Here is a 44,085-nt window from a genome sequence, read left to right on the forward strand (position 1 = left end):
AACCGAAGCCGCAGCGGTCATTCGGGTCCGGGATCGGGGCATCGGCATCCCGGCCGCCGAGCAGAAGCGCGTTTTTGAGAAGTTTCATCGCGTTCCCGATCCGAGAAACGACGGCATCGTGGGCGCGGGCTTGGGGCTGGCCCTGGCGGCCCACATCGTCGAGGCCCACGGCGGCCGGATCGAGCTGCGGAGCCGTCCCGGCGAAGGCAGCGATTTTTCCATCGTCCTGCCAATGGCGGACCGCGGATGAAACGGATCCTGATCGTCGAAGACGAGGCCGCCCTCCTCAATGGCCTCCGAGACAATCTCGAATATGAGGGCTATGAAGTCATCTCGGCTTCGAACGGGGAGACCGGGCTCCTCGCTATGCGCGAGAAACGGCCCGATCTGGCGCTTCTCGACATCATTCTGCCGAAAATGAACGGCTTCGAAGTCTGCCGCCGGGCTCGCCGCGAAGGCATCCGGGTGCCCATCCTGATGCTCACCGCGAGGGGGGAAGAAGGGGACAGGGTCCGAGGATTTGACTGCGGGGCCGATGACTACCTGACGAAGCCGTTTTCGGTACTCGAGCTCCTTGGTCGAATCAAAGCTATTTTGCGACGGACGGAGAACGGGCCGGCGCAGAATCCGCCGGAGCGGATTACCATCGGCGGGGTGGACATCGATTTCAAGCGATTTGAAGCCAGGAAAAACGGCGTCCGGTTGGAAATGTCGCGCAAGGAATTCGGGATATTGCGCCATCTGGCCGGCCGGCCAAACGAAGTCGTCGGGAGGGATGAATTGCTGAATCGAGTCTGGGGGTACGACCGTTATCCCACGACCCGAACCGTGGACAATCATATTGCCCTCTTGCGGGCCAAGATCGAGCCCGATCCCGCCCATCCCCGTTACTTGCTGACTTTTCGCGGCGTCGGGTACAAGCTGGCGCTTGAGGATTGACGCTTGTTTTCGGGCGAAGGTTTTGCGTTCCCTGGACACTGTCGTGACAATGTCGACGGGGGCCGGAGCTATATTGCGGGCGTGATTCGATATCGAAGGAGAAAGCCATGAAACCCCGAACGATGATCGGTCTCGCGCTCGTTTGTGCCCTCGGCTTCGCCGGATCGACGCTTCACGAGACGAAGCGCTGGGGGCCAAGGCTCAGCTTCAAATCGGGATCTGCTACGAAAAGCTGGGACTGCGGGAAGCCGAGAAGGCGTTCCGGCTCGTCGTCGAGAAGTACCCCCGTCAAAACCAAACCGTCGAACAAGCCAAGGACCGCTTGAACCGCTTGGCCGCGCTGGCGGCCGGGCCGGCGTCGGCTACGTCAGGCGGGCTTAGCCTACGCAAGCTCGATATGCCCGTCGGCGCGCCCTCTCCGGACGGGAAATATCTCGCCGTGCACGACGATGGAGACGATCTTTATCTCTACGAGATAGAGACCAAGCGGAAGACGCTTATCAAGTCTTCGTCGGTTGAGACGGGATTCTTAATGTATACCGTATCGTGGGCTCCGGACGGCCGGCAATTGGCTTACATTTGGAGAGCCCCCAAGCACTTCAACGAGCTTTGGATATGGATCATGGGTGCGGCCGAGCCCCGACTCGTCTGCCAAGACCTTCAGGCCGATCTCGGCAATATCGCGGGGTGGTCGCCCGATCAAAGCTGGATTTATGTCCAGTACTATGAAAAGCAGCGGAGCGCGGGCTTTCCCAAAGCCTTAGGACGGATATCCGCCGCCTCGGGCCGGCTTGAAAAGATCTGCGCCCTCGACAAGAGCCAGTTCAATATGCGGCTGTCTCCCGACGGCAAGTATCTGGCTTTCAACGTTGATCCGACGCCGCAGGATCATGAGATCCGGATCGTGACCGCGGACGGGCAAAAGCAGAGCGTGCTTTGGAAGCATCAAGGCAACGATATCTTTCTCACTTGGACCCCCGACGGGAAGTCCATTATCTATGCCAGCGTCAACATCGGTCAAAAAGAGCTTTGGCGGCTCGGCTTGGAAAACGGCCTGCCGGCGGGGCCTCCCAAGTCCATCCATTTGTTCGGTGCGAACGTTGAGTCCGTATGGCCGACCCGGACGGGGGCGCTCTTTATCAAAACGGCGCTCTCGGGCCAGGATGCCTGCACGGCCCAGATCGATCTGAATTCCGGGGAGTTGATCCGTCCCGTTCAAGTCATCGAGCCTGAAACATTGGGTTGGACCTCTTCGCCGTTTTGGTCGGCGGACGGAGGGGCGCTCGCCTATTTCTACCAGAAGGATGACGATTTGACGACTCGATTCCGGTTCGATCATCTCAAAATCAAATCCATCGCTACCGGAAGGGTCGACGAATACCGGCTCGATTTTTTGGCCGATCCCGCCAGCGGGCCGTTGCCTCGCTGGTCGGCCGACGGGAAAACGATTTTCGTTCTGGGAAAAAAGAACGACGCTCTCGGGCTTGTAGCCTACGATCTAGGAAAAAAAATGAGCCGGATTCTTCTTGAGGATCGAGACATCGCCGCGTTCGCGGCCGATGGGAAGGTCGTTTACTTGGATCGAACGACCGGGAAGAAGCCCACGGAGGCTTTCGATACTCTACTCCGTAAAGACCTCTTGACGGGGACGGAATCCGTCATTTACTCCTGTTCGGTCGGCGAGGGTATCGGACGAGTCCGGCTTTCCGGCGACGCGTCGATGATCGGTTTCTACTCAGTGGCCTTCATGGATATGGAATCCGCAGGTGTCTTCGTCATCCCGGCCGCTCCCGAAAGGACGCTGACAAAGAAGGACGCTCGTTTCTTCCGGGGCACGGTCTTCTTTGATTGGGGCCCCGCCGGAAAGGGAATACTCGTTCGCCGGCAAGTGACGGTCGAAAATCGATTGACTCTCCAGCTCGCTTATTTTCCGGAGGTTGACCCGGCCCTGAATCCCATTCCTATCGATCTAGCGGCGTTCTGGTCCACGTTGGCTTTTCACCCGGACGGAAAAACCATCGCTTTCACCCAAGCCACGAAGCGGGGCGAGTTCTGGAGCTTAACGAATTACCTGCCCCGCAAGTAATTCGGTTTAGGGGGTTATCATGAAGCTTAAACGAGACAGGGCTGGAAGTGTTTCCGGTCGAGTTTTTGCCTTGGCGGCGTTGCTTGTGATCGTCGCGTCGATTATGGCTCCAGCTGATCAAGCGGTGAACCCTAATCGGGTGAAGCCGCGGCACGCAGACGCTTACCGAACCAGAGCCCTGACTCCGGTCCTGACGATCTCCGACGACGGAGGCGGCTACTATTTTAAACGGCCATTCCTGATCGCTATAGGTCCAGACGAGTCTCTCTATGTCGCGGACGAGAATCAGCTTCTCGGCTTCGACGCCCAAGGACGATTCGTCCGGAACTATTTCCGCCGGGGACAAGGACCGGGCGAATTGAGCCGGGTCTCCGGATTCGCCGCAATCGGCGGGATGCTTGTCGTTCACAACATGTATCCCAGCAAAATCGTCCGGTTCGGACTCGACGGCAAGATCTTAGCCGATTTTCCCGTGCCCGCGAGCGGCCGATCCTATCGCTTTCGGGGAGCGTCCGGACGAACGGGGTGTCTTATCGGCTGGGGCATGCCGGATCTGCAGACCGTTCAGGGATCCGAAGCCATTCTGGATCAGCCGAATCCCATTGCGGCCGTCGATTTGGAAGGGGGTGGGCTGAAAACTTGGTCCTCTTTCCCGACCCGCGTCTTCGTGCAAAAGGCGGAAAAGGGGGGCGGCGCCATGATCCCCATGGGGAAAATCTATACCGCCATGGATGGGAAATATTTGGCCGTCTCTCATACGGACGAATACGCCATTAAAATCTTGGACCTGGAAACCGGCTCCTTGATCCGGACGATCACGCGGGACTATGCCCGAGTCAAGATCTCCCCCGAGGATCGGCGGGCGATGGAAGGCGGGCCGATGATCGGCAACAAGGTCGTTCAGCCCCCGATCCCGAAATTTGCGGCGGATATCACCGGCCTTTTTTTCCACGGCCACGAAATCTGGGCCGCCACGTCAACGAGGGTGGCGGGGAAAGGCGCACTTATCGACGTCTTCAGCCTTGATGGCACATACCTGGATTGCTTCTACCTGCAGCTTCCCGCGCCGCCCGACCGGAACGTCGAACAACCTGACCCGCAAGTCATTCAAGGGGACATTCTGGCGTCAATCGAGAGGAGCGCGGACGACGCTTATGTCGTACGAAAATACCGAATCGGGAAATAGGCGAAGGGCTACGGGCAAGGAAAAGCGGCCTTCCATCTCGCGCGCCTGATCGGGAAATCGGACGCGATGTTATTGACGGCGCGGCCGGGCCTCCGGTAGTATCCCTGCTTGACCGGGAATTTCGAAAGGACATACTTCTTATGACTTCAAGCCGCCGTCTGATCACGCTCTGCATTTTTGCCGCTCTGGCCCTCTCGATCGCGCCGAGGCCGGCCTCGGCGTCCCAGCCGCTGACCGTCTCCTCTCCCGACGGCCGCCTGACCGTCTCGCTGGCCCTAAAGGCCCTGCCCCAGCCTTATCTGCAGGGCGAGCGCGTCTACTACGCGGTCAGCTTTCAGGGCCGCCCGGTACTCGCCGATTCGCCGCTCGGGCTCGATTTCTACGGGGCCCGCCCCATGGAGACGGAATTCGAGGTGATCGCGACGGATCGGCAAGCGGCGGATTCAACTTGGGAGAACGAATTCGGCGCGCGGCGTAACGTTCGAGATCATTACAATCAGCTGACCGTATCGCTGCGCGAAACCAAGGCGCCCGGGCGCCGCGTCGACCTGATCTTTCGCGTCTTCGACGAAGGCGTCGCCTTTCGGTATTTCCTTCCCAAGCAACCGGCCCTCGATCGATTCGCCTTGTCGGCCGAGAACACCGGATTTCAATTCCTTCCCGGCGCAACCGCCTGGGCCTTGAATATGGGGCGCTTCAACACCCATAACGAAAGCGAGTACCTGCCCATCCGGCTGGATGAGATCAAGCCTTCCGAAGTCATCAACCTGCCTCTGCTCGTGCAAGCCCCCGGCGGGCCGTGGATCGCGCTCCTGGAAGCGGACTTGAACGATTACGCCAACATGTACGTGGGCGGCATCCCGGGGGCCGCCGGCGCCCTGATCAGCAAGCTTTGCCTTCCGCCGCGCAAGGAAAGCGTGGCCCGCAACATCGCCTGGACGCAGTATCACGCCATTGAACAGCCCGTCGTCGCCACGACGCCGAAATCGACCCCCTGGCGCGTGCTGATGATCGCTCCGACGCCCGGCCGGCTGATCGAGACCAGCGACATCGTCCTGAACCTTAACCCGCCTTGCGCCATCCCCGACACCTCCTGGATCAAGCCGGGACTGTCCGCCTGGGACTGGTGGACCGAAAGCTTCGCCAAGAACGTGCCCTTCAAACCCGGCATGAACACGGCGACGATGAAGCACTACATCGAGTTCGCCGGCGCCCACGGCTTTCCCTACATGCTGATCGACGGCGGTTGGCACTCGGAGAGCGTCTGCAAGCCCGTCCCCGAGATCGACATGCCCGCGCTCCTGGCACATGCCAAGCTCCATAACGTCCGGCTGGTGCTGTGGGTCGAGTGGGCCGCGCTCAACCGCGAACTCGACGCGGCCCTGGCCCTCTACGAGAAATGGGGGGTGGCCGGCATCAAGATTGACGGCCAGAACCGCGACGACCAGGAGATGGTCCGTTTCACGGCCAATTGGGTCCGGCGGGCAGCCGAGCATCATCTGCTGGTCGACCTGCACGGCGCGTACAAGGAAACCGGCCTCCGGCGGACGTATCCCAACCTGGTGGGGATCGAGGCCGTCATGGGCATGGAATACAATCTGTGGAGCGAGCGGGTCACTCCCGAGTATGACGTGACCATCCCCTTTACTCGGATGCTGGCCGGGCCGATGGATTTCACCCCCGGCGCGTTCCGCAACGCCGCCCGGGGCAAGTTCGTCGCTCGCGGGGCCGAGCCCATGTCCCAGGGGACGCGGGCCCATCAACTGGCCGCGTATGTCGTCTATGAAGCGCCGCTGGGAATGCTGGCGGACTACCCGGAAGCCTACGAAGGCCAGCCGGGGCTGGAGTTCATCGAAAAGGTGCCGACCGTCTGGGACGAGACGAAGGTTTTAAGCGGGTTCCCCGGGCAATCCATCGTCATGGCCCGGCGCAAGGGCGATCTTTGGTATCTGGGAGCTATGACCAATTGGGATGCGCGCGAGATCGCTGTCCCGCTGGCCTTTCTGGGTGCGGGCGCGTATGAAGCCCGCATCTTCGCCGACGGGCCGGACGCGGCCAGCGAAGGCACGAGCTTGAAAATTGAGATTAAAAGCGTCAAAGCGGGAGACAACTTCGGCGCGCATCTAGCGCCGGGCGGCGGACTGGCCGTCATCCTGACGCCGGCCAAGCGATAGATTCGCCGGCTCGGCTTAAGCGCGCTTCAGCCGGAGCTCGGTCGTGACACCCGCCGGCAGGCGATAGCGAACGCACCCTTCCGGGGTCGTTCCGCGGAGCGCCTCGAGGTGGACGGTTTCCTCGTGGGGCAGGACGATCTCTCCCCGGGCGTCCGGCGGCGTCGATATCGAGATCTCGCGGGCGCCGAGCTTGCCCAAAGCCTTGAACTCGACGGGGCCGCGGACGGTCCAGGCCGTGAGATCGAGATCCGCGAGATCGGCCAATTGCGGCCGGAGCTCGAAGCGGGCGAATCCGGGCTCGAGGGGCCGCAGGCCCAGAATGCTCATGTAGAGAACATAGAGCGGAGCCACGGCGCAGTGGCTCCACTGCTGGCCGGAATCGGGCACGGCCTTCCAATCCTCCTGCAGGGTGTTGTTCAGCCGGACCGAGTCCATGACCGCCCAGCGGCGGCGGAAATCATCCACGATTACGTCGGCCCGCCCGCCGGCGCCCAGGGCCCACAGCCGCCAGCCCGCGTTGGCCGGATAGGAGAATCCCATTTCCGGGGGGCATTCGGCCAGGGCCTTGAGGGCGGCCCGGGTCTGTCCGCCGGGGCATTGATCGAAGAGGACGGACGTAGCCAGGGAACGGTCGCAGAGCCGGATGCCCCTCTCTTCGGCCAGCCAAGGCTGGTTGACGACGAAGAGGCCGAGATCCGCCCGCCAGAAGGCCTTGACCGCCGCTTCCCGCAGTCCGCGGCCGAGCTTGACCGCCTCGTCCGCCCGGTTACTCTCGCCGCAGGCCCGGGCTAGGGGCGCCAGCGCGTGCTCCATGGCGGCGGCCGTGAATAGATTGAAGGCGCACTTTTTGTGTTTCTGTTTTTGATAGGCGACGTGGTCCATCCAGACCGAAGGGATGCCTAGGGACTCCACGGGCAACAGGCCGTCGGGGCCGCGCAGGCTTTCTAGATAGCGGGCGAACCGCAGGAGCCGCGGGTAGGCTTCGCGCACCGCCTCCAAGTCGCCGCTGTATAGATAGTGGTGCCAAGCGTCGAAAGCAAACTCGACGCCGTGATCGAGGATCGGCCCCCACCCGGTCAGATCGAGCTGGCGCTCCATCAGGCGGGCCAGGCGGTCGTAGGCCGGCCAACAATCCAGGAAAAATCCGTCTTTGGTTAAGCCTTGGCTGAAGGTGGCCAGGAAGCGGGCCGGAAGCCGCGTTTCGCCGAAGGCCAGAAAGACGCCCTTCAGTTGATGGGCCCCGTCGCCGCTGTACTGCTGGCGCTCGCGGGCCATGCCGTCTACACAGGTCTCCTGGGCGCTGTTGCGGAGGGTGTTGATGTTGGCGTCCATCAGCCGCTGCAGGGCTGGCTCGCCGATCAGAATCCGGGGCTCATGGGGCCAGGGGAACTCCCGCCGCCGGACGCCGATGTCCTTGACGCGAACTGTCCCTTTGGCGCCATGGATGTGAAGCTGCAGCCAGCGCAGGCTCTCGAAATCGAACGTTTCGAAGGCGTTGACCCCTTCCGCGCAGATGAATCGGGTCCAGGAATCGAAGTGGGAATTGATGAGGGCCGGGCCGCCCAACTGGTGAGCTTCATGGACGAGAAGCTCGACCACCGTGCCGGTGGGCGCCTCGATCGTGAAGCGGGGCCATCCGACAACCTGCTCCTCGAATTCGAAGGTCAGGACTTGGCCGCGGACGCCGTCAAGGACGGCAGCCCATTGGCCGGGCGCAGACTCCGTGACGTCGCCGCCCGGCTCGGCTTTAAATGCGTCCGGCACCCGGCATTCGAAGTATTCCTCTACCGGGCGCTTCCATTCCAACCGGTAGGTTTCGGCCAGCCCCTTAATAGGCACGAAGGATTCGCGCATCATGGGAATGGACCGAGGGCGAAGCTCCGCGCGCGCCGGGTCGGCGGCGATGTCCGTCTGGTATTCGTAGAAGTCGGTGCAGACGCTGGGTTTATTGGGCGATCCCGCCAGCGGCATGGCCGGCAGCCAGTCCGGACCCGGCTGGAATCCGGCTTCGGCCCAGCCGCGGGGATAGAGCCGGGCATCGAACTCCTCCTGCAGAGCGCGCAGATACCAGCGCTTGTAATGTCCGGGGCGCCAAGCCCGGCACAGATGGGCCTGCCAGGATGGATCCGAAACAATCGTTTCCATCCGGCCGTCGGCGGACTCGATCTCCAGCCGGAAAAGAAAGCCCGGCTTGCCGCACGGCCAGGTTCCGTCGCCCTGGCCGTAATAGAGAACCGTCGCGCCGAGGACGTTTTCCCCCGGCTTGAGGAGGGCGGTCAGGTCGAGCGGGTCGGCTTCCATCCAGCGTGGATCGGAAGGCGGGGGGCCCCATTGGACGCGTTCGCCGTTAACTTGCAGATGGTAGCGGCTGTCGGCGCAGATCCAGCCGGCGGCGCGCCGTGGGGCGGCGTCCAGGCGCAAACCGCGCCGGAACAAAACGAACGTGTTCTGCAGACAGCGTCCGCTCGGGTACCAGATCCAACGGGCCGGCTCGAGGTCCGGCAGCTTGAGCGCTGCCTCGGGAATAACGGGCGGGTCGGAGAATGCTCCCGGGAGCGGCCCGGTCGGGCCCGGTGTCGAGGGCGATCGCCAATGGGCGGCGGCGCCTCCGGCCAGTGCGGAATCACGAATGAATTGGCGTCGGTTCATGATTTTTCCTCAATGCGTGCTACGCCGGTACGACAGCCAGATGGCCCCCGGCTTGGACGGAATCCGGACGGGAACTCCCTCCTCCATCAGTTCAGCCCCGGTATGGCTCGCGGTCGTGCCGGCGTCGGGATCGGTCACTTCGTAGGCCGCCGCGCGATCCAATCCATGCAGCTTGAAGCGCCGCTCGTCGTCCGGACAGTCTTTGCGCCGGAAGGCAGCGACGGTACCGCCGCCTTTCTCCGGGCTGTCGAACTGGAAGGCCATCCAGGCCGATTCCGCGTGAGTATAGGGGGTGAGCGGGTAATAATCGCCGAGCAGATAGTCCTGGATCGTGCGGAAGTTCGCGACTTCGCGGCGGATGCGATCGTAATCGTCGCCCGTCTTCCGCATGTCGTGGCCGATTCTCCAGGCCGGGCAGATGGTGCTGCGCAGGAGGTAGATGTCGTCCGTTCCCGCCCCGGAGCCGTACCAGGGAAGCCAAAATGAGAGCCCGTAGGTGTGGGCCTGGTGGGCGACGGCGCTGGCCGTGAAATCGCTGCGCAGGAGCGGTGCCGCCCGCCGCAGGGTCTCCAAATCGTTGCGCCGTCCTCCCGAGGCGCAGGTATCGATCCAGCGGTCCGGATCGCGTCGCAGCAGCTCGTCCCAGTAGGCCAGCAGGCCGGTGACGTAGTGATTCTCGGTCAGGCCCTGCCGGTCCGGCGGATCGCTGGCCCGCCAGTAGGCCAGCGGGCTGATGTTGAAGTCCGTCCGCAGGACGTCGATGCCGCCGGACTTGAACATCGCGTCGAGGTAGTCGACGAGCCAGGCCCGGGCTGCGGGATCGCCCAGGTTCAGAATCCGGCTGTCGTCGGGGCCGAGCTTCAGCGGCGTTTTGGTCGCGACGGGGCGGGGGAGGAGCCACTCGGCGTGATGCGTCGCCAGCCACGAGCCCATGGCCACCCGCTCGGGCTCGAACCAGAGCACGAACTTCATCCCGGCGGCGTGGGCCTTGTCGGCGACCTCGCGCATGCCTCGCGGGAAGCGGACCGGGTCGGGCGTCCAGGTGCCGACGCCGTCCCACCAATCCTTGTTGGGATACCAGCCCGCGTCCAGGATCCAGGCGTCTAGCCGGATGCGCTCCCGGACGAAGCCGTCGATCATGGCCGTCTCCTCCGCGGCCAGCGGTTTCAAGTTGCCGTAGCAGGCGTCGAAGCGGGCCGGGAGGGGCTTGCCGCCGGGGCGGGGCAGGTTGTGGGCGATCATCCAGCGCCGCCAGATGTTCTGCGATCGGAGCCGATCCCCGCCGCTCCAGAACTGCAGGACGATGAGCGGGGTGCGCGCCTCCTCGCCCGGTTCGAGAGAGAAACGGGTCTGCTCCTGCCCGGCCCGAAACCGCAGGCCGTTCGTCTGATCGCGCTGAAACAGGGACGTCCATTGCCCCGGCCAGCCGACCGCCGCGATGACCCCGCCGCCCGGCCACTCGATGTTGAAATAGGACATGTCGCTGTTGGTGGGGCGACCGCCGGCGGCGCCGATGCGCTTTTCCTCGCCCGGCCCGAGCACGGTTTGGAGCGGCTCGAAATCATTGGCCTGGTTGGGACTGCCGACGGCATGATGCAGAAGATACTCTCTGCCGGAGACGTTGAGGAAAGCGAAATCGGCGGCCTGCAGATCTTCGATGAGCGGGCTTTTGGCCGAGCCGCCGTTGCGAAGATAGACCGTCCATTCCACGGTCGGGAAGTCCGCATATTCCACGCCGACACAGCGAACCTCCAGCCCCGTTTTCGGATCGGTATAGCGGAGCGTCCGCTCCAGCCGCTCGCGGTCGATCGTCCGCGAGGATCGTTCCAACTTCCAGGACGGCAATAATTTTGCTGAACGCTTGCCGCCGAAGACGAAGGAAAACGGCGGCGCCGGCTCGGGCACCGGGCCGGAAGAGGGCGTCGTTTGGGCTTGCTTTTCGCCCCAGAATCGGGCGGCCGCCCAAGCATGCGCCGCAATCTTTTCGACGTCATTGGGACGGGTCTGCTCCAGGGCGGGGAAGGAATCGCTCGGGCCCGCCTCCCCTAGGATGGAGACCGGGCCGAGCAGGCCCGATTCCAGGAGCGAGGTCGTCTTGGTGATCATGTCGAAGCGGAAGGCGTCGTGGGTGACGGTGACGCGCTTGTCTTTGGGCAGGCTGAGGTCGCCGATGACCCGGTTGGCCCAGAGGTTGACGACGTCGATCTCCAGGGCGTTGCCGGTCGGGCGGACCGCGTCGGTGACGTCGACGCGCCAGGGGGGCGTCCATAGGACGCCCAGCGAACGGCCGTTCAAGCGGATATCGGCCACGTCCTTGACCGCGCCGAGATCGAGATAGAGGCGCTTCTTGGCCGCCGTCGCCGCCGCAGGCTCCAGATCGAACGTCTTGCGATAAGTCGCCTTGCCGGAGTAGTGCTTGATGCCCTCCTCCGGGCGCCGCGTCCAGCTGACGAGCTCCGGGAATTCGGCCGACTCCGGTCCGCCCCAGCGCGGGTCGAATCCGACTTTCCATGCGCCTGCGATTTCCTGCGCCGGGACGAGCGCGGGGAAATTGCCCGACGCTTTTCCCGATTTCCCTGCCGCGACCGGCTTGCGGAAGACGACGAACAGCGACTGCATGGGAGCGAATTCAAGAGGGACGACGGTCCGGCCGCCGTCCGGACGGAAGGCCGCGGCGTCCCGGATGCTTCCGCTGACCGGATCCCAAATTTCCGGCTGCTTGCCTTCCACGCGGAAGGCGCATTCCCGGGACATCGGGCGCCCGCTTCGGCTGGAGACGAAGTAGATATCGGCGTCTTTGGACGTGCGATGGATGAAATCAAGATTAGATGCCCCGGACTGTGTCCGGGGAGAGATGTCGAAATCCGGCTCCACTCCGTCCTTCTCCAATATCTCGCGCGGCGTCCTGCCCCAAATCACCCGGCCGAGGCCGTATTTGTGTTCGGTAACGACCTTCCCGTCGCAGTCGCCCCAGACCTCGTCGGCGATGGCCCGGATTTCCTCATCGGCGCGCGGGTAGTCCTTGAGGCCGGAGGCCTTCTCCGGCTTGGACCCGACGACGGTTGCCCCGGCCCGGACGAGATCGCGGATCTTTCGCGCCGCTTCGATCGGCATCGAGCGGGAGGGAATGGGCGAGACGGGCAGAGACAGCGCATCGCCGATCGTTTTGGAGATTTCGGGGGACGGCGAGGTGCAGTTCCGCAGGACGAGAAGCCGGTAGCTCAATCCGTCGGGAAGGACGATGCGGCCGTTGGCGACCGACATCCGGGTCAGAAGGGCTTCGGTGTTGAGGTAATCGTAGTCATAACCCGGGCCGAGGTCCGGATCCTCGGCCTTGGGCGGGGCGATGAGGGGAGGCCGGTCGCCCAGGTAATAGGCGACGTCGCCGGCGAACACGCCCTGTTGGAGTATGAATTGGCAGCGCGCGAGATAAGTGAAGAAGGCCGGGGACTGCTCCCACCAGGTGCTGTTGGGGTTCCAATGCTGGCCGGCGCAAAACTCGTAGCCGGGCTTGCCGTCCGAGGGCGGCTGGCAGGTGGCCTGGTGGAGCATGACGGAGTTGATCCCCTCGCCGAAGGCGGTGTCGATGTAAGGCTTGAGGTCGGCCGGCGACAGCGACCAGTGGGTCCGGTCGCGCTCCTGCTGGGTGAACGACTCGGCCATGGCCTGGGGCTTACCGTAAATGTGAGCGGCGGAAGCGGTCTGCTTGAGGTTGAGCCGCATATAGGGATCCGCGTTGTAGCCGCCGGGATAATCGAAATGGCCGTTGACCCAGAACTCGCCGGTCGGCAGGTCACAGCGACCGCCGTTTTTCAGCGAGTCCATGGGCGGGAGGTTGCCCGGGCCGGCCGCCTCGCTGCCCATGCGGACACCACGTTGATGGCACAGCTCGGCGAAATGGCCGTAGAAGTTCTCGGCCAGGCAGTCTTCGATGGTCCGGTCGAAATCCTCCTTGAACCGGGCCGTGATGTCGGCGCTGCCGACGATGCGCCCGGCCAGGGCCGGGAGATACGGCTTCAGATCGTAGCCGCGAAACCGGAGAAATTGAGCCGGAAAATCCTGCGTCCAGGTCAGCTTGCCGCACTCCCAGCTGTCCGACCAGAGATAGTCCAGCTTGCCGCCCGCCTTGGCCGCCTCGTCCAGGACAACTTGGCCGAGATGCTCGAAATGATCGTCGAGCGAAGCGGGATTGAGATAGTCGATCTGATAACCGGCTCCCTCGGCGAATGTGTCGCCTTTGGGATAAGGATCCCAACGGCTGCCGGTCAGCGTATAGCCCGTCCGCAGGATGGTCCACGTCCCGGCCGGGACGTCCCATTCGAATCGGCCGCCCGCGCCCATGCGAGCGGTCACGTCGACGATCGAACCAGGATCTATCGCCTGGGAAGCGCTGTCAGGAAAGGCCTGGACCCAGACGTCCACATAATAGCCGTCAACGGTCGGCGGCGCTGGCAAAACGCTTTGGAATTTCTTCGGGCCGCGGACCTTGATCTCGGACTGGACGACCTTCTTCATGGCGTTGTCCGGTGTCACCCAGGGCCCGATCATCACCCAGCCTCCGGCCAGGTTGAAGCCCATCTCCAGCTTCAGGCGCTTGGCTTCCTTGACGGCGTGGCGAAAAAGCTCGCGCCACTCGGGCCCGAGGAATTTGACGCCCGGCAATGGTTCTTTCCCCGCGTAGCCGCCGGTGCAAATCAGGTTGACGCCCTGGAAACCTTTGGCTTTGAACTCCTCGAGGTCGCGGGTGATGCCGGCTTTGTCGACCCGGTTGAACAGCCACCACCAATAGACGCGGGGCTTGGCCGAATCGGGAGGGTTCAGAAAACCCTTTTCGAGCCCGGGCGCGGCGGGCTTGCAGGCCGCCAAGCAGGAGATCAAAGCGAGGGCAGCGAGAGCCGCCGCCCACGGCCGCCGGATGCGGATGAGATGGCGAAGGCGGCGTTGGTTTGTCGAAGGGGCCATGGCGGACTCTCCTGTGCGGGCCGGATTGACCGGACTATATCTCCCCGGTCGGAATCGCGTCAAGGCGCGGATCCTTGACACAAATCCGCGGCTGGGCATAACATCTTCCCGCATTCCCGGCCGCACTTTCCAGACGCGACGATCGCGAAGCCGGAGCCCTGAAGGAGAGACATGAAACGCTCGATGCCCCGTTGGCCGTTGGTTGTTCTTCCCCTGGCCCTGATGATGACCGTTGCGTCCGGGCCTGCCGGCGCCGGTGAGGACGCGGTCAGGGTCAAGGTCTATGCCGATCCGCTCCACGGCGGCCGTATCAGCCCGATGCTCTATGGCGGCTTCGTCGAGCTGCTCGACGATCTCGTGCCCGGGATGTGGGCCGAGATGCTCGGCGACCGCGGCTTCGAAGGCCTGCTCCCGACATCCAATTGGGATTACTTCCGGGGCGAGCCCAACCTCTGCGACCGCGATTGGGACAAGAGCCCCGACTGGACTTTTGACGCCGACCGGCCGTTCAACGACAAGCAGTCCTGCCGGCTGACCGTTCCCCCAAGCCGCGCCGCCCTGCTGTCGCAGGGCCAGATGGCCGTCCGCAAGGGCCGGGCGTATTTGTTCGCCGGATATATCCGCAGCGATGCGCCTCCCGCCGGGATACGCATTGCGTTCAAGGCCCTGCTTCCGGACGAAACCTGGACCGTGCTCGCGTCCTCCATTCTCCCTCTGGCCGAAAAGGGATGGCGCAGGGTCACCGCCCGTCTGATTTCGGCCGGCACGACCGACCGGGCGGTTTTCGAAATCGAAGCCCGCGGCGCCGGGCAAGTCTGGCTGGACCAGCTCTCGCTCATGCCCGAGGACAACATCGACGGCTGGCGGCGGGATGTCGTCGAGGCCATGAAGGAGATGGCGCCGCCCATCGTCCGCTGGGGCGGCTCGACGATCGATCCGGGGCCGTACCGCTGGAGCGACGCCGTCGGTGACCGCGACCACCGGGCGTCCTTCATTAACCGGGTCTGGGGCCGCCGCGACACGAACGACGTCGGAGTCGAGGAATTCGTGCGCCTTTGCCGGGCTGCCGGAACGGAGCCCCTCGTCTGCGTCAGCCTCGGCGACGGAGTGGCCAGCGCCCGCCGCATGGTTGAATACCTTAACGGTCCGGCCGATTCCGAGGGAGGCCGGCAGCGGGCGGCGAACGGACGCCCCGAGCCGTATGGGGTCAAGTACTGGCAGGTCGGAAACGAGATCGATGCCCCCGGATATATCGGCAGCCTCGTGGAATTCGCCCGCGCCGTCCGGGCCGCCGACCCGAACGCCGTCGTCCTGTCGTCTTTCCCGACTAAGGAGATCATCGAGACCGCGGGCCCGGATCTCCAGATCGTCGCCCCCCACTACTACCAGGCCGACCTGGACGGCGTGGACGCCGACCTCAGCAAGATCGAAGGCTGGATCAGGGAATCCGCCGGCCGCGATCGGATCCGGATCGGGGTTACGGAGTGGAACATCGATGCCGGGAACTGGGGCCTTGGCCGGGGCAAGCTGAACAGCCTCGGCTGCGCCATCTTCGAAGCCCGGTTTCTCAACGTCCTCCACCGCCACAGCGAGTCCGTAGCCCTGGCCTGCCGGTCAAACATGACCAATAGCTTCTCCGGCGGTACCATCCAGACGAACGCGGCCGGCCTCTACCGGACGCCGGGCTTCCTGGTCATGTCGCTCTTCCGGGCCCATACTCGGCCGATCCCGTTGCGACTGGCGGCCGACCTGCCGGCCGCCCTGGACGTCACGGCCTGCGCCTCGGAGGACAAGGCCGGCGTCACGATCTTCGCCGTGAATCCCAAGAAAGAGCCCGTTCGTCTCGTCCTCGACTTGACGGATCTCGGGCCTGGCTTCGGCATCCGGGGAGGGGAGGTCGTCAAGGACGCCCAAGACAGGCGCCAAATCGACATCATCAACGGCTTCGCCGACCCCCGCAGGGTAGTCAAGGTGAAGCTCGAACGGGATTCCGGAAACGTCGTCACGATCCCGGCCCTCTCGATCGCCGCGATCGATTGCGGCAAAAATTAAGGATCATTTCCCAATTCCGGGAAGTCAACGCGGTTCGGGGTATCGGCCAACGGCGAAATTGCAAGGCCGGCGCCTTTTTCCATAGTTCTCTGAGGGAACCTGGCTCTAGCCAGGCGCCGAGGGCTGTTTGAGCACGCGATGATCCAACGAAATCGAAAGAGAGTGGGTGGTCAAGAAGACCGGGTGATCTGGAATGCGCAGTTCCGAGGCGCCGAAGAGAACTGTGGGAAAAGGCGAGAAGAGGCCGAAGCCGCCGGGACGATACTCCGAACCGCATTTCCCGGGATTGGGAAATGGACTTTTTTGCTAGCTATTTCATCTTCGGGTCTTGGCCGGGCCCGCCGGTAGCCTTGAATTTCGGGATGCGCTCCTCTGCCGGCGGAAGAGCCGGGAATTTCCCGTGCGGGTCTTTCTGGTACCAATAAGCCACCGAATAGAAGTTGTCGGAGCGCAGGTTGGCGTGGCCGTCCTCGATCGTGACCTTGATCGATCGGCGGAAGCGCACCGGCGCCTCCAGGTGGAAACGATAGTGTGAAAACCTGGACCCGGGCTCCCACTGGTGGAATTCCGTCAGGCCGATGAGGGGAAACGAGTAGAGCGACGAGAATCCCCAAGCCCCGTTGAAATAATCCTCGCCGCCGGTGCCGTGGATGCGCGGCTCGGCCTCGTCGTCGATCCAGATCATCTCGTCGCCCTCGTTCCAGCCTCCCCATTGGTTTTGGAACACGGAAAGCGTCAGGCCGACGAATTGGCCGTCGCCGCGCGTCTCGAGAAAGACATAGTTGCCCGCCCCCGACGGATTGAGCCAGCGGGGGTCGCGACGCGCTTCGCTGAAATCGTTGCCGTAAAAGTTGCCCTGGTACCAGCCCCGGTTCGGCGCCGCTTGGCGGTACTGGGCGTGGAAATAGGCCGTCTCGGGCGGAAGCGCGGGCAGCTTGACCCAATCGATGTTCCAGTAGAAATCCGTGATCTCCTGATGTCCTTCGTTGCTGACCGTGATGCGGCCGCGGCGGGCGAACGGCATCGGGAAGTAGGCGTTGAGAGCCTTGTCCGGGGCCACGGTCAGGAGAGCCGAATGGAAGACGGTGTACGTGCCCAATCCCAGGCCGAAGAAATCCCCAATGGGCGCTTCGACGCTGGGCTCCGCCTCGCCGTCCCAATACATCCGCAGTACGACCTTCTTCAGGTGATAGGCCTCTCCCGTGGCCATCGTGATCCAAAGGTGCCGGATCTCGCCCGGCCCGGCCTCGTCGTAAAGCTCCAGGGTTTGGCCGGCTTTCAAAGACCGGTAATCTCCGTTAGAGCCCGTTCGGTCGAAGCTCGAGGCGCGCCGCGATTCGTAGTCGCCGAGCTTCGTCAGCGAGCCGACTGGGAATTGGGCCGTGAGGCCCTTGGCCAAGAATAGGACGGCGATAAAAAGAGGCCGCGCTTTGAGCATGGTTTTCTCCTGCGGCGAATGGTATGTCCGAGACGGCCTCTGAATCAAGGCTTGCGCCGCGCCTTGACTCCCGCCTTTCGCCCCTTATAATTCGTTCATGAGAGAAGAAAAAGCCCCGCTTGCCGCGTTCGGTTTCTTGGCCGTACTCGGGCTATTCTCGCTTGCCCAAGACCGCGCGGTCTTGGAGCGGGCAGCGAAGGAAGTCGATATTGCGCTTTCGGGCGATTCCCTGGGCCATATCGTTGGAACGGTCTCGAAGGACCTCGGCCGCACCGGGCTTGCGGGCGAGACCGTGACTCTGTCCGGGAACGGCTGGACCCGCACCGCCGTGACGGGCGAGAACGGCTTCTTCGCGGTCGAGACGCCGCTCAATGCCAGGGGCCGCCTTACGGCCGCGGTCCGGGATCATCGAGCTTCGATTGATGTCTCCGACATCCCGCTCCGCCTCACCGCTCGTCCCAAATCCACCCGCCTTTCCCTGGAAGGGCCATGGCGGATTCTCCTTGATCCGCCCGCCGATTGGCGGACCGCGACGGGATGGCGGCCCCTCAACGTGCCCTCGAATTGGGAAATGAAGGGCCTCCGGGCCAAGAGCGAAACGGCGGTGATGCGCAAGGACTTCACGGTTCCCGCGGACTGGCGCGGCAAGCGGATCAAGCTTCGGGCCGACGGCATCTACAGCCGGTGCGAAGCCTGGCTCAACGGCGTCCGGGTCGGAAGCCACGACGGCGGCGCGACCCCCGTGGAGCTGGATTTGACCGAGGCCGCCCGGTTCGGCGGCGATAACACCCTCGACTTGTTTATCAAGGGCCGTTCGCCCGCCGCGCTCATCGACAACATGAGCGTTTACGCGTACTTCGAGCTGGCCGGGATCTGGCGGCCGATCGAGGTGTTCGCCGTCGAGCCGGCCCACGTCGCGCGCGTCCATTGGGCCGTGGATTATGACGGCGCTTATCGGACCGCGGCACTCACGATCAACGCTACGGTGGCCAACGCCCAGGGTCGTGCGGTCGGGGACGGGAAGCTGAGCCTGCGCTTGTCGGACCCGGCCGGCCGAGTCGTCAAGACCGAAACGCGGGCCGTTTCCCTTTCGCCTTGGGAGGAGAAGACGGTTCCGATCGTTTTATCGGTCGAGCATCCGGAGCCGTGGACTGCCGAACGCCCCCGCCTTTATGCCCTGGAAGTTGCCTGGAACGGCGCCGCGGTCGAATCGCCCGTCGGGTTCCGGGAGACGGAAGTCGCGGGCAAGCGCTTGACCCTCAACGGCAAGCCGGTCAAGCTCTTCGGCGTCTGCCTGCACAGCGCCGATCCGACCGCCGGGCGGGCCATATCATCGGCACTTGTCGAGAAGGACCTCGGCCTGATCAAGGGCTGCAACCTCAACGCCATCCGGACCTCGCATTACCCGCCGCACCCGCATACCCCCGAAGTCGCCGACCGGATCGGGCTCTACATCGAAGACGAGGGCCCGGCCTGCTGGGCCGACTCGGACGATCTTCGTGTCGTCCCGCTTTACCTCGGGATCTACGCCTCCTTTGTCGAGCGCGACCGCAACCATCCCTCCGTGGTCTATTGGTCGATGTGCAACGAAAGCCGCTACACCCGGATCTTCCAGATGACCAGGGATTACATCAAAAAGATCGATCCGACGCGGCCCTCCAGCGGCACCTACGCGCCTGCCGAAGACAAGGCGGATATGGCCGTCTACCATCATCCGACGAACCTGCATGAATTCATCCGCAAGATGGCCGATATCCCCAAGCCGGTCTTCATGGACGAGTGCCAGACCGTGTTCCACGGCTGGGGCGACCTGGCGACGAGCCTCGAGATCGACCCCGGGATGCACGACTACTGGGTGACGAACGTCCCCGAGGTCATCCGGGCCTCGTTCGAGACCGAGAACCAGGTCGGGACGATGATCTGGGCCTGGGCCGACGACGCCTTTCTCGTCCCCGGCCGCGGCATCGAGAACGGCCGCCGCGACGCCCCGCTCATCCGCTACGCGGAGTCTCTCTATAGCGGACCGGGGCACGGATACGTCGGCGACACCGTCTGGGGGATGGTGGACGCCTGGCGGCGGCCGCGGCCCGAATGGGAGCTGTCGCGGCAGGCCTATTCGCCCGTCCAGATTCCGACGGAGCCTCTCCCCCCCGGCCCCGTGCGGGTGCCCGTGTTCAATCAAAACGTCTTCGAAAACCTCTCCCTCTATGAATGCCGTTGGGCGGTGGCCGGAAAACAGGGGACGGTCCGGGCGGACGTGCCGCCGCAGTCCCGGGGGACGATCGCCCTTCCGGTCGAGGCCGGCCCGAATGACACGCTGGAGCTGCGGTTCTTCGATGAAGATCGGCTCTTGAACAGCTTTCGCCTGCCGTTCAGGCCGCGCCCGGTCGAAGCCTGGACGCTCGGGCGGCCGGCCGACATCGCCGAGGAAAAAGACCGCTACCTCTCGGGCGCGTCCGTCGTCTACCTGCGCGGCGACGCTTGTGAGCTGGCCTTCGAGCGCAAGAGCGGCGAACTGATGTGGGGCTTGGCCGCGGATACGCAGGTGCTGCTCAAAGGTCCCCGGCTCCACGTGCTGAAGAGCGAGGCGCCCGCGGGCGATGATCCGTCCGGGTGGAAGTTCACCGGCGAGACTCACGGCGCCGGCTCGATCCGCTGGAGCGGCCGCTTCGGCGACGATTGGATCGGCGGATACGATGTCCATATGGATCGGGACGGAAACGCCGAGTTCGGGTACGCCTTCACTTATAGCGGGCCGGACCTCTGGGTGCGCGAGCTTGGCCTGGAGTTCGATCTGCCGCTCTCCTTCGCCACGCTGGCCTGGGAGCGGCGGGCCGAATACACCGTCTATCCCGACGATTATATCGGCCGTCCGTCCGGCACGGCGTCGGCCCATCCGGCGGCCGCCCAGACGGTTCCCCCCGGAGAAAGACCCTTCGCGCTCGACGATCACGCCTGGGGCTCGAACGACTTCCGAAGCTCCAAGCGGGGGATCTATTGGGCCTCGCTCGCCGGCCCGGGCGGGGCCGTGAAAGTGGTCTCGGACGGGACGCAGACCGTGCGCTGTTCGCTTACGCCGCATGAAGCGGCGCTCAAAGTCCTGGATTATTACGGCGGCTCGGGAGGGCCCAAGGAGTGGTCCGTGCTCGGGTTTCAATATGGCGCGGGCCGCCTGATCAAGACAGGGGAGACGGTCAAAGGCGCGGTCCGGATGAAATTGAAAAGCTGAGGCCGAGCGGTCCCGCCCGCGGCAATCATTGACTCGGCCGGCGGCCGGGGCTATGATCATCTCACTCGGAAATAAAACATTCCCGTCCTTCCCATTCAAACAGCATGACCGAAAACGACCCTCGCGGCTGGCCCGAGCTTTTGGCGGGCTATCCCTGGTTCGAGGGCAAGGGACGATTCCCCCTGGCGGCCTATTCGGAATACATGCCGGGCCCGTTCCTGGGGCGCAAGCCGCTCGGGAGGATGGATCACGGCTTTTTCCCCGAGGCGGATCCTTGCGGCTGGCCGATCTCGGAGCTGGAGGAAGAGGTCGAGCTGAAGCCCGGAATCCGGCACATCGGTCATCAGATCATGAGCGGCCTGATCAACCTAGGGCAGGCGCGACCCGCTCCTTTCATCCACGGACACGGGGGCCAAAACCTGAAAGGCAATCCTTACTGGCCTCCGGAGCTGGCCGGCCGGGCGGGGACCCTGGCCCATGAACGGTATGTCGCCTTGCTGCCCCTGATGCTCTCGCGTACCCAGGATGATAAAGGCCGCCTCAGCTGGACCTTTTTTGGGAACAGCCTTCATGAGCCGGAGCGGACCTTCTGGAAAGGCTTTTTTACGGCACCCGGCAAACCAATCCCCGGCCGCGAAGGGTTGGCCTTCTTCCGCCGTCTGATCAACGCCGCCTATGGGGCGAAGATCGACGACGAAAAAGCCTTGTTCCGAGCCGGCTTCCGAATCCTTCCCGGAAAGGGCGATTTCCCGGGGCCGGGCTGGGCTCGACCTTTCCTGGTGAAGGACGCGGTTCCCTGGACCGGGATTCGCTACCTGCTGACGTTCAGGCCCTTCCGCTTTTTGCCCGCTCCCGTCAAAGACCTCTATTTAGCCGGCCGGATCGCCCTCCTTCCGTTCCCGGGCAGCCTCGTCTTCTGGGGGATGCCGAATTATCTGAAGCTTCAGAAGGCTTGGCCGATCGCCGGCCAGATTCCGTTGCTGACGATGGTGTCGCGCCGTCGGGGTCCGGGAGGCGTCCGGGTGGCCCAGTCGGGATGGCTTCACGAGCCCCATCCCAAAGGCCTGAAGCATGAACTGAACAAGGAGCTTGTTTTAAGCTCTTTCGGCCGGACCCATCGCTGGCAAAGAGTGCACCGCCATCAGGATGAGCTGAACACGCTTGTCCGGAACGTCAAAATCGCCAAAGCCCTGTTCAGCACCGAGGCCAAGGCCATGGGCTTGTACGACAAGCCTTTGGCCCGCAACTGCCAGCTTTGGAATCATCAATTTGAGCGGCTGCTCGACGGCCCGAAGGCGGACCGGGAGGCCATTCGGGCCGTGGAAAAGACCATGCTTAAGGGAGGGCTCTTCGGCTACCGCTTCTTCTATCCCCCGATGAGAGTCGGGGCCTACCAGGTTTACCTGCACCGCCCTCTAGTCGCGTTCCTCTCGGGTCCCTCCGGCGAGGTGGAGGTCCAAACGGACGGCCCGGGCGGCTATCTCGCCGCTTACCACGACGACGACGCGAAAATGTCCCAGCCCGTGGAGCTTTGGCCGAGAGTCCTGGACCGTCCTCTTCATCGATCCGCCCTTGCCGAATTCTCGGACGGACGGGACCAGTATGCCTACCAGACCGCCCGGAACATCCTGTCCCTTCTCGAGAGCCGGTCGATGCTGGGCGGGAGGCCTTTAGCCCGATCGTTCGCCCTGCGGCTGCTGGACGTCTCGCCGCGCCAAAGCCTCGAACCATGGCTGGAGGGGCTGGGCCGCCGCGGCCGGACCGCCGCCGCCGGACGGAGGATGAAGTCGGCTTTGAATAAAACCATCTCCTCCCGGCGGCCGCCGGATCCGGCCGGATCGCTCACTTTTGCCGAGACCGCGACCCGGGCTTTCGAGGAAGCCTGGTGGGACGATGTCCGCCTCCTGTCGCAGGGCCGCTTCGTGTACAAAGACAATGCGGACATCCCGAAGGATCGGGCGACCCGACGCGTCGTCGACCGGAAGAGCCGGGATTTGGAAAACTTGGGGGATTATCTTCTGGAGCGCCATCGGAAGGCGATCGCGGCTGCCGGATTGGCCGGAACGGCCCTGTGCGGGGAGCTGCCGTTCCCCTGGCGGACCGATTTTGATTATCCGATTTTCGGCGGATGGACGGGCAACCAGAAAGGCCGCCTCCACGAGCGCAATATCTTGGTCGTCATTCCCGGAAGGGACAGAAGCCAGGCGGTGGTTTTGGCCGATCACTACGACACGGCTTACATGGAGGATGTCTACGCGAAGGGCCGGGGCGGTTGTGGGCCGCGCTTGGCCGCCCGGGGAGCCGACGACAACTCCTCGGCGGGCGCGACCCTGCTGCAAGCCGCCCCGATCCTATTGAGGCTGTCGAAAGCGGGGAAGCTCAAGAGGGACGTCTGGCTGCTGCATTTGACGGGGGAGGAGTTTCCGGCTGATTGCATGGGGTCCCGGAATTTTTGCCGAACCCTGATCGAAAAGACGATCCGGCTGAAGACAGGCTGCGGCCGGGACGTCGACCTGTCCAAGGTCGAAGTCGTGGGCGCCTTCGTGATGGATATGATCGGCCATAATCGGGACGATGAGCGGGACGTCTTCCAAATCTCTCCGGGGACCGGCGCCGCTTCGCTTCGTCTGGCCCGGCAGGCCCACGAGGCGAATCGAATCTGGAACGCCCTCACCCTTCGTTGGAACAAGAGCCCGGCCCGGCGGAACTTGGGACGGGGTCGACGGATTTCGGGAAAGGGCGACCGGCCTATCCCGGCCAGGCATCTGGCCCTTCAAGGCCAGGTCCGAACCCCGCTCAATCCGCGCAACTCGCTCTTCAACACCGACGGCCAGATATTCTCCGATGTCGGCGTTCCGGTCGTGTTGTTGATGGAGAACTATGATATAAACCGCACCGGGTATCATGATTCCCGGGACACCATGGAAGGCATCGATCTCGACTACGGCTCCGCCTTGGCCGCCATCGCCATCGAGACGACGGCCCGGGTCGCCGGCCTGACGAGGCTTAAATAACCCAGGCGAGGGAAAAGGAATGGCCATGAACATCACGTTCCGGACAACGCCCGAGAAGGAAGACGTCGAACGGATCCGGCAGATCGTCGTCTCCACCAAGTTCTTTTACGATCACGAGGTGGAGGTTGCCGTCGAGCTGATCGAGGAGCGCCTGAATGAAGGGGAATCGACCGGCTATCATTTCGTGTTTGCCGAAGTCGACGGCGTGACCGCCGCCTACTCCTGTTACGGGCCGATCCCGATGACCAAATCGAGCTTCGACCTGTACTGGATCGTCACCCATGCCGATTACCGCGGCCAGGGCATCGGGAGGAGGCTGCTGGAGGAGACCTATCGTCATGCCCGGGCCCTGGGCTGCACCCTCATCATCGCCGAGACGTCCGGCCTCGAACACTACGCCCCGACCCGGGGTTTCTATGACAAAAACGATTTCACCCTGGAAGCCAGGCTTAGGGACTTTTACGACGAGGGCGACGACAAGTTCATCTATGTGAAAAGACTGGTATGAAAAGCCCAGGGGAAGCCGCTCCCGAGCGGCGGCCGAGAGGCGTTATCCTTGTCCCCCTCAGGAGGACAAAGGCGAAGGCTCCGGACCCGGACGAGCTGAGGAAGATCGACGCCTATTGGCGCGCGGCGAACTACCTCTCCGTGGGGCAGATCTATCTCTACGACAATCCGCTGCTGAAGACGCCGCTCACCCTGGCCCACGTCAAGCCGCGCCTGCTCGGCCATTGGGGGACGACGCCGGGGCTGAACTTTATCTATGTCCATCTGAACCGTGTCATCAGGCAAAACGATCTGAACGTCCTTTTCATCACCGGGCCGGGCCACGGCGGCCCCGGAATCGTGGCGAACGCCTACCTGGAGGGGACCTATAGCGAGGTCTATCCCGCCGTCGGGCCGAACGAGGCGGGGCTGAAGCGGCTGTTCAAGCAGTTCTCCTTCCCCGGAGGCATTCCCAGCCATGTGGCTCCGGAAACGCCCGGCTCGATCCACGAAGGCGGGGAGCTGGGCTACAGCCTGTCCCACGCGTTCGGGGCGGTCTTCGACAATCCCGACCTGCTGGCGGCGTGCGTCGTGGGCGACGGCGAAGCGGAGACGGGCCCGCTGGCCACCAGCTGGCACTCGAACAAATTTCTCAACCCGGTCCGCGACGGGGCCGTGCTGCCGATTCTGCACCTGAACGGCTACAAGATCGCCGGCCCCACCGTGTTGGCCCGTATTCCGCGCGGCGAGCTGGAAGCGCTCTTCCGGGGCTACGGGTATGCGCCGGTGTTCGTCGAAGGCCGCGACCCGGTCCGGATGCACCGCCTCATGGCCGCCGCGCTCGACGGGGCCGTGGCCGATATCCGGCGCATCCAGCGCCGCGCCCGGGCCCGCGGCTTCAAGAAACGGCCGCGCTGGCCCATGATCATCCTGCGCTCGCCGAAAGGGTGGACCGGCCCCAAGGTCGTGGACGGCCTGCCGACCGAAGGCACGTTCCGCTCGCATCAGGTGCCGATGGGCGACATGAAGCGCCCGGGCCACCTTCGGATTCTGGAGCGATGGCTGAAAAGCTACCGGCCCCGGGAGCTGTTCGACTCGACCGGTCGGCTGCGTCCCGAGTTGGCGGCGCTGGCCCCGAAAGGCGAGCGGCGCATGAGCGCCAATCCGCACGCCAACGGCGGCCTTCTGCTGCGCGACCTGCGCTTGCCGGATTTCCGCGACTATGCGGTGGCGGTGCCCCGGCCCGGCGCCGGAAGCGCCGAAGCGACGAGCGTGCAGGGCGGGTTCATCCGCGACGTGATCAGGCGAAATCCGGACAATTTTCGCGTCTTCTGTCCGGACGAGACGTCCTCGAACCGCTGGGGCGCCGTCTTCCAGGCGACGAACCGCTGTTCGACCGCCGAGATCGTCCCCGGCGACGATCATGTCGCCCCCGACGGACGGGTCCTGGAGATGCTGAGCGAGCATCAATGCGAAGGCTGGCTTGAAGGCTACCTGCTGACCGGCCGCCACGGCTTTTTCTCCTGTTACGAAGCCTTCATCCACATCGTGGATTCGATGTTTTCCCAGCACGCCAAGTGGCTCAAGGTGGCGAATCGCATCCCGTGGCGCCGGCCGATCGCGTCCCTGAACTACCTGCTCTCCTCGCACGTCTGGCGGCAGGACCACAACGGGTTCAGCCATCAGGATCCCGGCTTCATCGACCATGTCGTGAATAAAAAGGCCGAGATCATCCGTGTTTATCTGCCTCCCGACGCGAATACGCTGCTCTCGGTGACGGATCACTGCCTGCGCAGCCGCAACTATGTGAACGTGATCGTCGCCGGCAAGCAGATCGAGCCTCAGTGGCTCGATATGGACGCCGCCGTCAAGCATTGCGCGGCCGGAATCGGCGTTTGGACCTGGGCCGGCAGCCCCCGGGGCGGTGAACCGGATGTGGTCATGGCCTGCGCCGGAGACGTTCCGACGCTCGAAACCCTGGCCGCCGTCGAGCTGCTGCGGCGGGATTTCCCGCGGCTGAATGTCCGGGTCGTCAACGTGGTCGATTTGATGAAGCTCCAACCGCCGAGCGAGCACCCGCATGGTCTAAGCGACCGGGAATTCGATGCGCTTTTTACAGCCGATAAGCCGATTATCTTCGCCTATCACGGCTATCCGTCGCTCGTTCATCGGCTCGCCTATCGCCGCACGAATCATGGGAACCTGCACGTGCGCGGCTACAAGGAAGAGGGGACGACTTCGACGCCGTTCGATATGGTGGTGATGAACGATATGGACCGCTTTCATCTCGTCATCGACGTGATCGAGCGCGTGCCCGGCCTGGGCCCGCGGGCGGCTGTCGTCAAGCAGGAGCACCTCGCCAAGCTGGCCGAACACAAGCGGTATATCGCCCGGTATGGCCAGGATCTGCCGGAAATTAGGAATTGGGCGTGGACGGGCCGAGGCTCGCGCTCCTCAGGCTAATTGAAGCGAGAGCTTCGTCACCGAGGCGGCCGGGAAGCGATGCCCGATCGTCCGTCCGCCTCCGGGGAGCGCCGATTCCATGGGCTCGACGGCCCGCGGCGCCTCGAGAGTGTTGCGGCCGTGGATGTCGTCCGAACGCAAAACCCGAAGCCGGCCGGACTTGATGGTCGCGCCGCGGACCGCGATTTCGGCTTCGCGGGGTTCCCGAGCGTGGGCATTGACGACCGTCAGAATCAGCTCCTTGTCCTTCAACGATGCCGACCCGGCCAAGCCGGGCAGGCTCGCTTCGCGGCCGGCGCGAGCGCCCACCGCCGCCGCGGTGAAGATCGTGCGCAGGGATCGGCCGCCCTGATGGGCGGCGTACATCTCGAAAACGTGGAAATTGGGCGTCGCCGCGAACTTGTCGCCGCGGGCCAGGAAGAGCGAGTGGAGGTTGTTGACGAGCTGGGCCACGTTGGCCATGGCCACCTTGTCGGCGTGCCGGTTGAAGATGTCGAGGGTCAGGGCGGCGATCAGCGCGTCGCGCATCGTCGAGGTCTGCCCGAAGAGGTAGGTCGGGTCGACCTCGGTCCCGGCCCGGTGCCAGGCACCCCATTCGTCCACGACCAGCCGGACCTTGTGGGCGGGATCGATCTCGCCCATGGCCGCCCAGTTCTTCAGGATGATCGGCTCCATCCGAACGGCCTTCTCCAGCAGCTCGTACCAGTCGTCCTCGGTGAAGTCGACGGCCTGGCCCTTGCCGGCCGTGCCGCAGTAGTAGTGCATGCCCCAGCCGTAAAGAAGGCCGAGGAGGCCCTTGTCGCGCTCGGCCAGGCGGGCGAAGAAGCGGCGCGTCCAGTCGGCGTCGTCGCCGCTCGGGCCGGAGCCGATGAAGGAGAGCGGCAGGCCGTAATCGGGCACCCAGGCCGTGAAGCGGCGAAATTCCGCGGCGTATTCTTCGGGCGTGAAGTTGCCGCCGCAGCCCCAGGATTCATTGCCGACGCCCCAGTAGCGGACGCCGAAAGGCTCGGGATCGCCCGCCGCGGCTCGCTGGTCGGACAGGGTCGTTCGCCCGGCCGGGGCGTTGCAGTATTCGACCCATTCGTAAAAATCCCGGGAGGTTGCACTCCGCAGGTTCGCCGCCAGGTAGGGCTGGGCGCCGATCAGGCGGCAGAAGTGGGCGAACTCGTTCGTTCCGAAGCTGTTGGGCTCGTACTTTTGGGGGCCGTCGGGGGCGTTGCGCAAGCCCTTGTCGACGATCCAGAAATTGGTCCGGCGGGGGCGTTGGGCGCGCGGTCCGATGCCGTCGCGCCAGTTGTAGCTGTCGGCGAAACACCCCCCCGGCCAGCGGACCACGGGCGGCTTCAGCCGGCGCATATGGTCGACCAGCGACCGACGGATGCCGCCGATATTCGGGATCGGCGAATCCTCGCCCACCCAGATCCCGTCGTAAACCACGCCGCCGATGTGCTCGGTGAAGTGGCCGTAGATCTCCGGCGCGATCGTGCCGATCGGCTCGTCCGGCAGGATCTCGATGCGGGCTTCCGGCCCGGCGGAGGCGAGCCGAGGCCGGGCGGCGAGCAGCGCGGCACCGCCGGCGAGCGTGTTCAGGAGAAACGTCCGGCGCGGAATCGGGTTCATGGCAGCGCTCCTTGTCGGCTTACTTCTTCGGCGTCAGCAGGACGATGTTCCCCGAAGCTTCGTCGACCGTGAAAATGATCTTGTCCGCCGCCACGTCGATGAATCCGTTGCCCATCGGATAGTTCAGGTTGATCCGCTCCCCCGGCGAAGTGAAGACGGCTTGGGCTTCGCCCTGCGGCTTCTTGGACCGGGGATCGAGCTTTTGGGCGTAGAGCCGGCAGCGTCCGTCTCGCTCCGATAAAAAATAAACATACCCCCCGTTCGGGGACCATCGCGGATTGCTCACATAACGATCGCTGACGGCAACGGGGATGATACCCGAAGGGGACGCCGGCGCCGGGCCCACCGGGGTGATTGCGATCGAGACCCGCCCGTCGGGCAGGCCGGCGCGATAAACCGCCCAGCGATCGTCGGGTGACAGGCTTCCGTCACCGAAGAAGCCGTCCTGGAGGGCGAGGACGACGGATTGTTCGCCGGAGCTCAAGCGCCGCTTGACCAGATGCTTCGCGTCGGCTTGGACGAGGGCGAAGTCGGGATAGGAGAAGAAGTCCAGCAGCTTTCCGACGGCGCCGACGTCGCGGCCGGCGGCCGCCCCGGCCGGCACCACGAACGTGTGGAGTTTCCCAGCGAAGCTGTCCCGGTAGGCGAGGAGCGACCCGCCGGGGCTGAACCGGGGATAATGGTTGAAGGACATGCCTAAGGTCAGGCAAGGGAAGACCGTTTCCCGCCCGCTCGCGAAGTCCATCCGGCGGACCTCCAGCTTGGCCCCCTTCACGCCGCCGAAGGCGATGAAGGCGATCTGCTTCCCGTCCCGGCTGACGGCGGGAGAGTATTTCTGCATCAGGTCATGGGTGACCTTGCGCAGATCCGTCGAGACAACGCCCTGGTCGGATCGGGCGGAGACGCTCCAGGCGTCAATTCCGGCCGTGACGGCAGAGTAGGCGAGAAGGCCGTCTCCGGCCACGGTCACGCCGATCTTCATGCCGGGGCCGGAGGTCAGCGGCACGGCCGGCCCGGAGACGACCCGCGTTTTGGCGTCGATCGGCGCGCGGAAGATGTTGACGCCTTCGATCGTCGTGCCGCTGATGTAATAAACGCCCTCCTTCCGCCAGGCCTCGGGATAATGGACGAGGAGCTCCAGCCCCAGGTTGGCAACCGCCCCGGTCCTGATTGGAGCCCCGCCGTCGATCGGCAAAACCCACCAGTCGACCGAGGCGGGATCGTTGTCCCGTGCGCCGTGGACGAGCAGGGCGCTGCCGTCCGGGGCCCAGACCGTCCCCGCCCCCATCTGGGCGCGGGAGAACCTGAATTCCGGGTGGAAGGGCCGCGGCGTTCCGCCAGCGGCCGGGACCAGAAAGATGTCGAACAGCCCTGACTCCAGGGATCCCGGGACGGAGATGAACGAGATGAGCGATCCGTCGGGGGAAAAGCGGGGCACGGATCCACGGTCCGCGATCCGCCGGGCGACGCCCCCCAAGGCGTCGATGACGAAAATGCCTCCGCCGTCGCGCTCGGATCGGAAAGCGATCTTGGTCCCGTCGGGCGAGAAGCACGGATACCAATCGTTGGCCGGATCGTCGGTCAGGCGGAGCGGCTTGCCTCCCGAGATCTGCTGCATCCAAAGATCCATGGTCCCCGTGCCTTCCCGATCGGAGGTATAGACGACGAACTTGCCGTCCGGCGAGATCGTCGGGGTCATGGTCAGGCCGGTGTCGAAAGTCAGGCGTGTGGTCTCATATGCGATCGCCCGGACCGGCTTGAAGACGGCCAGGCGCAGGACGGCGGCCGCGGCGGCCAGAATGAGCACCAATCCGGCCAGCCGGACGGCCGACGGCCGCTTGCCGGCGCGGGCGGGGCGGACGGCGGCGGGGAGCTTGCCCGACTCGGAATCCTCCTTCAAATCCACCAGGGCGACCTTGAGGTCGGAGGCTGTCTGCCAGCGGCGGGCCGGGTCCTTGCGCAGGCATCGGGTCAGAATCCGCTCCGCGTCGGGAGGGAGGGTCTCGTTGACGGACGAGGCAGGACGCGGCTCCTCGTTCAGCACGGCGGCCAGGGTCTTGATCCGGCTGTCGCGCTGGAACGCCTTCTGCCCCGTCAGCATCTCGTAGAGGAGGACGCCGAAGGAGAAGATGTCCGAACGGGCGTCGATCGTCCCGCCCTCGGCCTGCTCGGGGGACATATAGGCGGCCGTGCCGACGATGAAGCCCTCCTCGGTGCGCGGCTTGTCGTCGGGGGTGAGGGTCATGGTCCGCCCCTGTTCGGCATCGGAAGCGGGCTCGGCCAGCTTGGCCAGACCGAAGTCGAGGATCTTGACCAGCCCTCCTGCGGCGACCATGACGTTGGTCGGCTTGAGATCTCGGTGTACGATCCCCGCGGCATGGGCCCGAGCCAGCCCGTCCGCTATCTGGACCGCGTAGCCGAGGGCCGGGCCGAGCTTCAGCCCGCGCCTGCCGATCAGGGTGTCGAGCGAGGCGCCGTCCACATATTCCATAACGATAAAGTCCTGGCCTTGGTCCGAGGCGATGTCGTGGATGACGACGATGTTCGGGTGGTGGAGGGCGGATGCGGCCTTGGCCTCGAGGACGAAGCGGCGCTTGCGCTCCGGGTCCGCCAGCTTGTCGGGGGGCAGGACTTTGATGGCCACCGGGCGGTCGAGGTGGGTGTCGATGGCCTTGTAGACGACTCCCATCCCGCCGCGGCCGATTTCCTCCACGATGCGATAATGCAACAGAGTCCGGCCGATCATGTTCCTCGTCCCCCTGGTCGGGATAGGCTTATCTTAATCCGCCCTTGGAGGATGTCAAGGCGACGGGTAAGACGATCCGCGAGGGCCGGCTTTTGGCCCGGTAGACGCTCTGCCGGGCCGCGACGTAGTCGGAGGCCTTGGCGGCGAATATGCTGTCGACGTAGGTCTGGGGATTGCGGTCATAGAGGGGGAACCAGGTGCTTTGGATCTGGACCATGATCCGGTGGCCTTTAAGGAACGTGTGGTCGGCCCAGCGTAAATCGACCGTGACGTCCTCGACCGCGTCGGGCTTGACGGGCTCGGGCTTGGCAAAGCTCTTGCGATAGCGGGCCCGCAGAATGTCCGAGGCGATCATCAGCTGGTAGCCCCCCATTCGGGGCTCGTCGGGCCAGATCTCGGGATAGACGTCGATCAGCTTGACGATCCAATCGGCGTCGCTGCCGGTCGTGGAGACGAAGAGCTTGGCCAGAATGGCCCCCGACACCGTCAGGTCCTCGGACAGAACCTCGGTCTCCCAGCTTAAAACGTCGGGCCGGCCCTGGACGAACCGCTGGTCCATGGTCAGCCAGATGCCCCAATCCGAGCCCGAGGGATGATAAGTTTCTTGAATGGGGCGAGGGCGGTAGGGGACCGGCCGGGCGGGGTCCGAGACGTATGTGTCGCGGGCGGCTGCGTCATCTCCGGTCGGCGGTTCGAAGGACAGCCGCCCTCCTTCGCGAAGATAAAGCGCTCGATCGGTGTAGCCTTGGCGGGGAGGCCATGTGTTGTAGGTCGTCCAGACGTTGCTGCCCGTCCGGAACGTCGTCGCTTCCGGCAGGGCCGCCGTCTCCCGGCCCTTGAGATGGCGGGCGAAGAACGGCGCCTGAATCTTTTCGCGATAATACGCTCCGGTCTCGCTGCCGAAGGCGATGCGGCCGAGCTTGTCGCCCGGGCCGAACGTCCAGCCGCCGTGGTTCCAGGGCCCGACGACGAGAGAGCTTAGGCCGTTGCGGTCGCTCTTTTCGGAGGCCAGATAGGTCGAGAGGGGTCCGTAGAAATCCTCCTGGTCCCACCAGCCGGCGACGGTCAGCGTCGGCACTTGGGGCGGCCCGACCAGCCGGTCAAGAGCTTTGCCCTGCCAGAAGGAGTCCCAGGCGGGATGGGCGAGGAAGTTATTCCAGGTGGGAATGAGGCCCTTGAAGCAGGCGGCGTTGACGTTGGCCAGCGGGCCAAGCGCCAGGTACCAGTCATAGGTGTCGTATCGATCGAATTTGAAGCGCGGTTCGCTCGCGGGCCACTCCATCCGGGCCGCGTATTCGAACCCGTAGGTCAGGCGGAAGGCGCCGTTGTGGAAGAAGTCGTCCCCCATCCACATGTCCCCGGCCGGGGCCTGCGGCGAGACGGCCTTCAAAGCCGGATGCGGCTCGAGGGCGGCCATGATCGCTGTCCAGCCGTCGTAGGAAACGCCGAAAACGCCGACCCGGCCGTTGTTGCCGGGGACGTTCTTAATCAGCCAGTCGATCGTGTCGTAGGTGTCGGTCGTCTCGTCCGTCGCCTTGGGATCGGAGCGGTCGATCCGCAGCGGCCGGATCATGACGAATTGGCCCTCGGACTTGTAGCGGCCCCGAATGTCCTGGAAGACGAAAATGTAGCCGTCGCGGGCGAGCTCCTGATAGACCCGCTGGATTGAAGCGGCGTTACGGCTACCAGCGTTGTAGGGCGTCCGGTCCATGAGAAGGGGGAGCGGGCCGGGGACGCCGACGGGGGTCCAGACCGCGGTGTAGAGCTTGACGCCGTCCCGCATCGGGATCATCGCCTCGGTCAGGGTGAATGGCGCGGTCGAGACGACCGCGGCAGCCGCCGGGGCCGGTTGCGCCTGCGCGGTCTGGTTTGCGGCCGCCGGGCCGGCCGACCACATGCCGAAGCCGAGGAGAATTCCGGCCGTGGCGATCACGGCCGGAACGAACCTGAGGAGGCGATGAGACATGAGATTTCTCCTTTCGACCTTTTACGGCGTCTCTTTCTATTCCGCCGCGCTCCGCAGAATCCGCACAGGCCCCAGAAGCCCCGACGGCAGCAGCGGCGAATCGGCGCGATAGAACGGCTGGGTCGTGTAGGTATATTTCTTAGTCGTGCCGGGCTGCGTGTCGCCGATCAGCCTGTTGACCCACAGATTCGTCACTTTGATCTTCAGCTCGTTCGGGCCCGGCTTGATCGCCTCCGTCACATCGACCCGGAACGGCGCTTTCCAGAGGACGCCCAGCGGCCGGCCGTTGATCGACACCTCGGCCAGGTTCTTCACGTTGCCGAGGTCGAGCCAAAGCCGAGCGCCGCGCTTCATCCAATCCGCCGGCGCCTGGATCGTCCTGGTGTAGGTGGCGGAGCCGGAGAAGTACTTGATGCCCGGATCGGCGCTCTCGCTCCATGACTTCAAGCCTTCGAGCATGACCCGGGCAGGTGCCCCGCGCTCGGCCTGGAAATCGACCGACCATGGCCCCTCCAGCGTACCGAGCGACATCTCGCTCGCCCCGGGCAGCGCCCGGGCCGAAGCGGCGGCCGGCTTCAGGAACACGACGAACACGGCGTCGTAAGGGTCGAGCCGCAGGGGGACGATGGTGCGCCCGTTGGCGATGAGATAGGACGCCGGCTCCATTTCGCCGGTATCCGGGTGCCAAAGCTCCGCCTCCTTGCCCTGAACACGGAAGCTCGTTTCCAGCGTTTCGGCGCGTTTGTTGCGGTTGTTGACCCAGAAAATTTCGCCGTCGGCCAGCTTGCGATGCACGAAGCGGAGGTTCGTGTCGGTCCGCGGCTTCGCATATTGGAAGTCGGGTTCGATTCCCCCTGCGGCCAGGACTTGGGCCAGCGTTCGCCCCGCGAAGATGCGGCCTTTGCCGAAGGCGTGTTCGCCGTCGCCAGATTCCCAGAGCTCGTCAGCGATGGCGCGAAATGCCGCCGGATCGTCGTTCAGGCTTGGGGCATCGACGGGCTTGGATCCCACGACGACGGCGCCCGCGCCGACCAGATCGCGGATCTTGCGCAGGACGGGCAGGGACATGTGCCGGCTGTTGGCGTCCAGTGCCAGTACGGCGTAGCTCATGCCGCTCGGCGTCGTGATCCGCCCGCCTTCCGCGGCCAGACGGTGCAGGATCGCGTCGGCGTTGACGAAATCGAAATCGTAGCCGGCCGGGATGTCCGGCGGCTTGGCCCCGAAGAGGGCCGTGATGTTGGAGTCCTCGCCATAGAAATAGAGAATGTCGGCGACGAACCGGCCCTGCTGAAGCAGATAGGAGCTGCGGGCCAGATAGCCGGTCCAGGGCTTGGCCAGCTCGGCCCAGGTCTCGTGGCGCGTGAACCACTGACCGAACGGACCGAGCGAAAGGCCGGGGATCTTGTCGGACACGGGCTGATGGACGGAGGTGTGGAGGACGAAGCGGTTCAGGCCCATGGCCAGCTCCGTGTCCGCGGTGGGCTTCAGGGTTTCGGGCGACCAGCTCCAGGCGCCCCGGTTGCCGCCGTAGGCCGTCAGGGATTCCGCGGCCACGAGGTTCTGGCCGTAGATATGAGCCACGGAGGCCGACTCGCGGATGTCTACTCCGTACCCGGGCGGCTCGTCGCCGGAGGACTCCGGCGTCCACAGCGCACTCATGGGGATCTCGGCGTTTTTCTTCACTTCCATGCCGTCGCCGATGAACGCGCGCCCGCCTTCGTGCGATTCGGTGTAGCGTCCCATCCCCATCTTGTGCAGGGAGGCCGAGATCTGGTCGTAGTGATATTCCGTCGTCAGGTCGCCGATCGTCTTGCGGAAGTCCCAGAGGAAGCGGTCGCTTGATTCCGCGCTTTCCACGACCCGGCCGGTCAGGACCGGCAGCCAGGGCCGCGGATCATAGCCGCGGCGTTTGGCGAATTCCGCGATCATATCATCGGTCCAGTTCTGGACGCCGGCTTCCCAGCTGTCTGTGATTATGTACTGCAAGCCGCGCTTGCCCATCAAAGGGCCCAGCGTCTCTTTATACAGGCCCAAATAGTGATTGAGATAGGCCTCGACGTGGCCGCGGTTGAGCTTGTCCACTTCCAATCCGGTGGCTTCGGGCGAAGCCGGGGAGTTGCGTGCGCCGGTCAACGAGTAGCCCAGCCGGAGCACCATCCAGCGGCCGGCCGGCGGCGTCCAGTCCAACCGGCCGTTCGGGCGCATTTTTGAGGTCAAATCGACGACGTCGGCTTTGCGCACGGCGTCCTGGACCGGCACGGGAAGCGTCGCCAGGGCGTAGAGATCGGAAGCCGCCGAAAAGCCCGCCTTGTCTTCGAACCGGTTCACTCGAGCCCCGGTATACAGGACGATTTCGGCGATCTTTGTCCCCGTTGCCGCCGCGGGGGCGCCGCCGCCGCCCGCCGGAGGCGCGGGTGTCTTGAACGTCAGGCGGAAGAACTTGGCCGTGACGGGGGGAAACGCAATCGTTCCGATGTCGGGAATCGGCTGGATCAACCGGAATTGCAGGCCGTCGTCGCTGCTTTCCACGACCTGATCGCCTTCGCTTCCGCGGCGCTGGAATTCCGCCGCGACGCTGAGGCCCCGAACGGCAAGAGGTTTTTCGAATTCGAACTGGATCCAGGCCTTCTGCTCGGCGGGAGCGGCCGGCAAGATGATCATTTTGGCCAGGTCGCCGTCGATGAGGGAGGCCAAGCTGAAGGAGCCGCCGCTGGAGGTCACCTTTGGCTGCAGCTCGGCCATCGGGATATCGCCGTCCGGAAGACGATAGGCGATCACGGCGCTGTCGCCGTAGTATTCGGGGTTTGGCGTCGATTTTCCTCCCCCGGATCCTTCCCGAGGCATGTTCTGGAACGGCCCCGTAGTCGATGGGGGTTTGGGCAGAAGACCCGAGAACGGCTTCCCACCCTCAAGACGGGTCTCGCTCCAGACCAGCTTCTTCATCGCCTGCGCCGGCGTCACCCACGGGCCTCCGGTCTCGCTCCAGCCGGGCGAGCCCGCGATGGCCATCTCCAGGCCCAGCTGATCGGCCAGAGTTGCCGCGAACTTAAACGCGTCCTTCCAATCCGGCGTCATGTAAACGAGGCGTTTGGCGACGACCTGGGGTGTGGCGAGCGCCGCGTCGAAGTTCTGGAAGCCGCCGATGCCGACGCGCTTCATCCATTCCAGGTCGGCTTTGATCCCGTCCTTGGTAATGTTGCCGTTCATCCAATGCCACCAGACGCGCGGCTTGGCGCTGTCCGGAGGGTTCTTGAAGCCCGGTGCGAGGGCGGCGCCGGGGTCCTGGGCTCCCGTGGCCCATGCGCCCAGAAGCGCTATGAGGCAGACGGCCCATACGATCCGGATTGTATTGTTTCTTGTTCTCATCGACGCGGCTCCTTTCGTCTCGGAATGAACTTGACCGGCTCCGTCTGATCCCGGGAGTGGCGCCGGCCAGGCGGGTCGGCCCTTGGGCGGGATTCAGAGGAGGTTCTTGAGGCATGATAGGGCCGAGCATGGAGCCGTGTCAATGAACCCGGAGGCCGGCTTTGACGTGTCGGCCGGAAATGGAATAATCTGAGCCTGATCTTGACGACGTTCCGTCCGAAGCTGCGACGAGGAGGACCTCGATGACCCCGAACAAGAGCCCGTTTTTCCGATTTCTGGCTTTGGCCATCGCCCTGACGGCTGCCGCCGCGCTCCTTCTCGCGGCCTGCGCTTCGCCGGCCAAGCCGCCGGAAGAGCCGGCCCAGGCATCGCAAGCCCCAGCCAAGTTCCATGCCGATGTGGATGGGCTGGCTCTGACTCCGCCCATGGGCTGGTACCCCTGGAACATCTTCGGCCAAGAGCCCCAAAACGAGAAGCTTATCCGGGAGATCGCCGACGCGCTTGTCTCGAGCGGGATGAAAGACGCCGGCTATGCCTATGTCGGCCCCGACGAGGGCATCTGCTTCTCGCGCGGTGCGGATGGTCGGCTCACGCCCAACCTCCAGCGCTATCCGAGCGGCCTGCGCGGCTTGGGCGATTCCATCCACGGCCTGGGGCTTAAATATGCCCTCTACACCGACGCCGGATCGAAGACCTGCAGCACGGCCATGCCGGGCACCAAGGGGAACGAGTTCGAGGACATGAAATCGTTCGCCGATTGGCGGGCCGATTACATCAAGATCGATTGGTGCAATTCCGAAGGCCAGGACATCGTCAAGACCTACTCGCTCCTCGGGCAGGCCCAACGCGCCGCGGGCCGCCCGGTCGTCCACAGCCTGTGCTCCTGGGGCGACGGGTATCCCTGGCAGTGGGCCGGCGCCATCGGCCATATGTGGCGGACGACCTCCGACATCTGCGCCCCGGCCGCGGCCGACTGGGCCCGGGCCCTGCGGATCGCTTTCGCCAACGAGAAGCTGGCGGACTACGCCGGCCCCGGCCGCTGGAACGACCCGGACATGATGATCGTCGGTATGCCCGGCTTGACCGACGCCCGGAACCGGACTTTGTTCAGCCTCTGGTGCATGATGGCCTCGCCGCTCATCGCCGGAAACGACTTGCGCGGCATGTCGGCCGCGACAATCGAGATCCTGACCAATCTGGAGGCGATCGCGGTCAATCAGGACCCGCTGGGCAAGCAGGGCCACGTGGTCTGGAACGACGGCAATTTCAGCCTCTGGGCTGGCAAGCCCCTGTTCGATGGCAGCCGGGCCGCGCTGCTGCTGTATCAGGGCAAGCACAAGGCCGAGAAGAAGATCCTTTGGGAGGAGATCGGGTTCGCGGCGAGCGACGCGCTCTACGTCCGGAACCTCTGGACGCACGAGACAAGCGGGCCATTGACCGGAGGAGTGACGGTCAGCGCCGGCCCCGACGAGGCTGCGTTCGTCAGAGTTTCAAAGACGAACGATTTTCCGATCCCCCCGATCATCGTGGCCGACACTTATCGGGTCGCGCTCCGGGCGCCCGGCCCTGATCCCCAAACCCTGACCGGGGCGATCACCGTGACGAACAAAGGGAGTGCGGACTTGTCAGCCTGGAGAATCGACCCGAAGTCGCTTCCTGCCTGGCTTTCGGTATCCGTCGAGGGAAGCGGCAAGCGCCAAAAGCTCGTCAATAAGGCGTCTACGGCGGGCTTGAAGAAAGGGGCCTATCACGCCCTCGTCCGGGCGGACAATATCGAGCCCGTATCAGGCAAGCCGATGTCGGCCCTTTATTACGACGTCGATCTGGAGGTCGCGGCCGACGTTCGTCGATAAGACGAACGCTTGGCGGGGATCCACGTCTACCTGTTGTCCGTCCAGTGTGAGAGGTTCCAGGCCGAGAAGGGGGCGTTGGCATAGGTTAAAATGCCGAACTTGCCCTTGCTGAAGGACGCGTCCTTGGCCGACAGGATTTTATCTTTGTCGAGATAGACGTCGATCTGGCCGCCGAAGGCTTTAATCCGAATCGTATACACTTGGCCCAGAACAAATCCCTCTTTCTTCTCGTCGAGGACGATCCTCTTCCCGGCGACGAATTTTTCGAGCCGGCGGAAGGGGCCGCCGTTGCCGGGGTCCTGGACGGTGATGAAGCGGTAATAGTTGTCCGCATCCTGGTAACGGATAATGGCGCCCCAGCCGTCGTTGTCGTCTGAACGGCAGTCGAAGCCCCAGCCGTAATCGCTCATCCCGCTCCCATAGCCGGCGATGATGTGGCTGCCCTGCCAGAATTCGTATTCCCGGTCGGTCCGGAAGATGTTCGTCAATTGTCGAACCGCCTGGACATTGTTTTTATCGTCAAGCTGGACCACCCAGTTCGAGGGCTCGCTGGGCGAGGGATCGTCGACGATGGTGTAGTCGAGGTTCCCGTAATGGATCGTCTTGGCCGGCGCTTGCGCTGTCAGCCCCGCTTGGAGCATCAAACAGGCCAGGAAAATCAACCCGCCGATCGCCGTTTTCTTCACGATGGCCTCCAGTCTTTTGCGCTTCTCGACCGCAATATAAAACCGCTCCCATAGCGGAGTCAAGGAGAAGTGATGGGCGCGAATGGCGGCTGGATTGAATCGCTTCAATCATGGATAATAACAGTTGAGGTCGCCGCTCGACCAAAGGAATGAGGATGTATCACTTTACGCTGGACGCTTTCCGCGGCTTCCGCTCGCGGCTCGACGACATCCACCTCGTCCACGAGGTGCTGGACGAGATCCCGCTCCGGCTGGGGCTGAAAGCCCTCATGCCGCCTTTCGTCCTGCCGTATTACAACGGGGTCATTCCCGAAGATTGCGGCATCAGCGCCTTCGTCTTCCTGGCCGGCGGCCACTTCACGATCCATACCTTCTCGTTCCGCCGGCCGAGCGGCGGACCCGCCACCTGGCCCTGCGGGGCGGCCGCGTCCGCGCCTTCCCGCGCTCCGGCATCGATCAGCAAAACGATTTCGGCCCCCACCTGATGCTGGATTTCGCGCGGCTAAGGACGATCCCGACCCTGGACTCGCTGGTCGAGCTCTTCGACCATCTGCCGCACAAGATCGGGATGACGCCGATCATGAGGCCGTACGCGGTCCGGACGGATGTCGCGGGGGAGAGTGTGGTCTCCATCATGACCATGATCGCCGAGAGCCATATCAGCCTGCACGTCTTTCCCAAGCAGAAGCGGGCCTACCTGGATCTCTTCTCCTGCACTTTCTTCGAGACGGACGGGGTCGTCGAGGAGCTCCGCAACAGCATCGACGGGAGCCTGGCGGCCATCCAGCTCGTTTCCCGCGGCCATCAGTACAAGAAGCTGCGGACCAATACGGACCAGAAGACGACCGAATCAAGAGCCTGGCTCGAGAACGTTTTCTCTCCCAAGCGCGCCGGTAAAGGAAAAAAGCGATAAGCTTCCGGGTCGCGGTCAACGCTTCTCTTTCAGCTTCGCGAGCTTCTCCGCCCCGGCGACGTTCTTGGGGTTCAGGGCGATCGATTTCTCGTAGTTCTTGATCGCCCCCGCAACATCGCCCTTGGCCGCCAGGCCCTCGGCCAGGCTGTCGTAGGCGTTCCAGGACTCCGGATAAAACTCGACGGCGAGTTCGAAGATCTTGACGGCAGGCGCATAGAGCTTCCGGGCCATGATCTGGTAGCCCATGGTATTCAGCCGCCCCTCTGCGATCGCCGCGTCCTTGGGATTCGCGGTGTGGACTTTCCGATAAAGATCGACGGCCTCGTCGAAGCGTCCCATCATGAGGCGCTCCAGGGGGACCGCTTCGCCGGTTGCGAGCCGCTCGACCTTGAAGTCCCCGCTCCCGCGCCGGATGGCGAGCCCTCCCGACGCATCGAAGGCATAGCGGACAGGCTGATCCCGGCGCACGAATTCGGTCGGCGAAACGGGCAGTAGATCGAAGGCCGGCGCGCCCGTCTCCTGTCCCGTCAGGGCGCTCCCGCTGACCTTGATGGTCAGGACATTGTCCGAATCCAGCCGGAAACGCCCCTCAAACGGTTTCAATTGATCTGCGCCGAGGGAAATGACTTCGACCGGCTCTGGAACGTAGCCCTTCCAGCCGTATTCCTGGGCGACGGCCCTCGTGATCTCGCCGATCAGCTCGCCCGCGCGGCCCTCCGAGTTCGTCATCACCACGACGCCGTTGCCGCCCTCCACACCGGCGACCAGGCTGCAGATGTAGCCGACGTCCTGCCCGCCGTGGCCGAAATACGCGCCGTTCTTCTCCAGGAAAAAGCCCAGGGCCATGTCCTGGTCCGCCGCGACCTTGATCCGGGGCGTCACCATGAGCCGGGCCGTCTCCCGGTTCAGGACTTTGTTGGACTTGCCCTGGATCGAGAGCTGCAGCTCGATGGCCGCTTTGGCCAGGTCGGTGGGTGTGGTCCAGAGCCCCGCGGCGGCCATCTCCGGATAAATAAATCGCTTGCCCTCAATGACCTTGCCGTCGGCGGTATGGCCGGAGGAGGCGAAAGGCAGCCGTTCGGGCGAGAACGACTGCTCATAGGAGCTGGAGGTCATGCCGATCGGGGCCAGGACCTTCTCCCGCAGGATTTCGGGGAAGGGCTTCTTTTCGACGTCGATCAGGGCCTGCTGCATGATCGTCACCCCGCCGCCCGAATAGCGCCACAGCTTGCCCGGCTCCAGATCCACCCGGATCGGCGCGGAATTGGCCGGGGGCTCGCCGTCGAGAATCTGCCGCAGAGTCGGAACGGGCTCCCCCGCGGCGTAGCCGCGGAAGCCATGCACGGTGGTCCCGGCGTTATGGCTCATGAGAAGGCGCGGCGTGGCCTTCTTCGTCTTGGTGAACGCGTTGTCCGGAAGCTTCCACGACCGCAGGGCGTCGTTGATGTCGGCGTCGAGCCGCAGCTTTCCTTCCTGGACCAGCCGCAGGGCGCCCATGGCCGCGATGGGCTTGCTGACCGAGCCCGCCACGAACAGGGTCTTCTCGGTCACCGGCTGCTTGGTCTCGGCGTCCATGACGCCGTAGCCCTTGGCCCAGGCGACCTTGTAATCCGAGATCACCGCGACGCCGACGCCGGGGATGGCGAGCGCCTTCATCCGCTCCAGGATGTTCCGGCCGGGTTCCCCCTTGATAGGGACGACCGAGCGGAGGCCGTTTTCGACCCGCTCGATGCGGGCCTGTGTCGCGTCCTGTGCGGCCCATCCCGCTCCGGTCGCGGCGACGATGAGTGCGAGCGCGGCTACGAGCGCGGTGCCGATAAGGCGGTGGGGTCTGCGATTCATGGCCGTTGCCTCCCGTTCACTTCTTCTTCAGCAGCTCTTTGACCGCCGCCTCGATCTGCTGATCGCGGCCGGCGGCCATGATATCCGGGTCGTTCTTGATCCGGATATCGGGCTCGAGCTGGTTGTTCTCACAGAGCTTGCCGTCGGGGGTCCGCCAGCCGCCCTGGGGGATGCCGAAGCGGATGGTGGGGTCGATCTGGTTTTCCCACCACACAAACGTCCCCGTGCCCGGCACGGGCATGCCCAGCGTTTGGCCGATGCCCCGGACCTTGTACTCGACGGGGAACAGGTGGGCGTCCGAGTAGTTGCATTCGCCCATTACGACGATCGAGGGCTTGATCCACTTGCCGTAGGGCTCGATGCCGACGAGCTGGCCGCGAGGGACGATGTCAAAGACTTTTTTCCCGTTTAGGAAGTCGGCCAATTGATCGTGCAGGCTGCCGCCGCCGTTGAATCGCGTGTCCACGATCAGGGCCTCCTTGTCGGGGCTCAAGCCGAGGACTTCCTCGATGACCGTCCGGTAGCTGGCGTCGTTCATGCTCTGGACGTGGACGTAGCCGATGCGGCCGCCGGACAGCTTGTCCACCTCGTCCCGGCGGGCCTTGACCCAGCGCCGGTAGAGCAGCCCGTTCTCCTCGCCCGTCGAGATCGGCTTGATCGACTCCTCCCAGCGCGCCTTCGTCGCGGGATCGTAGACCGACAGCAACGTCGGCTTGCCGGCCTTGCGGTTGAGGAGTTTGTAATGGTCGAACGAGCCGTCCAGGACCTGGCCGTCGATCTTCTCGATGACGTGGCCGGCCCGGATCTTGAGCGCGGCCTTGTCCAGCGGTCCGCCGCTCAGGATCTCCGCGACCCGCAGGCCGGGGCCGGAGAAATCGTAATCCATGTACAGGCCGAGGGCGGCCGTCGCATCCGATAGGGCCGTGCGAGCCCCCGAGTAATAGCAGCCGGTGTGGGAGACGTTCATCTCGCCCAGCATCTCGCTGACCATCTCGGCGTAGTCGTAGTTGTTGTTGATGTGCGGCAGGAACTTCCGGTAGATCGGGTAGTAGGCGTCCCAATCGGCGCCGTAGAGGTCCTCCACAAGAAGCTTCTGCTTCATCTGGCGCCACATGTGATCGAACATGTAGGCCTTCTCCGCAGTTTGATCGAGGACCATTTCGCCGCCGATCGCGACCGGCTCCGACTTGCCGCTTTCGGGGTCGATCTTCATGGCCCGCCCGTCGGCGACCACGAGGAGGAACTTGCCGTCGGCCGACATCTCCAGGCCCGCCTGGTTCGCTCCCAGCTTGGCGAAGAGCTTGGTGTCCCGTGTCCGCAGCTCGGTCATCCACAGGTCATAGCCCTTCTCGAAGCGGGCCAGGTAGAAGAGCTTCTCGCCGTTCTTGGACAGGGCCTGGTCGGCGATGTCGGCGGAGTGGATGGTGAAGCGGATCTTGCGCCGCTCGATGCCGTCGAGCTCGAAGACGAGATCCTTCTTGGCCTCGTCCGGCTTGATGGCCGGGGCCTTGGGGTCCTTGACCTTGTCCTTGTCTTCCTTGGCCTTCTCCTCCTTGGCCTTGTCGTCCTGCTCCTTCCAGAGGGCGTAGTCCTCCTTGGACAGGCGGAACTTGTCGTAGGCGGCCCGGGTGAAGAACATTCCGTAGACGTCGTACTGGACGGCCGATTGGTCGGTGTTGACCGCGCCTTCGCGATCACAGTCATAGTACATCATCGTCCCGTCCATGCCCCAGCGCATGTTGGCGCTGTCGAAGCCGCTTTTCGTCAGGTTGATCACCTGGCCCTTGCCGTCGCTCGAGACCAGGCCGACCTGGGGGGTGAACAGCCGGACGAAGCCGAACTGGACGAGGAACCATTTGCCGTCGGGGCTCCACTTGTAGTTCTGGTCGCCGTCGGAATAGGAATAGTTGTGCACGGCCGGCAGGATCGTCCGGACCTCTTTGGAGGCCAAGTTGACGACCCTCAGGACGACGCGGTTTTCGAGGTAGGCGATCTCCTTGCCGTCGGGCGAGTATTCCGGCTGGAACTCCTCGGCCGCGGTGGCGACGACCGGCTCCTCCTTGAGGAGGGTCGAGGCGTAGAAATAGGGCTCTTCCTTGCGCACGATCGAAGTCGTGCAGATGTTCCAGTTGTTGTCCCGTTCCGCGGCGTAGACTAGCGACCGCCCGTCGGGACTGAAGCTGACGCTGCGCTCCTGCCCGGGCGTGTCGGTGATGCGTTTGGTGACGCCGCCTTCGATGCTGCCGACGAAGATTTCGCCGCGGAAGACGTAGGCGACTTCCTTGCCGTTGGGCGAGAGGCGCCCCTCGGTGATGCCGCCGCCGATGGGCACGGTGCGTTCCAGCACCTGGCGCCCGTCCGCGGCGATGCGGATGTCGACCTTCTTCGGCGCCGCCGCGCCGGCCTTGGTGTAGA

At 64.2% G+C, this 44,085-nt stretch carries 23 protein-coding genes; 13 read left to right on the plus strand and 10 right to left on the minus strand.

Annotated features, from left to right (window positions below):
- The 5 genes from NTZ26_11850 to NTZ26_11870 all read left to right on the plus strand — a co-directional run.
- A partial coding sequence (locus tag NTZ26_11850; protein MCX6561190.1) for a sensor histidine kinase occupies positions 1-250 on the plus strand: 250 nt, incomplete at its 5' end.
- Positions 247-939, plus strand: a complete 693-nt coding sequence (locus NTZ26_11855) for a response regulator transcription factor (protein ID MCX6561191.1) — start codon at positions 247-249, stop codon at positions 937-939. The genes NTZ26_11850 and NTZ26_11855, both read left to right, overlap by 4 nt.
- Positions 940-1,081: 142 nt before the next feature.
- Positions 1,082-3,025 (plus strand): hypothetical protein, encoded by a 1,944-nt coding sequence (locus NTZ26_11860; GenBank protein ID MCX6561192.1) that lies wholly within the window; start codon positions 1,082-1,084, stop codon positions 3,023-3,025.
- A gap of 124 nt (positions 3,026-3,149) precedes the next feature.
- A complete protein-coding gene (locus tag NTZ26_11865; protein MCX6561193.1) occupies positions 3,150-4,211 on the plus strand; it encodes a 6-bladed beta-propeller in 1,062 nt (353 codons plus the stop codon).
- Between the two features lie 140 nt (positions 4,212-4,351).
- Complete coding sequence (locus NTZ26_11870) at positions 4,352-6,385, plus strand: glycoside hydrolase family 97 protein (GenBank protein ID MCX6561194.1); 2,034 nt, start codon at positions 4,352-4,354, stop codon at positions 6,383-6,385.
- A gap of 15 nt (positions 6,386-6,400) precedes the next feature.
- Here the strand turns inward: NTZ26_11870 and NTZ26_11875 are convergent, their stop codons facing one another.
- On the minus strand, positions 6,401-9,034 hold the full coding sequence (locus NTZ26_11875) for an alpha-L-rhamnosidase N-terminal domain-containing protein (GenBank protein ID MCX6561195.1): 2,634 nt from the start codon (positions 9,032-9,034) through the stop codon (positions 6,401-6,403).
- A 9-nt stretch (positions 9,035-9,043) separates the two neighbouring features.
- The gene (locus NTZ26_11880) at positions 9,044-13,996 is read right to left on the minus strand and encodes a glycosyl hydrolase (GenBank protein MCX6561196.1); all 4,953 of its coding nucleotides are present in this window, start codon (positions 13,994-13,996) and stop codon (positions 9,044-9,046) included.
- 171 nt (positions 13,997-14,167) lie between these two features.
- Here NTZ26_11880 and NTZ26_11885 point away from each other — a divergent pair, with 171 nt between their 5' ends.
- Entirely contained in the window at positions 14,168-16,048 is a 1,881-nt protein-coding gene (locus NTZ26_11885; GenBank protein ID MCX6561197.1) for a hypothetical protein, read from the plus strand.
- Positions 16,049-16,358: 310 nt separating this feature from the next.
- On the opposite strand, the gene NTZ26_11890 is transcribed toward NTZ26_11885, so the two are convergent.
- Positions 16,359-17,486 carry a DUF2961 domain-containing protein gene (locus NTZ26_11890; GenBank protein ID MCX6561198.1) on the minus strand — a complete coding sequence of 376 codons (1,128 nt, stop codon included), beginning with the start codon at positions 17,484-17,486 and terminating at the stop codon, positions 16,359-16,361.
- A gap of 97 nt (positions 17,487-17,583) precedes the next feature.
- Between NTZ26_11890 and NTZ26_11895 the strand changes: the two genes are divergently transcribed.
- From NTZ26_11895 to NTZ26_11910, 4 genes are all read left to right on the plus strand, one after another.
- The gene (locus tag NTZ26_11895; protein MCX6561199.1) at positions 17,584-20,715 is read left to right on the plus strand and encodes a hypothetical protein; all 3,132 of its coding nucleotides are present in this window, start codon (positions 17,584-17,586) and stop codon (positions 20,713-20,715) included.
- A 104-nt stretch (positions 20,716-20,819) separates the two neighbouring features.
- Positions 20,820-23,729, plus strand: coding sequence for a M28 family peptidase (locus tag NTZ26_11900; GenBank protein ID MCX6561200.1), 2,910 nt, complete (start codon positions 20,820-20,822; stop codon positions 23,727-23,729).
- Positions 23,730-23,754: 25 nt separating this feature from the next.
- Entirely contained in the window at positions 23,755-24,237 is a 483-nt protein-coding gene (locus NTZ26_11905; protein ID MCX6561201.1) for a GNAT family N-acetyltransferase, read from the plus strand.
- Positions 24,234-26,678, plus strand: coding sequence for a phosphoketolase family protein (locus NTZ26_11910; GenBank protein ID MCX6561202.1), 2,445 nt, complete (start codon positions 24,234-24,236; stop codon positions 26,676-26,678). Before NTZ26_11905 ends, NTZ26_11910 begins: the two co-directional genes overlap by 4 nt.
- Here the strand turns inward: NTZ26_11910 and NTZ26_11915 are convergent.
- From NTZ26_11915 to NTZ26_11930, 4 genes are read right to left on the minus strand one after another with little or no spacing between them, the layout of a single operon-like run.
- Complete coding sequence (locus NTZ26_11915; GenBank protein MCX6561203.1) at positions 26,670-28,298, minus strand: alpha-L-arabinofuranosidase; 1,629 nt, start codon at positions 28,296-28,298, stop codon at positions 26,670-26,672. The two genes, NTZ26_11910 and NTZ26_11915, sit on opposite strands and share 9 nt — an antisense overlap.
- A gap of 19 nt (positions 28,299-28,317) precedes the next feature.
- Positions 28,318-31,044 carry a protein kinase gene (locus NTZ26_11920; GenBank protein MCX6561204.1) on the minus strand — a complete coding sequence of 909 codons (2,727 nt, stop codon included), beginning with the start codon at positions 31,042-31,044 and terminating at the stop codon, positions 28,318-28,320.
- Between the two features lie 28 nt (positions 31,045-31,072).
- Positions 31,073-33,010, minus strand: coding sequence for a CocE/NonD family hydrolase (locus NTZ26_11925; protein MCX6561205.1), 1,938 nt, complete (start codon positions 33,008-33,010; stop codon positions 31,073-31,075).
- A gap of 36 nt (positions 33,011-33,046) precedes the next feature.
- A complete protein-coding gene (locus tag NTZ26_11930) occupies positions 33,047-36,376 on the minus strand; it encodes a glycosyl hydrolase (GenBank protein MCX6561206.1) in 3,330 nt (1,109 codons plus the stop codon).
- A 242-nt stretch (positions 36,377-36,618) separates the two neighbouring features.
- Between NTZ26_11930 and NTZ26_11935 the strand changes: the two genes are divergently transcribed.
- On the plus strand, positions 36,619-38,229 hold the full coding sequence (locus tag NTZ26_11935) for a glycoside hydrolase family 27 protein (protein ID MCX6561207.1): 1,611 nt from the start codon (positions 36,619-36,621) through the stop codon (positions 38,227-38,229).
- 26 nt (positions 38,230-38,255) lie between these two features.
- On the opposite strand, the gene NTZ26_11940 is transcribed toward NTZ26_11935, so the two are convergent.
- Positions 38,256-38,915 (minus strand): hypothetical protein, encoded by a 660-nt coding sequence (locus NTZ26_11940; protein MCX6561208.1) that lies wholly within the window; start codon positions 38,913-38,915, stop codon positions 38,256-38,258.
- Between the two features lie 155 nt (positions 38,916-39,070).
- Between NTZ26_11940 and NTZ26_11945 the strand changes: the two genes are divergently transcribed.
- Positions 39,071-39,400 (plus strand): hypothetical protein, encoded by a 330-nt coding sequence (locus tag NTZ26_11945; protein ID MCX6561209.1) that lies wholly within the window; start codon positions 39,071-39,073, stop codon positions 39,398-39,400.
- Positions 39,400-39,828 (plus strand): S-adenosylmethionine decarboxylase, encoded by a 429-nt coding sequence (locus NTZ26_11950; protein MCX6561210.1) that lies wholly within the window; start codon positions 39,400-39,402, stop codon positions 39,826-39,828. The genes NTZ26_11945 and NTZ26_11950 overlap by 1 nt, the downstream gene beginning before the upstream one ends.
- A gap of 15 nt (positions 39,829-39,843) precedes the next feature.
- Here the strand turns inward: NTZ26_11950 and NTZ26_11955 are convergent, their stop codons facing one another.
- The gene (locus NTZ26_11955) at positions 39,844-41,670 is read right to left on the minus strand and encodes a beta-lactamase family protein (protein MCX6561211.1); all 1,827 of its coding nucleotides are present in this window, start codon (positions 41,668-41,670) and stop codon (positions 39,844-39,846) included.
- 16 nt (positions 41,671-41,686) lie between these two features.
- The coding region (locus NTZ26_11960) for a S41 family peptidase (protein ID MCX6561212.1) at positions 41,687-44,085 on the minus strand (2,399 nt) is incomplete at its 5' end.

It is taken from the genome of Candidatus Aminicenantes bacterium, from assembly GCA_026393855.1.
Classification (GTDB): domain Bacteria; phylum Acidobacteriota; class Aminicenantia; order Aminicenantales; family UBA4085; genus UBA4085.

What these genes read in the sequence shown, in the direction of transcription:
- NTZ26_11895 (MCX6561199.1), top strand. Translation starts at nt 17,584, where the DNA reads ATGAGAGAAGAAAAAGCCCCGCTTGCCGCGTTCGGTTTCTTGGCCGTA.
- NTZ26_11890 (MCX6561198.1), bottom strand. Translation starts at nt 17,486, where the DNA reads ATGCTCAAAGCGCGGCCTCTTTTTATCGCCGTCCTATTCTTGGCCAAG.
- NTZ26_11930 (MCX6561206.1), bottom strand. Translation starts at nt 36,376, where the DNA reads ATGAGAACAAGAAACAATACAATCCGGATCGTATGGGCCGTCTGCCTC.
- NTZ26_11920 (MCX6561204.1), bottom strand. Translation starts at nt 31,044, where the DNA reads ATGATCGGCCGGACTCTGTTGCATTATCGCATCGTGGAGGAAATCGGC.
- NTZ26_11855 (MCX6561191.1), top strand. Translation starts at nt 247, where the DNA reads ATGAAACGGATCCTGATCGTCGAAGACGAGGCCGCCCTCCTCAATGGC.
- NTZ26_11910 (MCX6561202.1), top strand. Translation starts at nt 24,234, where the DNA reads ATGAAAAGCCCAGGGGAAGCCGCTCCCGAGCGGCGGCCGAGAGGCGTT.
- NTZ26_11915 (MCX6561203.1), bottom strand. Translation starts at nt 28,298, where the DNA reads ATGAACCCGATTCCGCGCCGGACGTTTCTCCTGAACACGCTCGCCGGC.
- NTZ26_11870 (MCX6561194.1), top strand. Translation starts at nt 4,352, where the DNA reads ATGACTTCAAGCCGCCGTCTGATCACGCTCTGCATTTTTGCCGCTCTG.
- NTZ26_11885 (MCX6561197.1), top strand. Translation starts at nt 14,168, where the DNA reads ATGAAACGCTCGATGCCCCGTTGGCCGTTGGTTGTTCTTCCCCTGGCC.
- NTZ26_11950 (MCX6561210.1), top strand. Translation starts at nt 39,400, where the DNA reads ATGCTGGATTTCGCGCGGCTAAGGACGATCCCGACCCTGGACTCGCTG.
- NTZ26_11935 (MCX6561207.1), top strand. Translation starts at nt 36,619, where the DNA reads ATGACCCCGAACAAGAGCCCGTTTTTCCGATTTCTGGCTTTGGCCATC.
- NTZ26_11875 (MCX6561195.1), bottom strand. Translation starts at nt 9,034, where the DNA reads ATGAACCGACGCCAATTCATTCGTGATTCCGCACTGGCCGGAGGCGCC.
- NTZ26_11905 (MCX6561201.1), top strand. Translation starts at nt 23,755, where the DNA reads ATGAACATCACGTTCCGGACAACGCCCGAGAAGGAAGACGTCGAACGG.
- NTZ26_11955 (MCX6561211.1), bottom strand. Translation starts at nt 41,670, where the DNA reads ATGAATCGCAGACCCCACCGCCTTATCGGCACCGCGCTCGTAGCCGCG.
- NTZ26_11925 (MCX6561205.1), bottom strand. Translation starts at nt 33,010, where the DNA reads ATGTCTCATCGCCTCCTCAGGTTCGTTCCGGCCGTGATCGCCACGGCC.
- NTZ26_11900 (MCX6561200.1), top strand. Translation starts at nt 20,820, where the DNA reads ATGACCGAAAACGACCCTCGCGGCTGGCCCGAGCTTTTGGCGGGCTAT.
- NTZ26_11945 (MCX6561209.1), top strand. Translation starts at nt 39,071, where the DNA reads ATGTATCACTTTACGCTGGACGCTTTCCGCGGCTTCCGCTCGCGGCTC.
- NTZ26_11880 (MCX6561196.1), bottom strand. Translation starts at nt 13,996, where the DNA reads ATGGCCCCTTCGACAAACCAACGCCGCCTTCGCCATCTCATCCGCATC.